This window comes from Chryseobacterium sp. PCH239 (genome assembly GCF_018924625.1).
Taxonomy (GTDB): Bacteria; Bacteroidota; Bacteroidia; order Flavobacteriales; family Weeksellaceae; genus Chryseobacterium; species Chryseobacterium cucumeris.
On the sequence record NZ_CP073027.1, the window covers coordinates 2485001 to 2542671 of the forward strand.

45 protein-coding genes, 1 tRNA gene and 1 rRNA gene (2 of these 47 running past the window's edge) are annotated in these 57671 nt (G+C 35.7%); 13 read left to right on the top strand and 34 right to left on the bottom strand.

Annotated features, from left to right (window positions below):
* From KBP46_RS11540 to KBP46_RS11575, 8 genes are all read right to left on the bottom strand, one after another.
* Positions 1-1020: ribosomal RNA gene (locus tag KBP46_RS11540) — 16S ribosomal RNA — on the bottom strand; it reaches 497 nt to the left of the window's first position.
* 1295 nt (positions 1021-2315) lie between these two features.
* Positions 2316-2693, bottom strand: coding sequence for a VanZ family protein (locus tag KBP46_RS11545; protein WP_123279544.1), 378 nt, complete (start codon positions 2691-2693; stop codon positions 2316-2318).
* Positions 2668-3045: a glycine cleavage system protein GcvH gene (gene gcvH, locus KBP46_RS11550; protein ID WP_047098621.1), complete on the bottom strand. Its 378-nt coding sequence runs from the start codon at positions 3043-3045 to the stop codon at positions 2668-2670. Before gcvH ends, KBP46_RS11545 begins: the two co-directional genes overlap by 26 nt.
* A gap of 104 nt (positions 3046-3149) precedes the next feature.
* Positions 3150-10184, bottom strand: coding sequence for a cell surface protein SprA (gene sprA / locus KBP46_RS11555; protein WP_216445482.1), 7035 nt, complete (start codon positions 10182-10184; stop codon positions 3150-3152).
* Between the two features lie 57 nt (positions 10185-10241).
* Positions 10242-10826, bottom strand: a complete 585-nt coding sequence (gene ruvA / locus KBP46_RS11560; RefSeq protein WP_120233586.1) for a Holliday junction branch migration protein RuvA — start codon at positions 10824-10826, stop codon at positions 10242-10244.
* Positions 10827-11052: 226 nt separating this feature from the next.
* Positions 11053-13341, bottom strand: a complete 2289-nt coding sequence (locus tag KBP46_RS11565; protein WP_062672487.1) for an NADP-dependent malic enzyme — start codon at positions 13339-13341, stop codon at positions 11053-11055.
* Between the two features lie 16 nt (positions 13342-13357).
* Positions 13358-14209: an ATPase gene (locus tag KBP46_RS11570; RefSeq protein ID WP_062672485.1), complete on the bottom strand. Its 852-nt coding sequence runs from the start codon at positions 14207-14209 to the stop codon at positions 13358-13360.
* Between the two features lie 85 nt (positions 14210-14294).
* Entirely contained in the window at positions 14295-14558 is a 264-nt protein-coding gene (locus KBP46_RS11575) for a hypothetical protein (protein ID WP_062672483.1), read from the bottom strand.
* Between the two features lie 365 nt (positions 14559-14923).
* Here KBP46_RS11575 and KBP46_RS11580 point away from each other — a divergent pair, with 365 nt between their 5' ends.
* The 4 genes from KBP46_RS11580 to KBP46_RS11595 all read left to right on the top strand — a co-directional run bounded on the left by KBP46_RS11580 (position 14924) and on the right by KBP46_RS11595 (position 18650).
* Positions 14924-15382 carry a GtrA family protein gene (locus tag KBP46_RS11580; protein WP_062672481.1) on the top strand — a complete coding sequence of 153 codons (459 nt, stop codon included), beginning with the start codon at positions 14924-14926 and terminating at the stop codon, positions 15380-15382.
* Positions 15383-15385: 3 nt separating this feature from the next.
* On the top strand, positions 15386-16123 hold the full coding sequence (locus tag KBP46_RS11585; protein WP_216445410.1) for a 1-acyl-sn-glycerol-3-phosphate acyltransferase: 738 nt from the start codon (positions 15386-15388) through the stop codon (positions 16121-16123).
* A gap of 30 nt (positions 16124-16153) precedes the next feature.
* Positions 16154-17599 (top strand): MFS transporter, encoded by a 1446-nt coding sequence (locus KBP46_RS11590; RefSeq protein ID WP_062672479.1) that lies wholly within the window; start codon positions 16154-16156, stop codon positions 17597-17599.
* 94 nt (positions 17600-17693) lie between these two features.
* Positions 17694-18650, top strand: coding sequence for a DUF3810 domain-containing protein (locus KBP46_RS11595; RefSeq protein WP_367397896.1), 957 nt, complete (start codon positions 17694-17696; stop codon positions 18648-18650).
* Between the two features lie 443 nt (positions 18651-19093).
* On the opposite strand, the gene KBP46_RS11600 is transcribed toward KBP46_RS11595, so the two are convergent.
* Both KBP46_RS11600 and KBP46_RS11605 read right to left on the bottom strand, forming a co-directional pair.
* Positions 19094-21286 carry a CocE/NonD family hydrolase gene (locus KBP46_RS11600; protein ID WP_216445412.1) on the bottom strand — a complete coding sequence of 731 codons (2193 nt, stop codon included), beginning with the start codon at positions 21284-21286 and terminating at the stop codon, positions 19094-19096.
* A 186-nt stretch (positions 21287-21472) separates the two neighbouring features.
* Positions 21473-23200, bottom strand: coding sequence for an AraC family transcriptional regulator (locus tag KBP46_RS11605; RefSeq protein ID WP_216445413.1), 1728 nt, complete (start codon positions 23198-23200; stop codon positions 21473-21475).
* 835 nt (positions 23201-24035) lie between these two features.
* Between KBP46_RS11605 and KBP46_RS11610 the strand changes: the two genes are divergently transcribed.
* The 3 genes from KBP46_RS11610 (at position 24036) to KBP46_RS11620 (ending at position 29095) form a co-directional block, all read left to right on the top strand.
* Positions 24036-25241 (top strand): thioredoxin domain-containing protein, encoded by a 1206-nt coding sequence (locus KBP46_RS11610; protein ID WP_253297277.1) that lies wholly within the window; start codon positions 24036-24038, stop codon positions 25239-25241.
* 189 nt (positions 25242-25430) lie between these two features.
* Positions 25431-27626, top strand: a complete 2196-nt coding sequence (locus KBP46_RS11615) for a peptidase domain-containing ABC transporter (protein ID WP_062672471.1) — start codon at positions 25431-25433, stop codon at positions 27624-27626.
* 170 nt (positions 27627-27796) lie between these two features.
* Positions 27797-29095 (top strand): HlyD family secretion protein, encoded by a 1299-nt coding sequence (locus KBP46_RS11620; protein ID WP_120233592.1) that lies wholly within the window; start codon positions 27797-27799, stop codon positions 29093-29095.
* Between the two features lie 417 nt (positions 29096-29512).
* Here KBP46_RS11620 and KBP46_RS11625 read toward each other — a convergent pair.
* The 7 genes from KBP46_RS11625 to greA form a co-directional block, all read right to left on the bottom strand.
* A tRNA-Met gene (locus KBP46_RS11625) sits at positions 29513-29586 on the bottom strand.
* A 44-nt stretch (positions 29587-29630) separates the two neighbouring features.
* Positions 29631-30923: a TlpA disulfide reductase family protein gene (locus KBP46_RS11630; RefSeq protein WP_123279553.1), complete on the bottom strand. Its 1293-nt coding sequence runs from the start codon at positions 30921-30923 to the stop codon at positions 29631-29633.
* A 61-nt stretch (positions 30924-30984) separates the two neighbouring features.
* Positions 30985-31197: a signal peptidase gene (locus tag KBP46_RS11635; RefSeq protein ID WP_123279554.1), complete on the bottom strand. Its 213-nt coding sequence runs from the start codon at positions 31195-31197 to the stop codon at positions 30985-30987.
* A gap of 5 nt (positions 31198-31202) precedes the next feature.
* Entirely contained in the window at positions 31203-33191 is a 1989-nt protein-coding gene (locus tag KBP46_RS11640) for a T9SS type A sorting domain-containing protein (protein WP_062672464.1), read from the bottom strand.
* A gap of 74 nt (positions 33192-33265) precedes the next feature.
* Complete coding sequence (clpX, locus tag KBP46_RS11645) at positions 33266-34453, bottom strand: ATP-dependent Clp protease ATP-binding subunit ClpX (protein WP_216445414.1); 1188 nt, start codon at positions 34451-34453, stop codon at positions 33266-33268.
* A 66-nt stretch (positions 34454-34519) separates the two neighbouring features.
* On the bottom strand, positions 34520-34909 hold the full coding sequence (locus KBP46_RS11650; RefSeq protein ID WP_047429226.1) for an HIT family protein: 390 nt from the start codon (positions 34907-34909) through the stop codon (positions 34520-34522).
* 57 nt (positions 34910-34966) lie between these two features.
* A complete protein-coding gene (gene greA / locus KBP46_RS11655) occupies positions 34967-35437 on the bottom strand; it encodes a transcription elongation factor GreA (RefSeq protein ID WP_034695856.1) in 471 nt (156 codons plus the stop codon).
* A gap of 109 nt (positions 35438-35546) precedes the next feature.
* Between greA and KBP46_RS11660 the strand changes: the two genes are divergently transcribed.
* Entirely contained in the window at positions 35547-36002 is a 456-nt protein-coding gene (locus KBP46_RS11660; protein WP_062672459.1) for a hypothetical protein, read from the top strand.
* Between the two features lie 40 nt (positions 36003-36042).
* Here the strand turns inward: KBP46_RS11660 and KBP46_RS11665 are convergent, their stop codons facing one another.
* Together KBP46_RS11665 and KBP46_RS11670 are read right to left on the bottom strand one after the other, a co-directional pair.
* The gene (locus KBP46_RS11665; protein WP_184935636.1) at positions 36043-36198 is read right to left on the bottom strand and encodes a hypothetical protein; all 156 of its coding nucleotides are present in this window, start codon (positions 36196-36198) and stop codon (positions 36043-36045) included.
* Between the two features lie 311 nt (positions 36199-36509).
* Positions 36510-38033, bottom strand: a complete 1524-nt coding sequence (locus KBP46_RS11670) for a hypothetical protein (RefSeq protein ID WP_216445415.1) — start codon at positions 38031-38033, stop codon at positions 36510-36512.
* Positions 38034-38194: 161 nt separating this feature from the next.
* Here KBP46_RS11670 and KBP46_RS11675 point away from each other — a divergent pair, with 161 nt between their 5' ends.
* The 3 genes from KBP46_RS11675 to KBP46_RS11685 all read left to right on the top strand — a co-directional run bounded on the left by KBP46_RS11675 (position 38195) and on the right by KBP46_RS11685 (position 40949).
* Positions 38195-38566: a helix-turn-helix domain-containing protein gene (locus KBP46_RS11675; RefSeq protein ID WP_216445416.1), complete on the top strand. Its 372-nt coding sequence runs from the start codon at positions 38195-38197 to the stop codon at positions 38564-38566.
* 7 nt (positions 38567-38573) lie between these two features.
* The gene (dtd, locus tag KBP46_RS11680) at positions 38574-39023 is read left to right on the top strand and encodes a D-aminoacyl-tRNA deacylase (protein ID WP_216445417.1); all 450 of its coding nucleotides are present in this window, start codon (positions 38574-38576) and stop codon (positions 39021-39023) included.
* A gap of 267 nt (positions 39024-39290) precedes the next feature.
* Entirely contained in the window at positions 39291-40949 is a 1659-nt protein-coding gene (locus tag KBP46_RS11685; RefSeq protein WP_216445418.1) for a S8 family peptidase, read from the top strand.
* 87 nt (positions 40950-41036) lie between these two features.
* Here KBP46_RS11685 and KBP46_RS11690 read toward each other — a convergent pair whose 3' ends face one another.
* From KBP46_RS11690 to KBP46_RS11755, 14 genes are all read right to left on the bottom strand, one after another.
* Positions 41037-41549 (bottom strand): hypothetical protein, encoded by a 513-nt coding sequence (locus tag KBP46_RS11690; protein ID WP_062672154.1) that lies wholly within the window; start codon positions 41547-41549, stop codon positions 41037-41039.
* 60 nt (positions 41550-41609) lie between these two features.
* The gene (locus KBP46_RS11695) at positions 41610-42149 is read right to left on the bottom strand and encodes a hypothetical protein (protein ID WP_062672156.1); all 540 of its coding nucleotides are present in this window, start codon (positions 42147-42149) and stop codon (positions 41610-41612) included.
* A gap of 54 nt (positions 42150-42203) precedes the next feature.
* Entirely contained in the window at positions 42204-42908 is a 705-nt protein-coding gene (locus KBP46_RS11700) for a DUF1361 domain-containing protein (protein ID WP_216445419.1), read from the bottom strand.
* Positions 42909-42914: 6 nt separating this feature from the next.
* Entirely contained in the window at positions 42915-44285 is a 1371-nt protein-coding gene (locus tag KBP46_RS11705; RefSeq protein WP_216445420.1) for a DUF4153 domain-containing protein, read from the bottom strand.
* A 44-nt stretch (positions 44286-44329) separates the two neighbouring features.
* A complete protein-coding gene (locus KBP46_RS11710; protein WP_147367644.1) occupies positions 44330-44650 on the bottom strand; it encodes a hypothetical protein in 321 nt (106 codons plus the stop codon).
* 9 nt (positions 44651-44659) lie between these two features.
* The gene (locus KBP46_RS11715) at positions 44660-45145 is read right to left on the bottom strand and encodes a Coq4 family protein (protein WP_062672163.1); all 486 of its coding nucleotides are present in this window, start codon (positions 45143-45145) and stop codon (positions 44660-44662) included.
* Between the two features lie 34 nt (positions 45146-45179).
* Positions 45180-45479 (bottom strand): hypothetical protein, encoded by a 300-nt coding sequence (locus KBP46_RS11720; protein ID WP_123279562.1) that lies wholly within the window; start codon positions 45477-45479, stop codon positions 45180-45182.
* A 30-nt stretch (positions 45480-45509) separates the two neighbouring features.
* Positions 45510-45800, bottom strand: a complete 291-nt coding sequence (locus KBP46_RS11725; RefSeq protein WP_216445421.1) for a hypothetical protein — start codon at positions 45798-45800, stop codon at positions 45510-45512.
* A gap of 64 nt (positions 45801-45864) precedes the next feature.
* A complete protein-coding gene (locus KBP46_RS11730; protein WP_034695841.1) occupies positions 45865-46155 on the bottom strand; it encodes a transcriptional regulator in 291 nt (96 codons plus the stop codon).
* Between the two features lie 94 nt (positions 46156-46249).
* Positions 46250-46870, bottom strand: a complete 621-nt coding sequence (locus tag KBP46_RS11735; RefSeq protein ID WP_120233603.1) for a hypothetical protein — start codon at positions 46868-46870, stop codon at positions 46250-46252.
* The gene (locus tag KBP46_RS11740) at positions 46870-47487 is read right to left on the bottom strand and encodes a hypothetical protein (protein WP_216445422.1); all 618 of its coding nucleotides are present in this window, start codon (positions 47485-47487) and stop codon (positions 46870-46872) included. Before KBP46_RS11740 ends, KBP46_RS11735 begins: the two co-directional genes overlap by 1 nt.
* 166 nt (positions 47488-47653) lie before the next feature.
* Complete coding sequence (locus tag KBP46_RS11745; protein WP_062672173.1) at positions 47654-49159, bottom strand: RagB/SusD family nutrient uptake outer membrane protein; 1506 nt, start codon at positions 49157-49159, stop codon at positions 47654-47656.
* Positions 49160-49171: 12 nt separating this feature from the next.
* Positions 49172-52120: a SusC/RagA family TonB-linked outer membrane protein gene (locus KBP46_RS11750; protein WP_062672304.1), complete on the bottom strand. Its 2949-nt coding sequence runs from the start codon at positions 52118-52120 to the stop codon at positions 49172-49174.
* Positions 52121-52540: 420 nt separating this feature from the next.
* Complete coding sequence (locus KBP46_RS11755) at positions 52541-53305, bottom strand: enoyl-CoA hydratase/isomerase family protein (RefSeq protein WP_216445423.1); 765 nt, start codon at positions 53303-53305, stop codon at positions 52541-52543.
* A gap of 260 nt (positions 53306-53565) precedes the next feature.
* Between KBP46_RS11755 and KBP46_RS11760 the strand changes: the two genes are divergently transcribed.
* Together KBP46_RS11760 and KBP46_RS11765 are read left to right on the top strand one after the other, a co-directional pair.
* The gene (locus KBP46_RS11760; protein ID WP_062672177.1) at positions 53566-54117 is read left to right on the top strand and encodes a phage tail protein; all 552 of its coding nucleotides are present in this window, start codon (positions 53566-53568) and stop codon (positions 54115-54117) included.
* 36 nt (positions 54118-54153) lie between these two features.
* Positions 54154-54975 (top strand): T9SS type A sorting domain-containing protein, encoded by an 822-nt coding sequence (locus KBP46_RS11765; RefSeq protein ID WP_062672179.1) that lies wholly within the window; start codon positions 54154-54156, stop codon positions 54973-54975.
* Between the two features lie 87 nt (positions 54976-55062).
* On the opposite strand, the gene KBP46_RS11770 is transcribed toward KBP46_RS11765, so the two are convergent.
* Positions 55063-57671 carry the 3' portion of a DEAD/DEAH box helicase family protein gene (locus tag KBP46_RS11770; RefSeq protein WP_216445424.1) on the bottom strand. The gene runs 76 nt beyond the window's last position, so only the last 2609 of its 2685 coding nucleotides appear in the window; its start codon lies off the right edge, out of view; the stop codon is at positions 55063-55065.

Consider the following 57671-nt stretch of genomic DNA (forward strand, 5'->3'; position numbering starts at 1 on the left):
GTCCGAAGAAAAGTCTATTTCTAAACCTGTCATTTCCCATTTAAGCCTTGGTAAGGTTCCTCGCGTATCATCGAATTAAACCACATAATCCACCGCTTGTGCGGGCCCCCGTCAATTCCTTTGAGTTTCAAACTTGCGTTCGTACTCCCCAGGTGGCTAACTTATCACTTTCGCTTAGTCTCTGAAACTTACATTCCAAAAACGAGTTAGCATCGTTTACGGCGTGGACTACCAGGGTATCTAATCCTGTTCGCTCCCCACGCTTTCGTCCATCAGCGTCAGTTGTTGCTTAGTAACCTGCCTTCGCAATTGGTGTTCTAAGTAATATCTATGCATTTCACCGCTACACTACTTATTCCAGCTACTTCAACAACACTCAAGACCTGCAGTATCAATGGCAGTTTCACAGTTAAGCTGTGAGATTTCACCACTGACTTACAGATCCGCCTACGGACCCTTTAAACCCAATAAATCCGGATAACGCTTGCACCCTCCGTATTACCGCGGCTGCTGGCACGGAGTTAGCCGGTGCTTATTCGTATAGTACCTTCAGCTACCCTCACGAGGGTAGGTTTATCCCTATACAAAAGAAGTTTACAACCCATAGGGCCGTCGTCCTTCACGCGGGATGGCTGGATCAGGCTCTCACCCATTGTCCAATATTCCTCACTGCTGCCTCCCGTAGGAGTCTGGTCCGTGTCTCAGTACCAGTGTGGGGGATCACCCTCTCAGGCCCCCTAAAGATCGTAGACTTGGTGAGCCGTTACCTCACCAACTATCTAATCTTGCGCGTGCCCATCTCTATCCACCGGAGTTTTCAATACCGAATGATGCCATTCAGTATATTATGGGGTATTAATCTTCCTTTCGAAAGGCTATCCCCCAGATAAAGGCAGGTTGCACACGTGTTCCGCACCCGTACGCCGCTCTCAAGATCCCGAAAGATCTCTACCGCTCGGCTTGCATGTGTTAGGCCTCCCGCTAGCGTTCATCCTGAGCCAGGATCAAACTCTCCATTGTATGTTTGTCTGACTCACTCAAAGTTTTTAACGCTTTAGTTTTTCCTTACTTGGTTGTTATATTGTATGTCAATGATCTTTATATCTTTCGCTTTTCAACGAAGCAATCTCTCTGTCAGTGTCGCTCCGTATTTGCGAGTGCAAAAGTAAAACTTTATTTTTTAATGACCAAATGTTTTTGAAGAAAATTTTAAAGTTTTTTAAGTAACCTTAATCCTTCTCAAAACTTCAATCTCTATACTCCTGCGCTCCCTCTAATTGGGACTGCAAAGATACAAACTCTTTTTAAACTGGCAACTTTTTTTTACAAAAAGTTTTAAAGTTTTTTTCGTCCGTCTCTTTTTGGAAGTAATATCGTTTCTGCCCATCTAAAGGCTCTTCTGCGCTACTGAATGTCTTTCGTTTTTCAGTGGGGCAAAGATAGTAACTTCATACAAAGCAAAACAAGTTTATTTAACATAAATTTTACATTAGGGTGATATTTGTCCCTAAAGGACTGGGTAGCAGGGTGAAAAATTTTAAACATTTGTTTGGAAGATCGGGGTGAGAGCGTGGGAGTGTGGGAGAGTTTGAGCGTTTGAGGGGGAGAGAGGAGGATTCGGGGTGCGGGATGCGGGGTTGGGGTGGCTATGATCAAATAAAGTATATATTATATAATAGAGAGACTAGACTAGAGAGCTGACTTTCCTCGACGAAGACTGAAGAGTATATTTAATATATAAATATAGAGTAATAAGATTTAACTCCTGTACCCGTAATTAATTATAATGCTTCGACTCAGCTCAGCATGACATGGCTAATACTAACTGCTAAAAGACCTTAGATATTATCCTGCCAACTTACAAGCGTTCTTGTAAAGAATTTGGATTCCTGCGGAATGATACAATGGGAATAGGGATTTATACTCAATAATATGTTTCCATAGAATTCTGCAATATGAAAATTCAAACCAATATTCCTTTTATACCTGGAAACCCGAAACCCGAAACTCGCAACACAATAACCCGAACCTCATCATTCATCATTAACGACCCCTACCCTAGCCCTGATAGCAATGGTTACCCCGCAGCTTGGGTTGGAGGGTGGTGGGTTTTAGGTGTGGGGGCCCTTCGGCTTCGCTCAGGGTGACAGCGTTGGAGTGCACGGGCGCGAGGAGTAGGAATGGATAGCAGGAAATAGCTCCTAATAAAGTTCGAGGGTTGGAGTGTTGGAGTGTTGGAGAGTGAAAAAGTTTAAATGTACTGGTGAAGAGGGAATAAAAAATAGATATAAAATCGTGATGATTTGAAAGGCGTGTTAAAAGAAACGCTTGATTAATAACTTATAGGTATAATATCCTAACAGACATCCGATCGTATCTGCTACGATATCCAAAGTTTCCATCGATCTTCCCAATCCCATTTCTTCCTGCAGGATTTCTGTAAGGAAAGCATAGAGAAGGATGATCTGGATAAAGTATGAGAATTTTATTTTGGGAAAAGCAGCAATGAAAGAGAAACCCAGTGCTGCGAATATGCTTACATGCAAAACCTTGTCGATACCGCTGAACATGAACCAATATTCATGGTTTTCTTCTCCCGGCTTGAGAAGCATATAAGTAAGAAATGCCCAATAAATGGGCAGTATCTTACTAAATATTTTTGAAATCTTATCCAATGATCGCTTTGTAATCATCTGCAGAAAGTAACTCTGACTGATCTGCTCCATCAGCAATTTCCAATTTGATGATCCATCCGTCTCCATAAGGATCTGTATTTAACAGTTCAGGCTGATCTTCTAATTCTGAATTAAACTCAATAACCTTTCCTGAGATAGGTAAGAACAGGTCTGAAACAGTTTTTACTGCTTCTACACTTCCGAAAACGTCTCCTCCATTAAGATCATCATCTACAGTATCTACATCAACGTAAACGATGTCTCCAAGTTCTCCCTGTGCGAAGTCTGTAATACCGATTGTAGCAACGTTACCTTCGATCTTGATCCATTCGTGATCTTTCGTGTACTTTAATTCTGATGGTGTGTTCATTTTTAAATTTTTATTTTGTACAAATGTATTCAAAAATATAGTAGCTTCAAATATTGGATATAAAAAAGTCCTTCAAATGAAGGACTTTTATGTTTGTATTATTTTTAGAATCCACCTCCGGATTCACCGAATGTAAATGTGGCTGAAATACCTGCTCTGATCGTAGACAGCGGGAATGCTGTGGAGATCTTGTATTTTGAGGTCATCTGTTCGTAGAATACTCTCAGATTCAGATTCTCGGAAACATTGTAATCTGCGGAAAGTTTAATGTTCATGAGTCTCTGTCCTCCTGTAACCTGGGCATCATTTAACAGAATATTCATAATAGATGTTTTACTGTCTCTTAATGAAATATCTCCTCTGATGTTAAGGTCACTTCCTTTTCCTCTTGTTCCTCGACCTCTGATATTAGCTGTTCCCAATCTGAAGTTTCGTACAATATAACCAAGTCTTACTACATATTCTGTATTGGCATCTTCGGTAAGCGTCTGATTGACTAATCCCAGTACCATCATTCTGGTTCTGTTGTACTGTATTCCGAACTGCATATTGTTTCTCATGGTAACATCTACTCCGATAAGTGGTGAGAAAGATTCTACATATCCCACCTGTGCGAATGTATATGGGTTAATTTTATCACCACCATTTTTGTCTATATTACCTGCGTTATCTACAACCTGATAGTATCCATTCGGGTTGCCATGATAATCTACATTGCTTTGAATACCTGTCGCTGTATAAGTGGCGGTATAGGCATGTAAGATATCAAACTTCGAGAACTGCCCGCTGATCATCGGGATATTCTTTAACCCGGAATAGGTAATTCTCCAGTTTGGCAATGGGAATCCTGCTTTTTTAGGATTACCCATAGGTGTCACAGATTTTCCTTCCATCGCTGCTCTAAATGCAGGGATCAATACATAAGCATTTCCAATGCTATAGTGTTGGGCAAATCCGTTATTATCCAATACTGCTCCGGGACCTCCCAGCTGTTGAGAAAGCGCTCTTGCATTTTCTCTGATTGCCTGGTAAACGGCCTGTCCATCTTTAAATGACGTACTGAGAAGCGTTGTTGTATTGGAATACGTTGTCATTTCGCTGGCGAATGTAAAATCTGGATCAGGAACTCCACCATTGGTATAGTTAAATCCTGTATGTGAGAAGTTACTATTGAAGGTATGTAGCACGTTAAGATCAACTCTCAGGTCATTCATCGGCATCACTTGTAGGTCTGCTCTCAATTCTTTGGTCGACATTCTTACATACGGATCGGTCATATAATTGGATTCACTCACCCATCCGTTTTCCATTACCGTTCTTCTAATATCTGCCTGTGATCCTAAAAGGAATCCAAGTGTCGGACCTCCTAATGTCTGTCCGTATCCATACCAGTTTGGAGCTGATATCAATCCCGGAAGTACTGTTCCATTCGTTTCGTTATAACTTACGTTTAACTGTTTAAAGGAAGTTAAGAAGAATGCAGCGCTTTGAAGTGGAGTAAGCTTATTCTTAAATTTATATTTCTTATATCGGTATCTGTTTTTCTCCCATTGTTTCGAATATACATTATTCAAAGAGTCCATCTCCTGTCTGCGTTTCTGAAGTTTGGCATTAATATTTTTGAAATAATTAAACTGGCCAAAGAACTTCGGAAGATCCGCAGAAGCTGTTGCCTGAATCACATTGGTATTTTGCCCAACGGATCCTAAACTTGTTGTTTTATTATCGTTGTTAGGATCAACAAATCCAGTCAATGAAGTAGATCTTGCCGCCCAGTTATAAGTAAATCCATATCCTACTTCCGCATCAATGAAATCCAGATAAGGCAAATATTGGAATGGTAGCTTATAGTTTAACTGTGCTCTGTGATTATACAATACCGGTCTTCCGGCTCTGAATACATTTCCAAAAATCGATTTGCTGTCCATTGAATTTACATCCAGATTATCATTCAACGTTCTGGTTGCAGAATTGATCTCCAGTTTCAATGATTTTGTGAAATTGAATCCTAATCCATACTGCCATCCAAAGAAGAAGTTTCTGTTTCTGATAGCATCAAAATTATTATTCATGTCTCCGTTCAGGATTGCTTCCACATTTCTGAACTCAAGCTCGTTGTAGTTTCTGTCGATTTCAGTTCTGAAAGAGATTCTTGTAGGAATAGGGTTAATATTGAATTCTTTTACCCATCTCAGATACTTTGTCGATTTCGCCGTATCACTGATCATTTTGTTGAAAGGCTTAAGTACCCAAGGTTTAAAGGTGTAGTTATAATCAATATACCCTCTCAGATACTGTCTGTAATTTCTCTTGGTATAGATATCTCTGAAATAATCATCGTTATAAACAGCAGTTACTGATACGTTTTCAATATCATAAAACTTAGGCTTTTTATTTGGATTTACTCTTTCTTTATGCATGTTAACGACTCCTATACTTCTCTGTTGAGTATAGGTTCTCGCTACTTTTTTCAACTGATCTTTATTTGGTGCCTTATTAAATTCTACATCGGTATCCAGAGGATTGTACTTTGGATCTTCAATAGTCTGCGAGTAAGAATAGTTTAAAGGAATTTTCACCCCAGTTTTTTCCGGAAGGAATTTATCTACATTGATCGCCGTATTGATGCTGAATGCGGATTGAGTAGACTGTGTTCTTTCTGCAGGTTTTGAATCGATATTTCCGAAACCAACTGAGGTATAAGAGGCATTGGCATTCACTGTTGCCAGGTCTCCCATATTGAAGTTTAAGCTGGCATTTCCTGCATATCCACCATCATTCTCAATTTCAGAAAGACGGATTTCGTTAACCCATAAAACTCTTGTTATGGTAGAGTTTGTTCTTGGATCTGCATTTCTTACCCCAATCATAATGGTGGTAATATTTCCTAAACTTGGTCTACCTTTGATATAAATATTTTTATAAGGTTCCTGATATCCTGTGTCAACGGTTCTATTTGTAATAGCAACACCAGATTTATCTCTTCTGATCTTTGCATCTACAAAGTTCTGAACATCAAAATCAACTTCGTTTTCCATTGGCCAGATCTCCATAGGAGCTGTTGCTGTTGTAGGAGTCATTCTTAAAGATGATTCATACTCGTAATAGTTATCAGTAGCATCGCTTCCGAAACGAATAAAGAATTTGGTATTCTCATCCAATCCAATCACTCTGTTCAATGGATCGTGAGCATGTACAAACAGCTTCAGCTTTTTGTATCTTCTCATATCCAATGTTGTATTTTTGAATACTCCTCTTGCCTCAGTTTTAAGGTCTTTCACTTTCATGTAAAGTGATGCTTCATTCTGTCTCTGCGCTCCTGCATTTCCACTCAATACCTGTCTGTCAATTCCCGGAGGCAATACATATGGAGGTTGGTTCAATGCATTTTCTTCAATATTTACACTTCCTATTTCAAAGTTTGGATCTGTCACAGTTCCGGTTCCTTCGTCGGAATTAGGAACATTTACACTGGCAATTTTACTGGTATATTTTCTCCAGTCTGATCTTACAAGATCCATTGTCCCGAATCTCAAAGTAGAGGTCTGATCAAATCCAGCAAGCATTAATCTTGCAAATCTTACATTATTTAGTACTGCATCTTCGTGTGTTCCTTCTGCCGGATCATAATTCGCTACAGGAATTCTGAACAGGTACCATTTAACATCTGAACTCTGTCCATTCTGGAATGTTGCTTTTACTGTTTTTACATCTACAATATTATTCGTTCCAAGTGACAAACTTGGCTGGTCAAGCTTTATAACATATTGGTTATAATTTTCAGTCTGATCCAGGTTGTAATCTTTGTTGATATCTTCAGCATCCGGAGTTTGCGAAGCTACATTCAGAGAGTTTGCTTCTGAGTTTCCTTCAGGGTTTCTGAAATATTTATATCGTTCCACTACTGAAGCTGCCTGACTTCCTGTAAATTTATCAGAAAGATAGAATACGAAGTCATCCACTGCAGGGTCAGCAATATTGGTTACGGGGTTTACAAAAGTATTTCCGAATCTCATCGCTTCCTGATCAGAAGTAAGACCATCATATCCGGCATCCTGTGTTTTTCTTTCATCTCCTTCTGTAGAGAATGCATATAAAATTGGTGGCTGTTTTGGTTGTGTTCCCCAGTTTGAATTCGTTGTAGAAGAAGGATTACCTGGAGTTGGAAGTCCGTTTTCATACTGCATTTTTCCATCTTTCAATACATCTTCTGAAACGTTTCCTAAGTGAAGTAAAAGTTTTGGATCAGTACCCAGCGTTTTACCATCTGCATAAGGGTCCATCATCCAGAATTCAACGTATTCAATGTTTGAAGTAACAAAGTTGGGAACACTGATCGATCTCATGATCCCCGCCCATCTGCTTTGTGGCTGTTCTGTTAACGGGTTTACGTTGTATGGTCCTTTTTCTTTAGGAAAATATGAAATATCGAAAGTATTCGTGAAGGTTTGTTCTCCTGCTACGAAATCTCTGTTATTATAAATCTCCGAATATTGTACTCTTCTGGAAGCGTGATTGGATACAGACTGTGGTGTAATTCCTGCCGGAGCTTTTCCTCCCACTCCCCAGAATCTAGGGTCAATATTATACCATGTTAATAATCCTCTTCCATATCCGCTTGTTAGATCATCATTGGCCGGTACAGTGTTAAATGGTGGCAATGTATTTTTTTCCGGTTTTGAAGCAAGGCTCCATGCTGCCGGTTCTTTTAATGATATTTTAGAAGTTGTTTGTTCAAAATCGTCAATGTAAGACTGATTGTTGGTTCCTTTATTCAAGCCAGGTAACAAGTAGGCCGCTTCCATCTTGAAGTTTAAGTTGGATGGAGCTTCGGTTTTCACCATCGGAAGTTTGTTGGTAAGTCTTGTAAGATAAGGAGCCTGATTGTTATACATCAGGTTGATCCCTGCCATGGTATTGTTTACCGCTTCCTGGCCAAAGTTCACTTTCTGAGTCAATGGAGATTCAGAGTAATTGATTACTGTTCCTCCCAAGATAAAGTTTTCACTGAATCTTCTTTCTAAGTTTAATCCTAAGAATCTTTTCCTTTGGGTATTAAATGTCAACTGGTTTTCCAGTGAAATATTGATCGCCTGTCCGGACTGTTTTACATTTTCATTGATGATGGTAACCGTACCAAGCATATAATCTACGGTATAATCAACTCCTTCTGTAAGCTGTACCCCATTTGCAGCCACTTTTACTGATCCCTGAGGAACGTTTACAGCACCCAGAGAAATACCTTGTCCCTGAACACCTTTGTAGCGTCCTTCCATGGTATACCTCTGCGCAAGGTTACTGGAGATCGCCTGTTGTTTTTGCTTGGTATAAAGATCCTGAAAAACATATTGAGGATCACTTGTACCTAATTTTGATTCCAGATATTTACCGAAAGGCTGCACTTTGGTAAAGATGACTCTTCCTGTTTCCGGTCTGATGGTAATTCCATTCACAAAGTCGAAAATACCATCTCCCTTACTTCCGTCTTTATTGTTTTGAATATCACCGTTCATATTGAGACGGTCCCAGTTAAATAACTTCAATAGGTTCTGATCTTTTACAGGAGTGTCCGGAAGATAATTTACCTTACCTCCAGTTTTTGGATCTCGGTAATAGACGTTAAGGATAAATCCATCCGGAGATACCTGTCCTGCATCTATAGAATAGATATTCTTCATCATCAGATCCCACATCGGAGACTGCGTATTCACCTTATTGTTTACTCTCAATACTTTGGTAATCAGTACTGGGCTTTCTTCAGAAAATTCCCCTACTTTGTATACTTTATTGCTTCCGTTAACGGTGTATGAGTAAGAAACGGCTAAAAGCTGCTGGTCATTAAGCTTCTGATTTAATGAAATATATCCCAACTGTGGCTGGAAGGTAAATTCATTACTGTTCAGCTTTCTGGCTTTTGTATTGTAAATGAATTGTTCTCCGTTATCGTAAGGAGCGGGATCTCCAGGAAGCACCTGCCCCTGGAAAATAGTTCCATAGTTCTTACCTGCTTCTCTGGTTCCTGCTACCGATGAAACAGCATCATAAAGACCGTTCAGCGAGTTATCCGGCAGCGTAACTCCTCCGGGGCCTTCTCCAAGGTCTCTGATCCCGATAATACTTTTCTGATATGCCAGATTACTGTTCCCCTGATCCAATACCCAGACTTCCATTCTGGTAATGTTGATGGTTGAGTTGATCTGCGGATAATTAAGTAAGGCATCATCATACTTATTCAGGAAATAATGTCCTATAAAGAAGTGTTGGTTTTCTTCGTAGTCAATGGCGTTGACTTTAAAATTGTTCATCACACCACCACCCTGTACTACAATATTACGGGCTTCACCCTGCTGCTGGGAAAGAACTACGGTTCCAAATGTTTTTCCTAACTGGAATTCTGTTTTCACCCCGAACAGTGATTGTGAACCACGGATAAGGCTGGTTGAAAGCGGCATGTTTACATTACCAAATTCAACTCTTTTGATGATTTTATCTTCTCCTCCTTCATTAGGTTTATCTACATTTCCAAGCCCTTTGCTCTGAAGATCTTTCCAGCTTCCTTTTGCCTGCCATACAAGATTCATTCTGTTTTCAAAAGCAAAACCACTCTGGGTATCATAATTGGCCTTTAACTGAAGGTTTTCCCCTACTTTTCCCAATAATCCCAACTGAATTCTCTGATCAATATCAAAGGTAAAACTGGTCCTGTTCTGAGGCAGGATCATTGGGTTATCTATTTTCTGGTAAAGTCCTGCAAAATCCAGGGATGCATACCCTGAAGGGATGATTTCAATTTTATTACCACCGAAAATGGTTTCGAAAAGCTTGTTATTGATCATTACAGAAGGAATAAGTCCTTTTCTCCTTGCATCTGATTTATCTTTTCTGAAAAGAAGATTGTACTTATCTGATTTTTCCTTATAGTAAGCTCTGGTCTGACTGGCAAGCATATATTCTTTATATTCTTCCGGAGACATGGCTGTAGGAGGACCTGTAATGGTATTTCCGATTTTTGGATATACATAGTACATCCCTGTTTTTATGTCGTAATAGGCTTCATACCTCGTAGGGTCGGCCACTTCATATTGTTTTCTTATGATCGCTGTATCTTTCTGTGCCTGCCCAAAAGCACTCACAGACATACACAGGAACGACAGGAACAAAAATATGTTAAGATGCTTAATATTCGCCACCAAATGTTAAATGTTTTTTAAGATTTGTTTAACCAATTCTTCTACCGAGATGGTTGGATTTTGTTTGATAATTTTATCCGCAATCTTCTCGCTTGTTCGTTTAGGAATGCCTAAAACTTCTAATGCAGATAACGATTCTTCCTTAATTTTATTATCCACCATCACAGAAATATTCGCGTTTGGATCGCTGTATTTCTGTACTTTATCTTTAAGATCCACAATAATTCTTTCGGCAGTTTTTGCACCAATTCCTTTTGCTTTTTGGATCAATGCACTGTTTCCGGAAAGTATAGCAGAAGCAATCTCATCAAGACTTAATGTTGACAACAGAATAAGGGCTGAAACAGCTCCTACTCCATTAACGCTTATTAACAGATTGAACATTTCTTTTTCTGAACGTGTGTTAAATCCAAAGAGAAGATGAGCATCTTCACGAATGATCTGCTGAATAAATAAAAAGGTCTGCTGATTCAAAACCAGCGTCTGTGAGGTCATCAAACTGATTCCCACATAGTAACCAACTCCCTGAACATTGATGACAGCGTAGGTAGGCGTAAGTTCTTGAACAGTGCCTTGTAAAGAAAATATCATTATTAATTTTTAAAACTCCCAAATATAGCAATTTAAACTAATTAATGTTTTCATTTGATGTACGAATGATTTTTAACTTAAATTTCAAATAAGAATTCAAGGAATTAACAGAAAAACAAAAGACTCCAAAATATGGAGTCTTTTTACTATCTGAACACGGTTTACAGTGTCATTTTTTAAATAAGAGAGAGGGATTACTGTTTCCAGTTATACCGCTCATTCTATATTACGATTTCTTTTCTCTCCTTTGAGCATCAAGAACAGCAATGGTAGCAAGGTTTACGATCTCATCAACGCTCGAACGCATCTGAAGTACGTGTACCGGCTGCTTTAATCCCATTAAGATAGGTCCGATAACCTGTGCTACTTTCATTCCTCTCAGGATTTTGTAAGAAAGGTTTGCACTTTCCAGATTCGGGAAGATGAATGTATTGGCCGGAGTAGTTCCTAATTTTGAGAATGGATAATCGCTCAAGTGATCTGCATTCATTGCAAAGTCTGGCTGAATTTCACCATCCACAACCATTTTCGGATATTTTTCATGAAGGATTCCTACTGCTTTCGCTACTTTCTTGGATGTTTCAGAAATCGCAGCAAAGTTTTCAAATCCAAGCATTGCAATTCTTGGTTCAATGGCAAAAGATTTTACTGTAAATTCTGCCATTTTAGCAATATTCACAAGATCTTCTGCTGTAGGGTTTTGGTTGATAGAAGTATCTGCAAAGAAAATAGGTTTCTTTTCAGACAGGATCATCATCATTGCCGCTACTTTATCTACTCCTTTATCTTTTTCAATAACTTCTAAAACAGGACGTAAAACGGAAGTATAGTTTTTAGAGAATCCTACAATAAGTCCATCCGTATCACCATGCTTCAGCATCAAAGGCCCGAAATAGTCTCTCTGGCGTACATATCTTTTCGCTTTGTACTCGTTCATTCCTTTTCTCTGACGAAGTTTCCAAAGAGTTTCTCTGTATTTTTTTCTGTTTTCTTTCTGATCGTCATCACTTGGATCAATGATAGGAACATCCAGAGTAATTCCGTAACGCTCCATTTGCTCCTTGATGTATTTTTTATCTCCTAAAAGGCTTGGGTAAGCAATTCCTTCTTCATAAAGAATCTGGGCAGCTTTCAATACATTGTATTCTTCTGCATTTCCAAGGGTAATTCTTTTCGGATTGGATTTTGCACGGCTCTGCATCATTCTTACCAATCTTTCATCTCTGCCCATTCTGTCTAAAAGCTGGTGCTCGTATTCATCAAAATCCGTAATGGTTTTTCTGGCAACACCACTTTCAATAGCTGCTTTTGCCACAGCGCTTGATACTTTTGTGATCAGTCTGTTATCAAATGGTTTCGGAATGAAATATTCTCTTCCAAACTGAAGATTCTGAACATTGTATGCTAAAATTACAGCTTCCGGCACCGGTTCTTTTGCAAGATCAGCAATAGCGTGTACAGCAGCCAGTTTCATGGCTTCATTAATTCCTGTAGCCTGTACATCCAATGCTCCACGGAAGATATAAGGGAATCCCAATACGTTGTTTACCTGGTTAGGATAATCACTTCTTCCCGTTGCCATGATCACATCTTTACGGGTTTCCAGTGCAAGGTCATAAGCAATTTCCGGATCCGGGTTGGCAAGAGCAAATACAATAGGATTTTCATTCATGCTCTGCAACATCTCAGGAGTCATTACGTTTCCTTTTGACAATCCAACAAAAACATCAGATCCTTTTACAGCATCTTCTAATGTTTCGATATCTGTCTGAGCGATGAAATCCAGTTTTTCAGGAGTAAGGTTTTCTCTTTTATGATTGATTACTCCTTTACTGTCACACATCAGGACGTTTTCTTTTTTCAATCCTAATGAAATATAAAGTTTGGTACATGCAATAGCTGCAGCTCCAGCTCCGTTCACCACCATTTTTACTTTATCAATATCTTTATTGGCAATCTGCAGAGAGTTGATCAATGCAGCCGCCGAGATAATGGCTGTTCCATGCTGGTCATCGTGCATCAAAGGAATATTCAATTCCTCTTTCAGTCTTTGTTCTATATAAAAAGCTTCAGGTGCCTTAATATCTTCAAGATTGATACCTCCAAAAGTAGGAGCAATCCCTTTTACAATTTCAATAAATTTATCCGGATCTTTCTCATCGATCTCAATATCAAAAACGTTGATATCTGCAAAGATCTTGAATAAAAGCCCTTTCCCTTCCATTACCGGTTTTGAAGCCTCAGCACCGATATCTCCCAGTCCAAGTACGGCAGTACCGTTAGAAATTACTGCTACCAGGTTTCCTTTTCCTGTATAATCATATACAGTTTCCGGCTTATCATGAATTTCCATACAAGGAACCGCTACTCCCGGAGAGTAAGCCAATGATAAATCTCTTTGAGAAGAGTGTGGCTTTGATGGGATCACTTCAATTTTTCCTTTGGGTTCTGCTTTATGATAATCTAGCGCTGCCTGGCTAAAGTTCTTTTCGTCACGATTGTTGTTACTTGACATAAAATTTTGTTTTTTGTTAAAGTATATATTTAATGTGGTAATCTACTAAGCTTTCAATTGGTTTCTGCACAACATGTCCCACATTTAAATTAAGTTCTGTAGCTACAGAACGTAATGTATTTTCATAATAATAAGCGATGGAACCGATAAAATTGATCTCGGCATCATGCGCTTCCTCATAAGGAAGAACCTGATATTCGAAGAAACTTTTCATTTCCTCAAAAACCATGTCTTTGAAATAAGGATGATCTTTTCTTTCGATTACAAATTTGGTAAAATTCGCCAGATAGGCGTTTGGCCTCGGAGTATGATACATATTTTTCAATGCATCTTCCACGGTAAGCTGATAATCTGCTTCAAATTCTTTATGAAGATCTGCAGGCAGTTTTTTCATAAAATATCTGCGCACCAATTGCTTTCCGATAGCACTTCCACTTCCTTCATCCCCAATCAGGAATCCTAGTGAAGGCAGTTCTATCTTTACATTTTCACCGTCAAAAAAACAGGAATTTGATCCTGTGCCAAGAATGCACACAATAGCAGGTTTCCCACTGTATGCCGCATAGGCCGCAGCCATCAGGTCTTCCTTCACAATAATCTCTGCTTTTCCAAAAACCTTTTTCAGCTCTTCCTCTATGGTCTCGCAGTTTTTCTTCACACCGCATCCGGAACCATAAAAAAAGACTTTGGTAATTGAATTTTTAACCGATATCAGATTGCTATTCTTCTGTATTTCAGGAGCGATAAGTTCTCTGTTGATAAAATTCGGATTGAAACCGATTGTTTCTGTTTTCAGAAAAACTTTCTTAAAGTCATCAAGTATTACCCAATCCGATTTAGTAGAACCACTATCTACAATAGCAACCATATTTTAGATTTTAATTTAAGGGTGCTAAATTATGAATTTATCTTCAATTAGCGTTTAAAAACAACCTGGAAGCTGTCTAAAATCATTAATGCTTGATTTGTGTTTTTTTTTCGTTGAATTGTATAAGCCAATCTTCTATTTCATCTTCCAGATAGGAAGTCTGTAATACCATTGCATTGATAAAATCATCAGGTACCGGTTCTCCGCTGGAGTTTTCAAGATTCCACAATTCGTCTGACATATTTTCATATTCTGAATACACTCTTTTGAAGCGGGAATTTTCTTTCTCAAGAGCCTCAATATTTTTCTGTTGAAGCTGGAATTTTCTGTATTTGTTTTGACGTTTCATACAAATATTATTAAAAAATGGGTCATAAAATGTTTGGAGTATATACGCTTAACCGCGCACTACAAGATAGAAAAAACCATCAACACAAGGAGTTGAAAATGAATTTATTATCAGGTCTTAATTACATCATTCTGAATATTAAAATTAGAAATAATTTTTATTAAAAAAAATATTTTAACAACTTTTTTCAGTGTTTAACATATAGTTATAAATTTGCATATTCATATTGTAAAGCCATGGGATTATTGAGATTTCAAAACCATTAGTATCAGAGGGAATTCGCTGAGGTGTTTATCTGCTGAGATATAAACCCGCCCGGTATGCTATCCAATATGTACAAACATTTTTAGTTTTATAATCATTAAATGAAAGAAATACTCTTACGCCAGAAACAGGTTTTGTTCTTCATCATTGCAGGAGGACTGAGTGCCATTGTAGAAATAGGAAGCTTTAAGATTTTCAGCACCTATCTTCCGCACTTCTTTGTAAAGGAAACCAACTTTTATGGAGTACATTATCCTTTAAGTAACATTTTTTCCACAAGCTGCGGTATTATTACCAATTACTTTCTGAGCATCTGGTTTGTATTTGAAAGAGGAAAACATTCAAAGAGAAAAGAGTTTGCTTATTTTATGGTGGTCTCCTTTTTTTCAACATTACTCAGCTTAGGCTTTTTCCAAATATTCTATAGTTTCATATTTAAAGATAATATCAATTTATTTTTTTATACCTTGAGCCCGGAAATGATCAGCAAAATTGCAGCAATATTGCTGGTTTCCATTCTGAATTATTCGATAAAGAAGAAAGTAATTTTTAACGGTTAAGCTGTGACAAAAATTTTAAATTATCTCTGGAGATTCTGGTTGCTTCTGTTGGCATTTTTTCTGACAGTCAGCATTGGAATCCCCGTTTACATTTTATCCTTTAATAAAAAGCATTATAAATACGGTTACAAACTTGTCAGACTCTGGTGTTTTGGCATGTTTTACGGAATGGGCTTCAGGTATGATTTAATTAAACTTTCAGAACAGGAAAAAGACAAGAATACACCTTACGTCTTTATCTCCAATCATACATCCATTATGGATATTATGCTTGTATGCATGCTCTTCCCTGATCATCCGATTTGCTTTGTAGGAAAAAAAGAACTGGTAAAAATTCCGATTTTCGGAACCATATATAAAAGGATATGTGTAATGGTAGACAGAGCCAGTGCAAAAAGTCGTGCAGATGTATACCGCAGGTGTGCTGAGAAAATGGAAGAAGGCAACAGTATCGCGATTTTTCCTGAAGGCGGTGTGCCAGATGATACTTCGATTATCCTGGATGATTTTAAGGACGGTGCATTTATGCTGTCTTCAAAACATCATTCTCCTATAGCTGTTTATACCTTTGTGGGACTCAAGGAAATGTTCCCTTTTGAAAACTCAAAAGGCTTTCCCGGAAGAGTAAAGGTATATTTTAACGGAATCATTGAGCCTACAGATTCGCCAAAAGACTTAAAGGCAGAGGCTTATGAGAAAATAAAAAAAACCTTAATCAGGTATTCCGTTGAAAGGAAATAGTTATATTTGTTTGTGAAATCTATAATAAATATGTCAAATTATTCTAAACAAACCAATTGGGCCCAATTCATTCCGTTGGTTACTGTATTCTTCTTTTGGGGATTTGTAGCAGCCAGTAATGATATTCTGATCCCTGTTTTCCAAAAAGCCTTCAATCTATCCCAAACTGAAAGTATGCTTGTACAGATATGCTTTTATGTAGCGTATACTGTAGGTTCTTTAATTTATATGCTTGTATCAAAGAGCCTTAAACAGGATTTGATCAATAAAATCGGATATAAGAATGGTCTTATTGTGGGGCTTCTGATTTCCGCATTGGGAACCTTATTGTTCTACCCGGCTGCCAATATGCATTCTTTCCCTTTAATGATCTCAGGGTTATTTATTGTAGGTTTAGGATTCTCTCTTCAGCAGATTGTTGCTAATCCGCTTGCTATTGAAGTAGGTCCTACGGAAACGGGATCTCAGAGGCTAACAATGGCAGGAGGGATTAATAACTTAGGAACTACTATTGGACCTCTTATCGTTGCATTTGCTATTTTTGGTTCTGCAAGCGCAGCCAATACTGAAGCGAGTATAGAAAGTGTAAAAACACCTTATCTGATATTAGGAGCAGCTTTTGCTCTGGTAGCTTTAATGCTTAAATTCTCTTCCCTTCCTGCAGTAACTCCAACAAACACTGAGGACACCGATGATACAACTCCGGGAGAACATAGAAAGTCAGCATTCCAGTATCCTCAGCTGGTGATGGGAATGATCGCTATTTTTGTCTATGTAGGCGTAGAAGTTTCCACAGCCAGTAACCTTCCGGCGTATATGGAAAAAAGCTTGGGATTTGAAACGAAAGAGGTAGCCCCTTACATCTCTTTATACTGGGCATCATTAATGATTGGCCGTTGGACAGGTGCTGTAGAAGCATTTGACGTCAATGCTGGATTCAAAAAGATCTTAAGATTCTTAGCTCCTTATCTTGCATTCGGTGTATTTTTATTGGTAAACGCTATTGCCGATCATGATCTTTCTCCGTTCTATGTATATGGGTTTATCATTATCGCAATGATTATCTGTGATATTTTAAGCAAAGGAAACCCGGCAAGAATGCTTCTGATCTTCTCTCTGGCAGGGATCACAGCTCTACTTATAGGGATGTTCACTACAGGAATGGTATCTGTATATGCATTTACCAGTGTAGGTCTTTTCTGCTCTACTTTATGGCCTTGTATTTTCGCATTGGCTATCAACGGACTTGGAAAGCATACCAATCAGGGTTCAGGATACCTTATTATGATGATTATGGGTGGAGGTATTGTAAGCTTTATACAGGGTTATATTGCAGATATTACCAATATTCATTTCAGTTATATCGTAGGGGTGATTTGTTTTGCTTATCTTGCATTCTATGCGATCCGTGTAAGTGGGATTCTGAAAGCCCAGGGCATTGATCTTGATAAAATATCCAAAGGCAGTGGTCATTAATATAATAACAAATATATATAAGAAAAAGAGATTTTGGGCAGGTGTATTACTTGCCCAATTTCTTTTGTTTTATGGATTCTCAAAATCCAAAGTGATGATTTCTTTTTTTGAAAGTTTTTTTGAACTTCAGAAAGAGTTTCATCAGATGCTGTTCAGCTGGGTTCCGTTTTCTGTTGGAGATTTGATTTATATTCTATTGGGAATATTTCTTTTATACTATTTGATTACTTCATTCAGTAAACAGCGAAGAAATGATTCACTGATAAGGATTCTTCTTATTATAAATGTTTTTTATTTTATTTATCAAATCTTCTGGGGAATGCTGTATTTCCAGACTCCAATTATTAAAAAACTTTCCAGTCAGGAGGAGCCCAATATGAATAAGGCAAAAAAATTAGCCCTTATCTATCTTGAAAAATGTAAGCAAACCAGACAGTATGTTCATGAGGATAAAAATGGTGTTTTTATCATCACCAACCTTACGGATATACAAAAGGAAATCCTGTACCAACACACCAAACTGCCTTCTTATATTTCAGATAAAAAAGCTCCTCAACTTCTGGATATCAAGCCCAGTTTATTCAAAAAAGTAATGAACTTTACAGGAATTCTGGGATACTATAATCCTTTTACTGCTGAAGCTCAGTTTAACAGTGAATTACCTCATACATTCATTCCCTTTACAACAGCTCACGAAAGTTCGCATCAACTGGGTTTTGCCAGAGAGCAGGAAGCTAATTTCGTAGGGTATTTAATAGGCATTCATTCCGATAATCAGGAGTTGAGATACAGTACTGAATTTTTCACTTTAAAAAGTCTTTTAAGGTTCATTGTGGAGGAAGACCCACACTTTGTAAAGAATATTCTTCATCAGTACTCTCCAGCTATGAAAAGAGACCGTGCTTATGAAAAAAGTTTTGTTTTTCAGCATCAGGGATGGTTGGATGACTTCTTTGGATTTACCAATAACCTGTTTCTGAAAAGTAATCAACAAGAAGGCTCAGTTACCTATTCTTACTTTATTGATCTGCTCTTAAATTATGAATCATAAATAAAAAAAGAATCGTATCAGGCGATACGATTCTAAAAACACAAATGATGAAAAAAAATTTATTACCTTGACTTGTTCCCTCATTCAAGGCGATGTAAAAGTACGACATATTTTATAAATACAAAAACATTTCCCTCCTTTTTTAAAACTTTATGAAAACTTTATGATTTTTTAAGTTTTTTTGAGTTCATTTCTGTTTGTTACAAATTACATAGAATAGCGAAATTTAATAAACAAAACAAGGGCAAAACCCACTACAAGCTATAAAATAATAACAAAATAAAACATTTGTTTAAATAAAAAATATTATTTCTCAGCTTTATTTTCTATGCTTTAAAGTTGGAGTTATCCTCAGTATTTTATATGATATTTCTAAAAATCTGAACTTCAAAATCACAGGATATTCTGATATAAAAATCCATTCATTTTTATATCTATTCCGTTTATTGTCTCAAAATAGGAATTTCCACATAACTGTCATTATACCATTTGATCTCCAAAGGCTCTTTAGCATCAGCCATTGTTTCGAGGCTAACATCTTTTCCGGTTCCATAATTCATCTGTTCGAAGGGAGATGTATTGACCCCCAAAACAATAATCAGCTTACTGCCCTTTTCTATTTTTTTACTGACGAAATAGGTATTATTAACAGGAATCTCAGATATTTTGCCCGGAACAAGCAACTGTCTTTTCTCCTTATTTTTTGCATAACTTGCCCGCCCTAAGTAGCTAGAAAGCTGAATATATTCCCCTTTAGAAGTTAGCTCATAGAGGATTATTTTAACATCAATATCTTTTTTATTGATGGTAACTTTCAGATTTCCGGTGAAACTGCCATTGATCTCCACAGGATCCTGCAATGCATCACTTTCAAAAACAAGTTTATCTTTTAAAACAGCGGGATCAATTGCCATATCCATTATTTTATACCTGTCGAAATTTTGCAACGTATCTTTCCTATTTGTGAAACTGATCGTCTGTAAGGTATTATCTAAAGCCGGTTTTACTTCCTGCAGTTTTGATCTGCTGAGAAACAGTTTTAATTTTTTATTACTTATTTCATCAATATTTCCAGCGCTTTTCCATTGATTGGTTCCCATCACCTGGTAATTTACTTTTCCTTTTAAGAAACCGGGCTTTTTCTTTCCTTTCAAAATATAATCAAACCATTCATAGGATAAGGTATTGTGATCAATATTGGCAGCCGGATCTATGGTATATCCTCTCAGGTTATTTTTAATAGAACCCTGCGCTCCGTAATGATCGTAAGGACCAATAACTAAATAATGATCAGCATTTTTGTTATACTTATAATGTTCATTGTAGTAATAAAAGGCACCCCTCTGGTCATCATCATAATATCCGGTAAATGTCAAAACCGGAATATTGACTTTTGCAAAGTCTCTTTTATAAGGTATTTTAGAAGTCCAGAATGTATCAAACGATGGATGCTGCACCCACTTCTGAAAAAAAACATTCTTATTTCCATTAAGACTATCCAGATCTTTAAATGCCGTACCATTTGTATACATCTTGTTAACAAGGCTCTGCCATTTTAATGTATCAGAATCATCATAATCTACATAACGGCTTCTGGAAACATACTCCAGCCATCTGATCATATAAGTATTAAAGACATTATTTTCCATCGGAAAATCTATTCCAAAACCTACGGATGCTGACGGAACAATTGTTTTCAGGGCTGGATGCATGTTTTTAACAGCAGCCCATTGACTGAATCCGTTATAGCTTCCTCCGGCCATTCCTACTTTTCCGTCACTCCATGATTGTTTAATAATCCAGTCTATGACTTCATTAACATCTTCCGTTTCAAATTCAAATGGTGCAAGATTGTCTTTACTTAAGTACACTCCCCTGCTGGTAGCATATACAATAACGTAGCCTTTCATGGCATTTAACTTTTCAGCGTAATCAATTTTTCTTCCTCTGTAAATACCGAAATTCAATATGGTAGGAACCTTGGCCTCAGATCCTTTATACCTGATCATCTGTAAAGAAATCTCATTCCCTTTATTGCTTTTAATGACAATACTATCTTTAATTTCAAACTGCTGCTGTTCTGCTTTTTTGATGAAAGGAAGCACAACAGGATTTGTTTCTTTTACGACAAGGTACGAAGTATACAGCCTGCACAGTTTTACGGCATCAGCCAGAGAAATGCTGTCATTCTTTATGCTTTTTTTCAGGACATTTACTACTTTGTCTTTTAGATCCTTTTCTGTAGACCTGAAGAAACTGCTAACATACATTTTCGTTTTCTCTGGCAGGGCATTAATTTTTTGTTCAAAAACTTTTCTGTATTTTTCATTATAAGGAGTTGGCCCCGGGGCTGATTTTGACAATGCATACAGTTCAAATGAAAGTCCGATAATTTCTCTGTAGTCAAGATTGGCATAATCCGGATTATTTTTAATTTCATTTAAATAATAAATCCCTTTCTGATAATCTCCATCAAGGATATGCAGCCGGAATATGTTGTCGTTAAATATAGCTTTGTCTTTGTCCTTATAATCTCTTAAAACTTCTTTATTAAGTTTTTTGATCTCGTTATAAAAAAGACTTCCCTCTATATTTGGATTAGATTTAAAATAATACTGCTGAGAATGAAAACTCATTGAAAACAATACCAGACTCAACAACACTATCTTTGTTAAAAAAAGCTCTTTAGCCATGCGACTTCCCATACTGTGCACTTTAGATTATTATATATTTTAGTAGGCAAAACAAATACTTTTATACGATTTAAAGAAAACAGGTCTACCAAAATTGATCAATATCGTACACATTTTTCTGTAGACTACTTAATTTATTCTCTGTTTCTGTAATAGTTTTATATAATAGGAAGGCAGTGTTCCTGTAATTTTTCTAAATGCATTGGAAAACGATTCCGAATTATTATAACCTATACTATCAGCTATAGCTGCAATGGTATATTTTCGTATTTTCTCGTTATGATTGAGCTCTTCTACAATATAATTAATTCTCAATTCATTCAGATATTGTGAAAAGTTCTTTGCCTTAAGCTCATTCACTGACTTTGACAGATAATCTCTGTTTGAATTAAAATCTTTAGCCAAACTGTCTACCGTTATATTCTTACGTAAAAAATCTTTATTTAGTTCAAATGCCTCCAGTTTCACTTTTATATCCTGCAGCTGTTTGTCCGGGAGAATATTTTTAGCCTTTTGCTCTTTTGTTTTCTCTGCGAGCTGATCAATCTTTACAGCAGAAACTTCCATTAATCTTGATTTTTCTAAAAGGTGGTCCGCCTGTTTTTTATAGTGTTTTGCATTTCGTCTGTTCCGGATAAGTAAAAAGAATAAAGCACCTAATACTAAAACACCACCACACAAAACAAAATAAAGGGTAGAGTTTTTATTGTTCAATTCATCAATAAGTCTTTCTTTTTCTTCCAGCAAAGCCGGTGTGTCATATTTTTTATAAATCTCTTTGGACAAATACTGATTACTACTAGTAAGAAAGCTATCCGTCGCCACAAGTTTATTAATGAATTTCAGCTGATTTTCCTTATCTCCTTTTTTCTTGTAATAATCAATTAAAAACTCATATCCGTTTCTCATAAACGGATCAAACTTTTTAGACACTGAAAAGATAGAATCTGATTTTGTGAAATAACGCACCGCTTCAGTTTCCTTGTGAAGATCACCATTGATTTTACCTAGAAAATAATAAGTAATCCCAAGGTTCCAGTCATCATTGTTTTTTTTGAATTTTTGCTCAGCCAACAAATGATTATTATAAGATTCCTTATAGTTTTTCAAGTAATAATTAGCTATTCCTAAGGAAGAGATCAGATAAGGATAATGGGTATAGTCATTAAATTTTTTACATTCTTCAATTCCCAAATGGATGTAAGGCAAGGCATTATTATATTGCTTGTTTTTGTTATAGCTGTTTGCTACAGAAAAAATAGATCCGATATAGCTTTTTACATCTCTCTTATCAGTATGCATTTTTTCCTTCTCATACTGGTAATATTCCAGAAACAGAGGAAGAGCTTCTTGATCTTCACCCGTTGCCGATTTTAAAATACCAACCAGTTTTTTCACATAAAAAAACTGATCCGGGTTCTTTTTACCAGCTAATTTTTTTGCCTGAACATATTGATCTAAGGCCTCCCCGTATCTGGATTCATAATTGAACAGGATACCTTTAATAATATGAGCCTTCGCAGGGTAATCCCTGGTATTCACATACTGGGTAATCCTGATGAGCGTATCCGCGTAAGGATGTCCGTTTTCCGATTTTAAACCTTTACTGTGAGCCAGTTTGTAATAGCCGTCATAGATCAGATCATTATTTTTCTGCTTTTTACCTTTACTTAAAATAACATTGGCATAGAATTCTGCTTTATTATTATCGATACGAAAGGTCCTATCATAAGCCTTCTGTAATTGGTCAGCATTTTTATTTTGTAATGAATCCGGTATATGAAATCCACTGATGCTTTGAGAAAAGCAGAAATTCTCAGCAAACATCAACAGAAACATAAAAAAAGCCTTGCGCATATATTCTTTTAAAGGCACAATATTACACTTTTTTAGTTTTTAATACATTTTCATGACAGAAAACATAAAGTATTAAAAATCAAAATATTAATTTAATACTTTATTAAAAACCCGCTAATAAACATCCCAAAATTTATCAATTCCGACATCCCTTTCTTGCATTCCCAGCGTTATGAATGCATCTTTGCCCCAGGTAAAAACACGAAATACTTTGTTTTAAAAAGATCCTTTACTTCCCACAGGCAACATTTAATGTACACTTAACCATGAAAACTTTAGAATACCTGCCTGTGGGAAATGGATCTTACCTTCGTAAAATGTTACCGTTTAAAATACTAAAAACATCAATTACACAAAGAAATAATACAAAAGCCATATTACAAAATCTGCTTTCCATTTCCGGATTCAAGAAAATAAAATACTGAAGATCAAATAAAATCTACCAACATCCGTTTATATCTCACTAATAAAGGAGATTTTTTTTTGTATATTTAAAACATCTGTGTATTTTAGATAAAAATATTAATATGATTTTTGACAAACTAATTAACCATCTAAAACTCGATAAACAGGAATTTATTTTCCAGTTCAATTCCCATCCCAATTATCCATCTGCACTGGCATTTAGTGATACACTCAACTTTATGGGAGTAAAAAATGACGCTTACGAACTTGACAAAGAATATTGGGATGAACTTCCGGAAGAATTTATTGCGATTGTTGAGAATTCATTTTCCCTGGTAAAAAAGGCAGGAAGCAATTATTCTGTATATTCAGAAAAGCAAAAACCTTCGGTAAAGAAGAACTTTATAATAAATCAACAGATTTTGTACTGTTGTTTGAGAAAACAGAAAATGCAGAAAGTAAACTGGCTTTCAATTTCAAACCGGTTCTTTATATTATTTTTGCAACTGTTCTTGCCTATTCTTTTATTAGCCAAACCATTTACGAAGCTCTATTTAATGTACTTTCCTTAGCAGGAGTTTATATTTCCCTGGAAATTTTCAATCAGAAATTCGGGAATACCTCTACTGTCATTGGAAGTATATGTGGAGGCGGAGGTGCTGCAGCAAGTCAGACAGCCAACTCGTGTGATAAGATCATCAAACAGGATAAAACCAGTATTCTGGGCTTAAAATTTGCAGATTTTTCTCTGATTTATTTTGCAGGACTTGCCGTACTAGGTCTGTTCTTACCGGCAACAGCGTATATCGTAAAAGGTTTCACATTCGTTTCTGTAATTGCCATCGGATATTCTTTATACATCCAGGCATTTGTAGAAAAAACATTTTGTAGAGTATGTCTTTTGATTATTTCAATTCTGGTTGGACAAATTGTAATCAGCAGTTTATTTTTTGAGAATCTGTCTTTCAGTGTGGGAGCTCTTTTATTGACTGTTATTCTTTGGGCTCTTGTATTTTCTGCAGTTATCTATTTCAACACTCTTCTTGAACAAAAAGAAGCTCTTCAAAAATCGAATGCAAAAAATCTCAGATTCAAGAGAAACTATGAACTTTTCAAAAACCAGATGGAGCAAAATCCAAAAATAGAATTCCAGGATACTGAAACTTTTGCAGTTGGAAAAAAAGATGCCAAGCTTCGTATTTCTATCGTTTCCAACCCATATTGTGGTTTCTGTAAAGATGCGCATAAGCTTGTGGAAGGACTTTTGGAAAAATATCCGGAGAATATTTCACTACAGATGAGATTCAATTACAGCCCAGACAGAGCTCCAGAAAAATACACTCAGCTTATTTCAGATTTAACTCATATCTATCATAATAAGCCCGAAAAAGAATTTCTACATGCTGTAGAAGAATGGTTTGAAACTAAGGATGAAAGCAAAATCAATGTGCTCTCCGGAGGAAAGGTAACTTCAGAAAATCTCAATCCATTAGTAGAGATGTCCATAGAAAACAGTAACGCAGGATTAAGCTTCACTCCTATCTTTATCATCAATGGATATCAGTTTCCAGACAAGTATGATCGTGAAGATATTTTATTCTTTATTGATGAATTAATAGAGGATGATGAGATCTAGTAAATAAATCTCATTCATTTAAAAATTTCACTATCTTAGGAAAAACAAAATAACCATCTGAAAAGATGTAAAAGAGTAGAAAAACGGTGATCAATGGGACTTTTCCAGTTTACCATTTCATTGAATTATAATTGAATTAAAGCAAAAATGTCGTCATTTATTGACGGCATTTTATAATGAGTAGTAGTTTTGAAAAAAAAGTTTCCTTTTTATAAGCAACCAGATACCAAAGATTGTGGCCCTACATGCCTGAGAATCGTCAGTAAGTATTATGGTAAAAGTATATCTCTGCAGCAGATTCGTAACCTTTCCGAAACAACACGGGAAGGAAGCAGCCTTCTTGGGCTGAGCGATGCCGCGGAAAATCTTGGATTCCGGTCAATGGGTGTCCAGATCGATTTCAATACCCTAACAGAAGAAGTTCCTTTTCCATGTGTAGCACACTGGAATAAAAACCATTTTGTTGTTGTATATAAAATCGACAAAAATAACAAAGTATATATTTCGGATCCCAGCTATGGATTGATTACTTATACCAGAGAAGAATTCATCAAGTCCTGGATTGGAGAAAATGCCAACGAAAATACAGAAGAAGGAATTGTACTGATTCTTGAAACTACTCCTGCATTCTTTCAGACAGAGTTTGATGCTGAAGAGAGTAAGGCAAGCTTTACATTCTTGTCCAAATATCTTTTTAAGTATAAAACACTTGTTATACAATTGGCTATTGGACTTTTAGGTGGAAGTTTACTTTCCCTTATATTCCCGTTTCTTACCCAAAGTATTGTAGACGTCGGGATCCAGAATCAGGATATTAATTTTATCTATGTAGTTCTACTTGCCCAAATTATGCTATTCCTGGGAAGAATGGGAATTGAGACAATCCGAAGCTGGATTCTTCTTCACCTCTCGGCAAGGATCAATATTTCGATCATTTCCGATTTCTTTATCAAATTAATGAAACTTCCGATAAGTTTCTTTGATACCAGAATGACAGGAGATATCATGCAGAGAATTAATGACCATCACAGAATTGAGCAGCTTCTTACAAGCTCTTCGCTGAATACATTATTCTCATTGGTCAACCTTATTATTTTTAGTATTGTATTATTATTTTACGATTACAGACTTTTCATCGTTTATCTTGTAGGGGCCGTATTATATATTGGCTGGATCAGTTTTTTCCTCAAAAAGAGAAAAGAGCTTGATTATAAAAGATTCTCTCAGGTATCTCAGGAACAAAGTAAAGTAATTGAGCTTATCAACGGTATGCAGGAAATCAAAATGCATAATGCAGAGAAGCAAAAAAGATGGGACTGGGAATTTCTTCAGGTAAAACTGTTTAAGATCCGAATAAAATCTCTTTCATTAGAACAATGGCAGTCTGTTGGAGGAAACTTTATCAATCAGATGAAAGATATACTGGTGAGTTTCCTTTCTGCTAAACTTGTTTTAAGTGGAAATCTTACTTTGGGGATGATGCTTTCTGTTCAGTACATTATTGGACAGTTAAACAGCCCGCTTCTTCAGCTTATCGACTTTATTAAACAAACTCAGGATGCTAAAATTTCCCTTGAAAGATTAGGAGAAATCCATGATAAAGATGATGAAGAAGATAAAAATGAGCAGTACGTCACAGATGTTCCGAAGCAAGATATCGAAATAAAAGATATGTCATTCAGGTATATTGGTTCTGACGTTCCGGTTTTTGAAAACTTAAACCTTACGATTCCTTATCAACAGACCACAGCTATTGTGGGAGCCAGCGGAAGTGGAAAAACTACTTTATTGAAACTGTTGATGAAATTTTATGATCCGGACCAGGGTGAAATCAGAATCGGAAATACCAATATGAAAAATATTTCCCCAAGATACTGGAGAGATCATTGTGGAGTTGTAATGCAGGAAGGATATGTATTCAATGATACTATCGCCAATAATATTGCTGTAGGTGAAGATCATATAGATAAACAAAAACTTAGACGTGCCGTAGAGATAGCCAATATTAAAGATTTTATTGAAAGCCTTCCATTAAGTTATAATACAAAGATCGGAAATGAAGGAGTTGGTGTCAGTGGTGGTCAGAAGCAGAGACTTTTCATTGCAAGAGCTGTTTACAAATCTCCAGAATATATTTTATTTGATGAAGCTACCTCTGCATTAGATGCCAATAATGAGAAAGTGATTATGGAAAATCTTGAACAGTTCTTTAAGGGCAAAACAGCAGTGGTGATTGCCCACAGACTTTCAACGGTAAGACATGCTGATAAAATCATTGTACTGGATCAAGGAAAAGTAGTTGAAGAAGGAAGCCATGCCGATCTGGTAGATTTAAGGGGAGAATATTACAGACTTGTAAGAAATCAGCTTGAATTAGGCAGCTAATGGTATCTAGTAGAATTCGAAAAGCTTATTAGAGAATTATATTAAGAATGAAAAATTTAAAATACCCTCCGGATGCAAATACTTCAGCACCGAAATAGGTATGATGCAAACTACTCATTTATTTAAATTATATTCCCCTGAAATATTGGGGGAAATTTCACCTCAAAACAATGAAAGAAGACGTTTTAGACAATATTGAACTCCGTTCCGAGAGTGTACAGGATATTCTTACCCAGCCACCACATTGGATGATCCGCTGGGGAAATACAGTGATATTTATTATCCTCCTGTTAATTCTCTTAATGAGCTACATTATAAAATACCCGGAATTTGTACCGGCTCCTATTATTGTAACTTCCCAGAATCCTCCTGAGAAAATAGAAGCACGAACCAGTTCCAAAATTGAGAAAATATTCATAAAAGATCATCAGGAAGTTAAAAAGAATGATGTTCTTATGGTGATGCAGTCTGCAGCTAACTACAAAGACATTTTAGAGCTTAAAAAACTGGTAGACTCTATCACACCTGATAAATTATATACCTTCCCTATCGCCCAGGCTTCAAGATTTAAGCTGGGTGAATTGCAGGGAGAATATAACAGTTTCGCAAAAGCATTTCAGGATGAAGCTCTTTTTACAAGACTACAGCCTTATGCACCAGAAAACCTGGCCGCCAATCAGAGCATTTCAGAATACAAAATAAGAATTGCTACCTTGAAACAGCAGAAGAACCTGGAATCTATAAAATATGATCTGACAAAGAAAAACTTCAACAGATCTCAGGAGCTATTCAACCAAGGGGTTATTTCAGCCATGGAACTTGAAAATGAAAAAATCAAATATCTTCAGGCTCAGCAAAACCTTGAGAATATTAAAATCTCCATATCCCAAATGGATGAAGGAATTTCCAATCTGAATAAGACCAAAAGCGGAACTGCAATTAATACAGAAAAAGACAGAATTACATACTCTTCACAAACTCTACAGCTTCTTGAACAGCTGAGAAAATCTTTAAAACAGTGGGAACTGAATTATCTTGTGATTTCATCCACTGATGGGGTTGCCAGTTTCCAACAGTTCTTTGGAGAGAATCAGTTTGTAAAGGTAGGAGAACCCATCCTTTCTATTCTTCCTAAAAATAAAGAGCAGTTAGTGGGCAGAATGTCAGTCCCTACCACAAATTCAGGAAAAATAACTCCTGGTGAGAAAGTACTTATTAAACTGGACAATTACCGATTCCAGGAATACGGTATCATAGAAGGAAAGGTACAGAATATATCACTTATTCCTGATGACAAAGGAAATTATTATGTAGATGTAATTTTACCGAAAGGATTAAAAACCAGCTACAACAAAACACTTACATTCGATAAAGAGCTTAGAGGCAGTGCAGAAATTGTAACACAGGATCTGCGACTGATTGAGAGATTCTTCTATCAAATCAGAAAGTTACTTGGATATCAGGTTTAATGAACCTTTTACTAAAAATTAACCCCGTTTTTCAAATTGTAAAACGGGGTTTTATTATGTATTTTTAAATTTCCCAGTCGACTGATAATGTTTTGCAGAAGCTCAATCAATCTCATTCATTTAAACAGCCTATTCTAGCCACAATCTATCTAAGCAAAGGGGTTTTTATCGCAAAAAACATGATCGTTCAAAAAAGACAAGAAAATAACGAATACAAGGAATATCATAGTGTTACTTGATTATGAAAATTAGCCGAACATTACAATGAAGCTGAAAAAGTATAATTATTCCCTTAATATTCCATCAAAAGAATGAAATCGTGAAAAAATAAAATTCATGTGAAAGAATTATAAGATAAAAGAGTAATTCTTTTAAAAGTAAAAACCGCAATCATAATTCAATGATTGCGGTTTATTGTAGCGAAGACGGGAATTGAACCCGTGACCTCAGGGTTATGAATCCTGCGCTCTAACCAACTGAGCTACCTCGCCGTTTTGGTGGTGCAAATATAGAAAATATTTCTTTACCTCCAAAATTATTTTACCTTAAAATATTCTAAAACATCGCCAACATGATCTGGTTTGCTGATTATCTTATTGTTAGCGTCCAAAATAAAATACGTCGGAGTTGCATGAATATTATATAAATCTGTATAACTACTGTTCCATCCTCTCAATTCTGAATCATTCACCCAAGGAAATGCAGCAATTTTTTTGGTATATGAATTCTTATCCACATCTAAAGACAGTCCTACAATCTGAATATTTTTCGATTTCAGATCATTATATTTTTCCAAAAGTTTTGGAAGTTCACTTTCACAGTGTGAACATGTGGATGACCAGAATACCACCACCTTTTTATCGGCCTTTATATCGTGTAAAGATTTTGCAGTGGTATTAACAGGTGACTGGAACTTATAATTAGGGAAAATAGCCCCCATTTCAATGTTTGCATTCGATTTCAATGTAGAAGCAAGCCTGTCAGTAATGGTACATTTAAGATTTTTAGCTAGAGACAGATATTTGCTCTTGTATTCATCCATCTGATAGACATCAAAAATATCAATCAATTCTGACAATACAGTCTGCCCTCTTGGAGTTTCTACTTTTAAACGATCCAGCAATTTATCAACAGATGCTGTAACATTGGCATTTCCTCCCGAATTCAGATAAGCTACTAATACAGGTCTCAATAAGGATGAGCTTTCAAGCATATCATTTGATTTGTCAAGAAAGTTGATTATTTCTTCCTGATCTACTTTCTTCGTTGAATCGGGTGAATTGGAAAGAAACTTGCTGTAATTCGTATTATAATAAGCAACAAACGGATGTTGTGCAGCATCAATAGAACCTGAAGCACCGGAAAGTCTGTCAATTTCTGTTTTCAGAGCTTTTCCAAAATCTGTATTGTCTTTGTAATATTCTTTGATTTGTGCTAAAGCCGGTAAAATAAGCTCTTTCTTTTGGGAGCCTTCCTGTTGTTTGCTCATCAGATTATTGGCATCATCCAGATAAATAACATCTTTTACTTTGCTATTCTGAATATCCAATTTAAAATTGACATTCTTATTTTCAGAAATAAAGCTTACTGTATTATTAGAGCCAGGAAAATAGACTTTCATCATCCCCATATAATGCCCCGGATATTTAAAAGTCCATGTACTATTCTTACTCTTTTCTTTAGTAACAATAATATCTTTTGATCCGTTAAGTGTATATAGAATAGCATCCTGGTCTTTAAAATCTGCCGGAGTCTGAATTGTAACAGTAAATTGAGCCTGTAAAGCAAATGCAGCCAAAACCGCTGATAGCGTATAAATCTTTTTCATAAAGTAAAAATAAAAAAACTCCCTGACTAATCAGAGAGTTTAATATTATTTTAATAAAATTTTATGCTTTTTCGCTTTTGTACTTTTTTGTAAAGTAAACAATAAATCCTATTGCTACGATACCCAGTACATATACATACATATCAATTGGTGAGGCAGGTGATCCGGTACCATTTCCTCCATTTCCTCCTCCTCCTGGGATTGGTGGAGCGGCATTTGCTAAAGATACAGCAAATAGGAAAAATGCCAGGACTAGTTTATTAATAGTTCTCATGTGGTTTATTTTAAGATTTTAGTGTTAACAGTTTCTCCCTTATCAGAAACGATTTTTACAACATATGAATTTTTAACTGAGCCATCAAGCTCGATTACAAAATCTCTGGATGTTTCAACCGCTTTTTTAGAGATTACCAGTTTACCGCTCATATCATAAACTTGAATGTCTGCTTTTTTCCATTTTGGATCAAATCTAACAATGTAATTTGTAATAGATGGATCATAAACAACAAGTGTTCTGGAAACACTAGGAGTTGTTTTATTAGTAGCTAAAGTATTATTACTTGGCTCACCATAATACAAGTTAGCTTCTTCATTTGTTACAGCTACAACATCTCCCTGCTTAGCCTGTACTAAATTCCCATTTTCCGCTTTATAGTAGAAACCAATTCCTGAAGATAACTGGTGTGCACCAGCAGGAATAAGTTCTGCATTTTCTCTGATCTCGAACTTATAAGATTTAACCTGATCAAGCTTGTAGTTAACTAACTTAACATTTTTACCTTGGAAGTTACCCTCATTAGCTTCGTTAATATATAACCAATAGTTCGTATAATTATTATCATATCCGCCATTCAATGCTTCTTCGTAAGTACCGATAATTCTGGTACCTGCTGAAGCCTGAACTGTCGTGGCAGTAGAAACCTGGTGTCCTGTTGTAAATGATGGAGAAACCACGTAGTACGTTCTGGAAATCTCATTACCATTAGCATCAAGACCAATTACCCCAAGCTGCTTCACTGTACTGTTTGTACCCTTACCAGCCATTTTAGCTGCATTTACACCATTTGGAGTACCTGCTGTTCTTGCGGTTGATTTGAATCTTCTCAGTGTATTAAAGTCTAAAGTCTGAGCTGTATTATCTCTTAACTTTATTTTAAACGACTGCATTGGTTTGATAACCATTTTATCCAGGTTCACATCCCCAACTGCCGGAGCAACCCCGTCACCTGTAGCCACATAAGTAACCACCTGAGCACCTGTAGCATAAGTAGAGCCTCCAGGAAGTGTCACAACAGTACCAGGGTTGTATTCAATACCCCAGATATTTTTTACTGCATTTCCGTCTGATCCGGTAACACTTTCAGTATATCCAATATTAGATAAATCTAAATTGGTAAGGAAGGGGTTACCAAACTGATACCAGTTCTGACCAAATGTTCCAGCCCATGCGCTTGTAGTAAACTCAAAACTGTCATCTAAATAAGTGTTGTACTTTTCGTTGTAAGAATTCACAGCGTTACCACCAACCCCGAATACGACATTAGAAGGTCCCAAATTAGATTTCCCAGCATTCTGCAATGTTACAGTTCCAGCTAAGGGAGCATATGGTTTCCCGTTAATATTGAAAACAGTTGCTGCACCTGCAGGAGCACTTGGATTCCAGTCGTTATTGGTAACTTTCAGCATATAGTATCCTGAACCATCAGCAGTAGTAGATGCTAAATTTGTAAAATGTGCAGAAACTGCATTAGCGTTATCCCACTTTAGAATAGGGTTGCTGCCAGTTCCTGTTCTTTGGGTATTGAAAGTTTTCCCAAGTTCTGCAGATAATGAATTGAAAGCTTTACCCGAAAAAGGTAACGCAACTTGTTGAAAATAATTACCGGAACCATGACTTGTAGTTCGGTATTCTTTGGTTACAATACCTGTAATGTTGGACTGGGATAGTCCGTCGATGTACAACTGTCCATACGTGGAAGTAGCAAAAGAAGCAGGGGTATTAAGTCTTAAGATGATATTTCCGCCGTCAGTCTTATCAGAACCGGCAGCATCAATTGTCTTAAAAGCATCTGTACCAGATCCTACAACCATGATATTTCCATGCACGTCCAAAAGGCCATTACCCTTTGTTTGTACACCTCCACCGCTATAAACTAGGGTGCCTTCGCTCACATACATATTAGCATTAGTGTCAACATGACATAGTATCTGCGCCTGAACAGAATAACTAATTGCTAAAAGACCTATAGCAAATAAACTTTTTCTCATTGTATAAATTATTTGTGTGTTAATACAATCTTCACCCGCAAAGGTATTATTATTTTTCTTAAAAAAAAAATATTTTATCTATTAATCAAAACATTATCTTCATTTAAGATGATATCTTTCTCCTCTCCTATTGAAAACATATAGTCTTCTAGAACTTTTTCGGTGGTCCCTCTAAGCCCTCTTGCACCTAATCCTTTTTCAATAGTTTCCTCTACGATTTTTTCAATGGCTCCGTCTGTGATAACCAAATTTGTGCCATCCATTTTGAAAAGTTCCACAAATTGATTCACAATAGAGTTTTTAGGTTCCTTCATGATTCTTACCAACGTCTCTTTTGTGAGTTTATCAAGGTAAGTGATGATTGGAAATCTTCCTAAAAGTTCCGGAATTAATCCGAAAGTACGAAGGTCAATTGCATTAATATTTGTTAATATATATTCGTTTTCGTCTGTTTTATTGATTTTTTCAGAGCTGAAACCAATTGCCTGCTTGTTCATTCTTCTTTCGATGATCTCTTTGATCCCGTCAAAAGCTCCACCTGCAATAAATAAGATGTTTTGGGTATTTACCTGGATATATTTCTGATCTGGATGCTTTCTTCCTCCTTGTGGCGGAACATTCACAATACTACCTTCCAACAGTTTTAATAATCCCTGCTGCACGCCTTCTCCTGAAACGTCTCTTGTAATACTTGGATTGTCTGATTTTCTGGCAATCTTATCAATCTCATCAATGAAAACAATTCCTTTTTCAGCTTTTTCCACATCATAATCTGCTACCATCAAAAGTCTTGAAAGGATACTTTCAACATCTTCTCCTACATATCCGGCTTCTGTTAAAATAGTAGCATCCACGATACAGAAAGGAACATTCAGTTCTCTTGCAATAGTTTTTGCCAGAAGCGTTTTACCCGTTCCTGTCTCTCCTATCATGATAATGTTTGACTTTTCAAGCTCTACTTCTCTGTTTTCGTCCTGAGCGTGAAGCAATCTTTTATAATGGTTATACACAGCAATGGAAAGTTGCTTTTTTGCCTGATCTTGTCCGATCACATACTGGTCAAGAAATTCTTTGATCTCTTTTGGCTTTTTAAGCTCTTCCATACTATTAGCAGGTGAATATCCTGTTTTTGATGCGCCATCTTTTACGATAGCATGTGCCTGCTCTATACAATTTTCACAAATAAAACCATTCTGCCCAGAAATCAGCATCTGTACTTCATTTCTTTTTCTGCCACAGAAAGAACATTGGTTGGAATTCATATGATATAATATATGTATATGTTAAAGAAAATCGTAAAAAATTACTTTTTTACGATTTTCTGGTTGTTAAGAATTAATAATTGAGTGTTGAATCTCTGTATATTCTTCGTTCGTTAATTTTAATCTTTCATTTCGGAAATTCATGTCTTCCATCTTATTTAAAGGAATCAGATGGATGTGTGCATGAGGAACTTCAAGTCCTACCACTGCTACTCCTACTCTTACACATGGAACTGCAGTTTTGATCTTCTTGGCTACCTCTTGGGCAAATCCCCAAAGGTTTTTGTATTCTTCACTTTCAAGATCAAAAATCAGATCCACTTCTTTTTTAGGTACTACTAAAGTGTGTCCCTTCACTAAAGGCATTGCGTCTAAGAATGCAATAAAGTTTTCATTTTCTGCAATCTTATAAGAGGGAATTTCGCCATTAATGATTTTTGTGAATATAGTGCTCATTTTATCAGAAGTTTAGGTTAGATATTTAGAAGTTCAGAAATAGAAAGGAGTATCAGACTATAAAGAGATGTCTAATACTTCGAAAGACAGTTTGTTTCCGTTAGGTAAAGTAATTTCAGCAATTTCGCCAATAGCTTTTCCTAACAATCCTTTTGCGATAGGTGTGTTCACAGAAATCTTTCCTGTCTTCAGGTCGCTTTCGTTATCCGGTACCAATGTAAATACCTGCTCTTGCTTGGTAGCATTGTTTTTAAGTTTCACTGTTGTTAAGATTGAAACTTTTGAAGTATCTAATTGGCTTTCGTCTATAATTTTAGAAGTAGAGATAACATCTTTCAGCTTGGAAATTCTCATTTCAAGCATCCCCTGAGCTTCTTTAGCTGCATCGTATTCTGCATTTTCTGATAAATCTCCTTTATCTCTTGCTTCTGCGATCTGCTGAGTAATTTTGGGTCTCTCCACAGTTTCCAACTGTTCCAGCTCAGCTTTCATTTTCTCTAGGCCCTCCTTAGTAACATAGCTTGCCATAATTTTCAAAATTTAGTTTTAGTATAAAAAAATAATCCGACATTTGCCGGACAATGTTTTCGTGTTGTAATCGTTTAATTTTTACAAATATATAAAAATTTAAATTGAAATGAAAAAAACTTTTTCAATCTTATCCATTTTCATTTTATTGATTTCCAGTAATTTAACTATAAACTCATGTGGAAGCAGAGAAGATACCGTGAACTGTTTCCCCAATGTTCCTATTAATGTATCTCTTAATTTAAACCTGCCTGCTTATTATGCTTTAAACAATATCAACGGTTGGATTTATGTCAACGAGCAACAGTCAGGGACAAGAGGATTGATTATTGTCCGGACAGCAAACGGATTTAAAGTCTATGACAGGAATGCCCCACATCTATGCCCCGATAGCAATACAACCCTTGAGGTAAAAGATAATATTGCCATTATATGTCCACAGGATAATACAAGATGGATCTTAAGTACAGGACAGCCGGAGTCTGGAGCCCAAACGTCTCTTCCTCCCAAAACTTATCCTTACAATTACGACGCTGCAAGTAAAACTCTAAATGTTTATTATTAGAAAATAGAAACCGCAGAGATTTTCTGCGGTTTATTTTATTTTATTTTTCTTTTTCTAACACATCCAATCTCTTCTTTATTGATTTAATTGATCTAACAAGATAAATTCCTCCAATTAATATAGCGATGTATAAAATAAAAGTTAAAGTTTGAATAATTATAACACCAGTACCTGGTGATGAAATTGTAGTTTCCATGTTAAAGATTTTAATTTGGTAAATCTATGAAAGTTGCTGAAATTATTTGACCTGCAATTAATCCAATTCCTGAATTTATTTCATTTGTTTCCACACGTTTTCTATCTTCGAATTCGTAGATAATATCTCAGTATATAAATTAGCAATACACTGACAAGACTTATAATGGAAACATAAAGAGATACTGTTAATAATTTATCATTTATATCTTCGGAAAAAGGATTCATATATCTAATGATCAGATGAATTATGAATGCTATGATAAAAACAATGCGTAATAAAAATATATACTTATTCATAATCTTATAATTTTAAAAGGAAAATGTTGAACCAATAATATTTCCATTATTAGGATTGATAATAATAGTAATTTTTATTGGGGTATCAATTGTAACATTTAAACCTTGAATACTTACACCTTTTTTCACAATTATATTTATGTTAATTTTAGCATAAACATTCCCATTACTAACATAAGGAAATGGACCATCCCATTTATTGTTAGGATCTTCATATACAAAGCTCCATAATGATGTTATTCCATACTGATTCATAACTATATCATGAATATTAAATGAGCTTGTACCTAAATTATAACTTCGTACTTTAATACTAACACCAGAATCATTAAACTTCATAAATCTTAGTTTTACTCTCGAATTTGTTATTGGATATGGATCACCTGTTTCAGCATTATTATCATTTATTCCAAGTTCAAAGAGTAAATTGCCCATTGTAAATCCATTATTCTGTGTATTAAAAAATTCTTGCCAAGAGTTATAATGTTCAGTATTATTGCTGTTTAATGAATTGTCAAAATGTATCTTAGGTGTCCCATCAGAGTTTAAAAACCAATTCTGAAACTGTTTATAAGCTGCATTAGGAGATATATTGGGATCAGCATAATTCTTAAAATAATTAATGCTCCAATGTAAAAACTGTGAATTATTTTGATTTATATTATTATAAAAATACGAAAGCAGCTGTCCTCCAAAATATTGGTTATTCTGGATATATGCATATTCATCAGGACTAAGTTCAGGAAATCCTGCCTCACCGAGCATATAATTAAAACTGTCCTGAATTGTCATTTCATTGGTAGTGCCACCACCTGTGCTACTACCTCCACCGTCATATGTTCCCATATTGGGAAATCCCTTGGGAGGCTGCCCTCCTCCTGAACATACTTCTGTAATTTCTACAATATAATAAGGTTTCTGACTTGCTGTACATTGGGCTATTTGGCTTGGACTGTGATGTTCGCCATTACATTCTACCTCAATAAGTCTGATGCTAAACGAGCAATCACCAGCTTTATTCATAGAATTCTTTGATGCAGTTACCTTATCAGGAAGTGGTGCTCCGTTAGAGAGTTCTTTCACTCCCATTGGTTTACCATCCATTGCTGTAAATTCCACAGTTCCCGTAAAGTTATCAATATGATAGTTCTTAGTTCTGTCTTCAGGAGTGTATTTTGCAGTAAACCCAATGCTTTTGTTTTCATTATCAATACTATACACCAAAACATCTGATGATCTGTCCAAATGTCTGATTACGGTACTGTAAGAAGTGACATTATTCTGAACTATAATGGTTACTGTACTTTCATCAGATAAAGCAGAAAAGAAATCTGCATTTTTATTGTAAACCTGTGAGGGATTACTTTTAGCTTCTGTAAGATAGTTTTTGAAAGCTAAAGCTTCTTTAAGCTTGACTGTTTTTCTGTAATCAGATTGGGAAATATGGGAGTCAAAATTATCAGAAAGTTCTGTCCTACATCCAAACAGAAAGAATGCTAATGCCATGAGCATTAATAATTTAGTTTTTTTCATCATGTGTTGATTTAAAATTTAATATTTCAAATATAAAATTTATCCCAGTACCTTACTGCTCTATTTTCGGGAATCTCCTCCCTTTTTTCGGGAGAAAGAATTTTTGTGAATTGGAAAGAGAGTTTTTGTTACTTTTGTTATAAATAAATTTATTACACATTGCTATGAATATTCAGATAGGAAGTAAAATAAGAAGATTGAGAGAAAATAAAGGCTTTTCGCAGGAAGAAATGGCTGAAAGATTACAAATTTCCCGTTCAGCATATAGTAGAATAGAAAATGGCGAAACAAATTCGTGGGTCAATCATATTGAGAAATTAAGTAATGAATTAGAAATAAAACCTGAAGAGCTTTTCATTGGTGCAGATAGCTTAATACAAAATAATCAAGATAATGATTCTGTTATACAAAATAATACAAATAATGATACTCATATAACCATCAACCAACTCTCGGAAAAAGTAATTGAATTATATGAAGAACGCATCAGAGAGCTAAAAGAACAGCTAGAATTCTGGAAAGCAAAAAACAGCTAAAAACCTAATGAAGATCGTTATACAAAGAGTCTCCGAAGCCAGTGTAAAAGTGGACGGAAAAATTGTTGGAGAAATCGGGAAAGGGCTTATGCTGCTGGTAGGTATAGATGAAAATGATGAAAAGCCAGATGCGGACTGGCTTGTACAAAAGGTTTTAAACCTGAGAATCTTTGGAGATGAAGATGACAAACTTAATCTTTCCGTGAAAGATATTTCAGGAGAAATTCTTTGTATCAGTCAGTTTACATTGATTGCAGATTATAAAAAAGGCAACAGACCTTCTTTCATAAAGGCTGCAAAACCGGATAAAGCGGTGCCACTTTTTGATTATTTTAAGGAAGAAATCACCAAATCCGGATTAAAAACAGAAAGCGGAGTTTTCGGAGCAGATATGAAGGTTTCCCTGATCAATGACGGACCCGTTACTATTGTTATGGATTCTATCACCAAAAGCTAAGCAGAAAAAGACAAATGTGTAAAATACACCCGATACGCTTCAATTTATGAAGCGTATTTTTTTGATGAGTAAGTATCAAATATGTGCTCTTAAATCTCATAGGTTTTGAAAACCTTTGAGGTTATCACTCAAAACAAAAAAAATCCCTTATATAAAAGAAAAGAGTAAAAATTTAAAAAATAAAATCACAAAAAAGTGATTTGTTTTCATTTTATTATTATTTTTGATATAAATCAAAACTGATTTACAACCATTTAACAAAATTATATGAAAACAAAAATCAACCTTTTCGCATTATTTGCGTTCTGCTCTACTCTGTCTTTCGGACAGGACAGTCAGCCCAAAATGGCTAATGATCAAAATTCAATTATTTACGTCTGCTTTTCAAAAGGCATCAATTCAGAAAAAACGGCTTTCAGCAGAAACGCTGATCTGGAAAGATTCTCAAGAGAAAACCACATTTCATTTAAGTATGATCTGGACTTTACAGACAGCAAACTTGATGAAATGGCCAGAAGCAGCAAAGCCATCGGTAATTCCGGAGAGTCTGTGGAAAAGCTGAAAAGAATCTATAAGGCTGATATTCCTCTTCAAAATAAAGAAGTTTCAGAAAAAATTATCCGTACTCTTGAGAGATTTCCAGAAATAGAATATGTATCTGTAATGAGTGCCGAGCCTATTGAACCTCCTTTGGTAAATGCTTTTGTAGCGACTCCTGATCTGGAAAGCCTGCAGACCTATCTGAATGACAATCCTGGAATCAACGCCAAATACGCATGGTCAAGAGGAATCACAGGGCAGAATATCCGTGTGCGCGATGTAGAATATGGTTTCTATAAAACTCACGAGATGCTGTCTAACCAAAATTCAATTCAACTTGAACCCGGCTACTCTCCTAATGCAGGATTGGCCAATAATAACTATCGTGACCATGGAACTGCTGTAGTAAGTATTTTAGGTTCTATAAAAGACAATATAGGACTTACCGGAGCTGCTTATAGTGCTTCTGAAATAAAAGGTTATATGGAATGGACTACTGTGGGATACAACCGAGCTTCTGCTGTAAGCAGATCTATCAATGCATCTCAGGCCGGAGATATTATATTATACGAAATGCAGACTGGTGGAAAAGACGGTCAGTATTGCCCTGCGGAATATGATAAAGTAATCTGGGATCTTACAAAAGCTGCTACTGATTCAGGAATTATTATCATTGCAGCAGCGGGTAATGGAAATCAGAATCTGGATGACCCGTTTTATGCCACCTATCTTGCGAGAGGAAACAGCGGTGCTATCATTGTAGGAGCAGGATCTCCTAATACTACCCATTCGAAATTAAGCTTCAGCACTTTTGGTAGCAGAGTGGATGTTCAGGGTTGGGGAAGCAGTGTGATGGCTGCAGGTTATGGATCTTATGCGAAATACGACAATGACAACAACAGAACTTATAATTATTTCAGTGGTACAAGTTCTGCAACACCGGTGGTTTCTTCTGCTGCTATTTTAATCCAGTCTTTCTATCGCCAGACTACAGGTCAATATTTAACACCTTCGGCGATGAAAAACCTTTTAATTTCAACAGGAATTCCTCAGGGAGGAACAGTGACGGGCCAAAAGATCGGACCTCTTCCTAATGTTAAAAATGCTATCCTTCAACTGGAAAGTAATTTTACAGCACCTGTTAAGACTTTACCATCATTAGAGGTTAAAATTTATCCTAATCCATCCAGCAGTTCCATTGCTATTCAAAGCAGTGAAAATAAAAAACTGGATGTAGAGATTATTAACCTTCAGGGACGTACAGTGATTAAAAATTCCGTTCTACCAAATGAAAAGATTGATATTTCGCAACTTCCTACGGGACAGTATATCATCAATATTAACGAAGGCCAGAGGAGAGTTGTTGAGAAATTAACCAAATTCTAGAATACAAGATTTTTTATACATTTATTTCACATCAAACCCTCTTTCAGAAAAATGAAAGAGGGTTTTTATTATCAATTTTTATTGATTTTATTTTGCCGGAACGCTGCTGAAATTAAGCGCTACTTTGATGTTCATATCTGAAGAAGTCTGATTCTTCAATTCATAAACGGTTCTTACCGTTAACCCTGAACTTTTTACAATTTCGTCCAGGAATCCTGTATCATTAAGATCAAGATTTAAGCTGGAAGAATTGGTTGAGATATTGGAACGTGAAGCTACTAATCTTTCTCCTGTTCCGTTAGAAGAAACGTATATTTTTACCGTTTTGAATGCACTCAGATTTCCTCCGGAAGGAGATGCCACAGAGATTTTCGCATCTGAAATTCTTACATCTTTAATTTTTGCATTATTATTTCCTCCGAACCAGGTCTGTACATTGGTAGCCGTTGCAGTGGAAGAAACTTCTTTATCCGCAGGAACTCCTGTAGACACTAAAACATTCGTTGTGTAGGGAAATGTATTCTGAACCAGCGACTGTACAGTTCCGCAACTTACAAGTACAGCTGAAGCGGCCATTGCTGTTAGAACTATATTTTTCATAATTTTAAATTTTAAACTTCAAAGTTTAGTTTGCAGAAATTGTACCAAATTGGTTGGGTCTTATTCTACAGTCACCGTAAAACTTCCTTTGGTATTTCCCGAAGCCATGTTACTTTTTCCGATAATTAACCATACTTCACCTTGTCCGGGAGTATCATAAGTAATTTCTCTTCCAAAAGGTCCGTCGTAGTTCCCGTTTGGAAGTCTGATCTGATTGAAACGGATATTAAAATCTTTCTCTTTTGTTGAAATTTTCGCTTTGATATTGGGACGATCATAACGGGTCAGTTTTAAAATCAAATCCTGATCATCCTTTGTAAATTCTTCTCCAATTGTAAAAGGCAACTGGTTGGCATCTGCCGTTCTTATGATCTGGCCGTCTTTTTCATCTCTCATTACGCCTTTGCGCAATACTTCCTTAGTGACCGGAGCGTTGTTAATAATTGAATCTTTTTTCCTTGATGCTACAGAATCTTTTTTTACCACAGAATCAGGCATTTCTGTTACCACTGTAGAGTCCTTATCCGCGACATTTGTCACAGCAGGTTCTTTTTTACAGGCAACAATTATCAAAGGAATTAACAATAAGCTTTTTTTCATAATAATTAATTTTAAGAATGGATCAGCATATATTATGCTAAGCTCATTGAAATGCTAAAATTGTTCCAATCCGTTGAATGTTTTATTTTCCGTTTGTAATTCTTTTTCATCATTTGTTCCTGCCCATTTAAATGTAAAGTACATAAAGTTGAGCAATACTCCCATCAATAGAGTAACACCCCATGTTTTGGTATATTCCATAGGATAGATGAATCTCACCACAATATCCGAGAACAGGCCAAAGGGATTGTTGAGAACATCCCAGCTGTTCCATCTCAGAAAACGGCCAAGATAGACTCCAAAGCTGCTCATAAAAAGAAAAAGGACAACTAAGCCGCTGATGATATTTCTATTCATATAATCAGAAAGCCTCTTTTCAATATCATGAAGACTTATAAAGCCACAGATCAGTCCTGTCCAGGCATAGGAAAGAATCACAATGAGGTCATACCAGATCGGTATCTCATTTCTTGCTCTGAGGTGAAAAAGATCTGTAAGAATGTAGGGAGAATTGGGAAAGAACAATATCCACACTATTACTATAAGGATCAATGAAGTTTTGCTTTTGATATTAAAGGCAAGAATAAAAGAACTTAGTAATAAAGGAATCCACGCAAGAAAAAGATTCCAGTTGAGAAACAAAAACACTTTTGTATCGCTGATATAATATCTGAAAGCTGAAAGGCTAAAACAGAATATGGTCATCACTATCAACAATAGATTAATTTTAAATCTAGAGGATTCCACTAAGTTTTTCATGATATTTTATTTGATGATATGATAATATATGATCTTTGAAAGGAATGTTTTGGATGTTTCATTTTTCACTTTATCCTGCAAGGTCTTTTTAAGTTTCTGATCATTTTTTTCATCCGCATATTTAAGAAGTGCTTTTTCACTAAAATTGATGGAGGTTACATGATAATTGACCGCAAAATCCTTCCGTTTCATATTCTGGGAAGTAATAAAACCACCCCAGTTGAAGTAACTGCACGCGAGAACAGTTCCATAAAAAAACCAAATCATTGTATTGATAAGGAAAATGTTTCTTTTCTGTTTTTGGATTTTAATATAAGTAAGGACCAGGCCAACTAACGATAACAACAGAAAAGCAAAAACTCCCAACCTTTTATAGGTGAATGCATAATTAACAATATACTCATAGTTTTTAAGGGCTGCGGAAACCACAAGAATAGCATTGAGGAATATCCAGATTTTGGCTAAGATTTTCAACAAACCTGCTTTTGGATCAAAATTAAATCCGGCTTTAAAATAAAACATGATCACCAAAATAGCCATGACAATAGACATGATTACTGCATTTACTCTTTCATGGGTTTCTTCTGAAAGCTGAACCGGTGTTTTTATGGCTTCATAAAACTGTTCATAATTGTAAGTAATAATAAAGAACACCAATAAAACATTCAACAAGACAAAAGAGATTACTCCACTCATTCGTTCTGCAGCAAGGTCAAGAAAAGAATAAGTAGCCTTTGGAACCCGGGAATCTTTGCGGAAATCATTATCCAGAACATGATTATTTTTGTAAATGAGTTTTTCCACCGCATAATTCCAATAATTAAAAGCAATAAAAAATCCTAAAACCGAAAGACAGAATACCTGCCAAATATTAAGATCCAACTCATAATCTGTGAAAAGGGCTGCAAAATGATTACTTCCTGCGGAATAAATTCCAAAGAAAACAGAAACAAGTACCAGCGGAATCAAAATGAAAGCCAATGTTTTTTGCCATAATCCGGGAACATTCTTTTTAGGAAGCCATTCATCAAAGCTGAAAAAACGGCAGAATGAAGTACAGCAGTTTATCATAAAAACCGGAATTAAGAATAAAATTTTCAATCTTCTGTTCTTCGATTTATAGCCAAGCAAAAGCAGTGAGCTTGCCACCGCAATAAAAGAGGTAAAATCTCCGAACCAGGCAAATGCAATACTGGACAGGATACTTGTTCCAAAAAGTGCATACAATATTCTTGTTTTATTTTTTTTCGGTGTTCTAAACAGTGTTAATACGGCATAGACAATTCCAAGAATTCCAAGATTCAGCCCAACATCCTGATCATAAAAAACGATGACAAAAAGAAGGGCTGTAAGAAATATATAATGATGTGTTTTCATGAGGTTTATTATTTAATATTTAAAAATTTAAAGGATTGAAAGATTTAAATTTTGAGAACCGCTTCCAACCAGGGAAACTGTGTCATTATATAGAGGTATAAGGTTGTAATCGGAATATTGACAAGCAGGAGAAGGACCGAATTACCAGAAGCTTTCTGTTCTGAAACATCAGTAAGATAAATAATCAACTCGTGCAGAAGGATAAACATATTAATCACGGCAGTTACCAATACATAATAAAAGCCAAGCTCAAGAAGAAATTCTGCTCTAATCAACCAAAATGCAAACAGCAGAAGGGTTCCCAGCAGAAAAGAAACAATGAATGATCTTTTCCCTAGCGGACTGAATTTTATTTTTCCCATCATCTTTAGTTTTTAATGAAAAACTGCCGTTTCTTTTTGTTGAATAAAGTCTTTTACATGTTCAAAATTCTGCCATAGCAATTCTTCAAAGTCCCAATGATGGAAGGTTCTCATATTTTGTCCCTTTTTATAAGCTTTGATATAAATTTTCACATATTCAGGAAGGATAAGTGTTCCTAATACGATAGCTGCCAGAAGATGTGCATTGAGCTTACCGTTTCCCAGAAGCAGGTACTGCATGGCAATTTCATCTTCAAAGTTGGTTCCACAGCCCGTAATCAGGTGGTGAACATCATGGTTTTCCATCTTTGGAATCATTGAGAAGCCGTGTTTCCTGTAAAATTCTCCCAGTTTTCGGCCTAAGGAATCTTCCTGAAATTCCAGCAATTGTTTTTCATTGAACTGCCATTGTCTTTTTTTCTTTTTGAAATATTTTCTGTATAACTTTTGAGTTTTATCGTACACAAAAAGCAGAAACTGAACACGTATTTTTTTCATACCGTATTATTTAAAAATTAGATATTGATGAATATTAATTATTGAAAAAACTAAGACCTATCATGGCGTACAGAAATGCGATGGGAATATTAGCAGTCAAAATAAGTATGGCTATCATACATTCTATAAATCTTGATGTATTTAAAACACCATATATCAAAAGTCCCAATATGCATAATAAATTGACTGGCACTCCGAAAACTATCAGCAGATACCCTGCTAAGGCAAACCCGTCATTTTTTGTAATAAGAGCTCCTAAAAGACAAAGAGTTCCAATTGAAAAAAATACTCCGAATACTGTCTTGCCCAGATCTATTATTTCTGAATCTTTCATTATAATTTAAGATTAATCACAAACCAAATTTTAGCTTCCTGCAAAAGGACTTCCGAAAATCCCTACTGCTAATTCAATCCATACCAATGCTATAGTCAGCACAATGAAAATACATATCATCACTTTCTGACTTTGTTTTTTAATTCTGTTTCTGATCAGATTGATGAGAAAAGCGGTTGTAAAAAGCAAAGCTCCTGCAATAAGAAAATCTGCTCCTGACCAGTTCACTTCCTTAGAAAATAGATTTCCAACCAAGGGAATACTGAGTAAAGCTAATGGAAGGGCATAAATTGTGAGTGTTTTTTGTTTTTGTGTCATCATTTTATTTAATTTTACAATATAAAGTACTTTGTAATTCAAAGTTAATTTTTAAAAAAATATAGGACTATCGCCCCAATAATTTTTCCAGTGCATTCAAATGTTCCGTAAAAGCTTGCCTTCCACTTTGTGTAACACGATAAGAGGTTTTAGGCTTCTTACCTACAAATTCTTTTTTCACTTCTATATAACCAGCTTTCTCCAGTGCATTGCTGTGGCTTGCCAGATTCCCATCGGTTATTTCGAGCAGGTTTTTCATTTCGGAAAAATCAACCCAGTCGTTGACCATAAGAACGGACATAATGCCCAGTCTTACACGGCTTTCGAATTCTTTATTGAGCTGATTTATTTTGATCATTTTACTTTTTCTTATTTATTCTGAAATAGCCAAAATCTGACTATCCTTCATTTTCTTTACTTCTCTATTAATAATGTCTGGAGCAATTTTATAATTAAAAAAATAATATTAGCTTCCAGATGTACACCGCTCCAATACTAACAATAAGAGATAAAAACAGTATTAACGAAGGCCAATAGCCCATAATATTGCTTTTCCTTTCTGAATAAAATTCAGTTGTATCTACTAGATTGAGTTTTTTATTTACATGTAAAGCACTTAACTCTTTCTCTGTCTGAAAAGTTTTTACATCATTTGTTTTTAAATCAATGAAAAAATACTGGTTGTCAAATGTTTTTCCAAAAACCTGATTACCCAATTCTTCTATTTTAGCCACTTGTGAAACCAAAGTCAGCCCATTTCCAGTATTAATACTTGCCTGCTCAGGCAAATCAATAAATAATAGCTGATAGTTATTTTTTAAAGGAACATACCAGGCATCGCCTATTCCAATATCTACTTTTTTATTATCGGAAACTAGGGATAAACCAATAATCCCTACAATATATAACGTATAAAATGCCACAAAAGGTGCTATAAATGCCAATATTACTCTATTCCTTCTTCTTTCTTTTCCGCCTATAAAATAAGTAAGTAAACAACTTACAACAGCACAGATAAAACTGAAAACTGAGATAGCAAAAAGGTGTATTAATATGACAAAACCAATTCCCATTATTTATACTTCTTATGCATGATCAATCCATAGACAATATGCAGAACACCGAAACCAATGGCCCAGAACAGCAATCCCCATCCTAAAAAGAACAAAGAAATAAGTCCTAAAATAATTTCAAGATATCCTAAATACCTTACATCTGTTAATGTATATCGTTCTGCAGCTACCAAAGCTAATCCATAAAAAATAAGAGTAGCCGGAGCAATGAAAACAAAAAGATGATGATAAAGCAGAGCGAGACAAAAGACACCGCCTGCTACCAAAGGTACTGCAAAGGTAATCAAAAGTCGCTTTGTCGTGGCATCCCAGATCTTCAAACCTTTTTTTTTGCTTTTGTGCGCAGTAAAAATATAACCACTAAGAACAGCTACAACCAAAATAGCAATCCCAATCAGAACAAGTTCTTTAACCAAGGCAGGTCCCAGAATATTTCTATCCCCATCAAGATAATTGATCCCTTCTCTCTGAAAAACAAAATACACATATACGACACCAATAATAGCCGTTAAACCCGCAACAACTCCGGATAAACCACTTAGCGAAATAAATCTGGAGGACCGTTCCATCATAGAACGGATATGGGATAAGTCTTCGTGATAGTTTTTTGAATCCATAAAAAGAACTTTGAATTACAAAGTTATAATTTATTTTGAATTTTCCTACTCTTTATTTTAAATTTTAACATATTTTTTACTAAAAACCTCATCATTGCTAACAGAAGTAAAAAAAGAGAACCCTACTAAAGCAGGATTCTCAATCATATATTAAAATCTGTACGTGTTATAATGGATTCTGAACAATCAATGGGTTAGCATTGATTTCAGTTCTTGGAATCAGGAATTCCCAACGCAAGTCTGTATTAGCTACTGTCATTACATTATTAGTCACTACTGAAGAATGATTAGCTCCTGTTCTGTCCAAACCTAAATTCAATCTCTTAAGATCTAAGAATCTGAAACCTTCACCCCAGAATTCAAGTCTTCTACTGTCAAGAATTTCTGTGATATAAGCAGCACCTGTTGTGGTAGCCCCAGGATATGATGGGTTTCTGTTTTTAGCAAATACGTTGAAAACGGCTTTAGAACCAGCTTCGTCTCCAGATCTTGCCAAAGCTTCTGCTTCAATAAGATACATTTCTGCAGATCTCATATAAGGAACATCTACCCTACTATCTGCTTGGCTTGCAGCAAGAAACTTCTGTCCTGTATACGGGAATTTAGCATATGTTGAAGGTAAAGCAAGTGCTGTATGTGCACCCGTTGGATCAAAATTCTTAGTTCTGATATCTGTAGATGGGAATGATAAAAACAATTTACTATTAATTGCTTTAGGGGCCTGACGAATATTGGTGGAGTTAAAGTTTCTTGACATATATGCTCCAAAATTCGAAAATGTGTCTCCCTGATCTGCTATAATAGTAGCACCCCACATCCATTCAGAAACACCTGCTAAATTATTAAATCCTGCGGTATAGGTTGCATTATCCATCAGAGCAAATCCTACACGTGCTGATTGAGCTGCTGTTACAGCAGCAGCATAATTCCCCTGCGTTAATGCAATTCTGGCTTTTAATCCTAAAACTACTTTGTCATTAAAATGCGATTTTGTAGCTCTGGTTATTCCTGTAAGCCTTGTTGATGCTTCATTAAGGTCTTTATTGATCTGAGTATATACTTCTTCTACTGTGTTTCTTGCCAAAGGAATTTCATTCGCTACCAATCTGATTGGAACTCCAAGCTGAGTATTGTTTGTACCTGGCACATATCTTTTACCATAAATTTGAACTAACATATAGTAACAGAAAGCTCTGAATGCATAAGCCTCACCAATAGCTGCTTTAATGGTAGTAGCATCAGCAGCAGTAGGTGCTGGAACTGAAGGGCCATTTGCAATAACCAGATTTGCATTTCTGATTAATGCATAATAAAACTGATAAGGATAAAAATCATTAGCGGCATTATCATTTACCTGATCCTGCCATCTCACCGTTGAAATATACCAACCGTTTCCTGTAGAAGGAAATACAAGATCATCTGCTAAAGCATCCATCATGATCATAATTCCACCCTGACCATTTTGTCCCTGATTATCATTTTGTCTGAAATACATATCTCTATGCATCCCGTTTACAATAGCCATAAGGTTGGCAGCACTTGAATAAGCTGCTTCCTCAGAGGCCGCAGTCGTAGGATCCGTTTCAAGATAATCACTCTCACATGAAACCGTTCCCGCAAAGACTGAAAGAACAACAGCCCATTTTATATATTGTTTTGCTATATTTTTCATTACTTTAATTATTTAAAAAGATACATTAAATCCTATTGTCACCACTCTCGCCGGAGTATACCTGTTTGATGCCGTACCGTTGAATGCCTGAGCTGGCTCCAACCCTTTTCTTGCTGTTTTACTCCATAAATTTTCACCTGAAACAAGGATTCTTAATCCTGAAACCCCCAGCTGAGATAAAGTTTCCGGAGTAAAGCTATAACTTAAAGTAGCTTGCCTAAATGTAAGAAAATCTGAGCTTACCAGCCATCTTGATGAAGCAGCATTAGAACTTGTATATGTTGAAGAGTTCAATGCCGGAATATCTGTGATTTGTCCAGGCGTTGTCCATCTATCCAGAATATCTGTACTTAAAGCTCCTCCCTGTGAGTAACTAGACATCAAAGCAGCATAGTTGGAGTCATATGTTTTTCCACCTAACTGATAGGTAAACATTGCTGATAGTGACCATTGTTTATAGGTAATTGTAGTTCCGAAACTTCCAAACAAGTCAGGAATTGCTGTGCCAGAATAGTCATATTTTGCTTTATTGAAGTTGGTAGTAACTTTTTGACCATTTACCGTTCTGATATCTGCAGCTGTTGTATTAGCATAAGCATCAGCTACCAGGAATAAAGGTGAACCATCCGCAGGATCTACCCCATACCATTGTCTCAACCAATAATCATACACTGAGTGTCCTACAGAAATTTTCTTAGTTCCATTGATAATTTCCGTTATCCCATTGGAAAGTTCTGTAATCTGATTTTTAAGCGTAGAGGCATTGGCATTAATATTCCAGGTAAAATTTTGATTTTTAATAACATCAGCATTAATACTGAATTCAAATCCGCGGTTATACATAGTTCCTACATTTCGACTAATTGTATTATCTGGAACACCTGAAGAAACCGGAACCGGAACCGGGAAAATCAGATCTTCAGTCACTCTGTTATAATATTCTACAGACCCTGTAATTCTATTATTTAAAAAGCCAAAATCAATTCCTACATCGGTTTGTTTATTAGCTTCCCAGGTAATGGTAGGATCTGCCAAAAAACCAAATAAGATTCCAGGCTCCTGAGCATTATTATATCCTAAAGTATATGTACTTTTATACATGTAATAACTGTCTGTTCTGTCATTCCCAACTTCACCATATGACGCTCTCAATTTCAATTCACTGATAAGATTAGAATTACTTAAAAATTCTTCTCCTTTCAGTCGCCATCCTGCACCGAGAGACCAGAATGAATCCCATCTTACATCTTTGGCAAACCTTGATGAACCATCCCAGCGGATAGAACCTGAAAGTAAGTATTTTGATTTGTAATCATAATTCAATCTTGAAAATACTCCTTCTTTTCTATAGTTGTCTGAACGTGAAGTAAGTGATGATGGAGTCACAAAGTTAACCAACTCATCATTATCATCTACGATCTGACCTTTTTTATACCCATAAAGATATTCATACATGAATTTATAATTTTCATGTCCTAAAAGGAATTCAAAATTATGATCTCCAAATTTTCTTTTATAGTTTAAGAGCTGGTTCCAGGTAAAGGTTTGCTCTGTAAAGCTAAATTTTTCCGCTGAACCTCCCGGAGCTGCATCTCCAATAATTTTATTTCCATAAGTACTTCTTCTGTTATTTCTGATATCATACCCTACATTGGTAGACAAAGTAAGATAAGGATCTACTTTGATTTCAGCATAGGCTCTGGAAATAATATAATAGTTTTTAGAAAGGTCTTTATTTAAAAGTGTTTCCTGAATTACGTTTCTTCCAGCCGCCGCATCAGCCCCCCTAGCACTTCCAGCATCATACATGATATTCCCGGCACTATCGTAAAGTGTAGCAAATGTAGTAGGATCATGAGCATACGGACTGTAAATAGGTCCCATTGTTCTTGTCCATCTGTATGGGTTGATATAAGCAGAATTATTATCTACACCTTCTACCGAGTTATTTCCGTTAGAAGATACTCCACTGATACTACTCCCTAATTTCAACCAGCTTTTAACCTGAGAATCTACTTTTAATCTTGCAGTAAATCTTTCAAAATCTGATTTGATAAGATATCCGGTTTCATTGGTATATCCTACTGAGGAAAAATAGGTTGTTGTATTACTTCCTCCACTGTAATTTAATTCATAATTCTGTCTGAAACCTGTATTCATCAATGGTTTTTGCCAATCCAGGTCTGTATATTTTAACTGAGCATTTGAGTTCAAAAGTCCATTGACAACCAATTGATTATCCGGCACATTAAAAACATTGGTCTTAAGAACACCTGAAATCAATTGTGTAGTAGCGTAAGCATTGGCATCCGCCACACTAGTACCTGGTACAGAAGTCATTCTACCGTTTCTTATTGCCTCCCAAACAAGAGGATAATATTGATAAACATTTACTCTGTCATATTCCGGGATTGATCTTCCTACCGCTCCGGTACTCATGCTAAAGTTAAATGCATCTTTTCCTTTTCTACCGGATTTTGTAGTGATCAAAACAACACCATTAGCAGCAGCAGAACCATACAAAGAAGTAGAAGCAGCATCTTTCAGGATATTGAATGATGCAATATCATTGGGATTAATTGCCGCAAGAGATCCGGTATACACTGTACCATCAACTACATATAACGGAGCAGTTGTAATTCCATAAGAGCCTATTCCACGGATCTGGATACTTGGTGAACTTCCCGGCTGTCCTGTTCCGGTACTTACTTTTACACCAGCACTGGCTCCATCCAAAGCCTGCCCGATACTTGTTATCGGTCGATCGGCAAATTGTTTTGCTTTAATTTCTGTATTGGAGCCAACCATTGTTTCTCTTTTCTGGCTTCCGTAAGCAACCACTACAATTTCATCAATTTTGGTATCCTGCGGTATGGTGTCGCGCTTAGCCTTTTGGGCTTCTACCATGTGTCCTCCTACGAAGAATAGCACAGCAGTACTTAATATTAACTTCACTTTCATATTTAACATATTTTAACAGTATGAATGCAAATATATGTAACAAAAATTAATAAAAAGGCAATAAAAAAGATAATTAAATAAATTAATCTCAAATGATTTATATTTTTAATCAATTAATCAATATTAATTAAAAATATAAGTTAAAATTGAGTTAATTTAGTTTTAAAAACATTAAACAATTATTTAAAATTAGTTAAAACAATGAAAATATTATACTAAAATTGTCATTTTATTGACACAGAAAAACAATTAGATAAAATAATATATGAATAACACAATATAAAAATACAAAGAAAAATGCTAGATTTCTATTAAAAACATTAGAATCTAAGATTAAGATAAAACATAAAAAATCCGGAAAAACAAATGTTTCCCGGATCATATTTAGACAAAATACCTTTTTTTAAAACAATTAAAAAATTACTTCACTCTTAATCTTTCTTTAATAGACTCAATATTTTTCTTTGCAGAATCTTCAAGAATAAGACTGGCACTCATATGAATCCTTGCCGGCATCAGCTCATTGAAGTGGTCAGTTCCTTCCCATGAAACTTTTTTGATTAATGCTAGAGCATCGCTGCTTCTTGATGCTAGAGTATGTAAAAACTTCTCCAGCTTTTCATCCATTTCTTCAATAGTATCTGAAACAGAATGGTAAATATTATGTTGCTCAGCCCATTCTGCAGATCTGAAATCTGCATCAATGGCCATAGCGGAGAATTGTGACTTACCTATTTTTCTTTCAACATAAGGCCCAATTACAAAAGGTCCGATTCCAAGATTGATTTCAGTAAGTGCCAGCGCTGAATCTTTAGTAGCAAAACAATAATCTGCTCCGCAGGCAATTCCTACTCCTCCACCGGTAGTTTTCCCCTGTACTCTTACCACTACAATTTTTCCGCAGTTTCTCATTGCATTTAAAACTTTAGCAAAACCTCCGAAAAATTTTGTGGAAGCCTCCAGTTCCTCAATGGCTAAGAGCTCGTCAAAACTTGCTCCTGCACAAAACGCTTTCTCACCTGCACTTTTTACTAAAATAGCCTTCACTTCTTCTTTTGCTCCTTCTTCAAGGATGGTTTCTGCCAGCTTTTCTAAAATTGCCCCCGGAAGAGAGTTGCTTTTGAGTGTTCCGAAAGTAATTTCGGCAATATTATTTTTAATTTCTGATGCTACAAATTCGCTCATTTTTATTTTTATTGGATTCTTACAAAAATACGAAATACAGCTCGTTTAGAGAAACTTAAAGTATAAATTTTCTTTTTAAACCTGCATATTTCACAACATCTATTACGTAGAAATACGGAGTTTTTAATTTGGTATTTTCTACTCTAGCACCACCCTACTATTAATCGTTCCTTTGAACTGAGAATACATAATAATCAAAAGGCGGATTCTGAAAAGCCTGCAAGAGAGTAAGAAATTTAAAAAACTAAAAACATTTTATCATGGACGAGTACATTGGAATTGTAAAATTATTTGCAGGAAATTTTGCACCTAGAGGCTGGATGTTTTGTGACGGAAGTCTGATAAGCATTTCAAGAAATTCTGCCTTATTCTCTATTTTAGGAACAACGTATGGTGGAGACGGTATTACTACTTTCGCTTTACCTAACTTAAAAGGGCGTATGGCTCTAGGAGCAGGAAATGTAAATGCCAACCAATTTTATCCTTTGGGAGTAGTGTCCGGAACTACACAAAATACACTTTTAGCATCCAACCTTCCAAGTGTGGGTGCAGGATTTCAGCTTAAGGTAGCTAATAAAAATGCTAATTCATCTACCCCTACAGCCACGTCAACAATTGCGATCTCAGGGACACAAGTGGGAAGAGACTTCAATGCGGTACCTAGTTTCGTGAATGATGCCAACCCTGATACGATTATTAATAATCAAAGTATTGCCTTCATAGGACAAAATCTGCCTGTGAACAATATGCCACCTTATCTAGGTTTAAATTACATCATCTGTGTTGAAGGTATTTATCCTCCAAGGGATTAATAGCTATACAATAACCTAACATTTAAAACAAAAATCATGAAAAGCACTACTTTTTTAGCAATCTGTAGTCTGCTCATTTCAATTTTCTCATTCGGGCAGACCAGTACGGAACAATTTGAGACAGAATCGAACGGGAGTACAAGCTTCACCGATAATGGAGTCATTTTCAATATCATTTCACATGTAAGTGTTTTTGATATTCAGGGGAATTTCCCGGGAACTGGCTGGAGTGGAACAGCTAATGATAACAGATACATTGATAATTCTAACAATACTCAATCTCCGCCATCATTCAGTATAAAAACCACTTCCAATTTGTTTAAAGTAAACAGATTCTGGATGTATCTTTCTGCATTGAACCTGGATCTTAATGTAGCAGGAACGCTTACTGTAACCGGAAAACTAAGCGGTGTAACAAAATTTACGCAAACAAAAACTACCGGATTTGCAACCAGCTTAGGCAGCACAAATGGATACACCTTAATTGATCTTACCAACTTAAATGGTCAGAATTATTCAAACATTGTGATTGATGAGTTACAAATCACCGCGAACGGAGCTTTCCGATATGTAGGTTTGGATGCTTTCACCTGGGTGAAAGACAGTAATCTGGTATTGGGTACTTCGGAAACTAAAAGCATTAAAAAAGACCTGACTGTTTATCCTAATCCAACCAACGGACCTATTTCTATTACTACAGAAAAAGCCAGTGAAGCTAAAATCTATAGTCTGGATGGTAAAATGCTGAAAACTATACAAACTCAAAAAGGAAATAATGAAATCAATATTTCAGAGCTTCCAAAAGGAGTTTATATTATTAAAACAGCAACAGAATCTACGAAAGTTATTAAAAACTAATCGTAAGAAATTTTACAAGTTCCATATTCCCATAAAGATTCTAATTCATGAATGACAAATCCCTTTCGACGAAGGGATTTTGTCATTTTATCGAGTCCATTTGTGGAGATGCTCTATCCTTCCGTTTCTATGAAGTAAAGCCTGGAATCTCAATTTTAATAAGATTTTACGTCCCTCGATAGTTCTTGTGAAAACCATCTCAGATTTCCCTATCATTTTATCCCATAGTTTTTTAAAAAGTTCTGCATTTTTTTTATTTTTTGCAAAAATTTCAGGTATGGGATAATACATATCTTTTTCCAAAAACAATAAACCTCTTTTTTGTTTCAATAGATATCTTGGGTTATCTATTTGTGATACCAATTCCTGTAAAGTTTGTATAAACTGGGCATTTTCATATTGACTTCCTCCATCCAGATAACAAAATGCATTTTTATTTCTGTCTGAAGAACTTACAATTCTAAGTTTTTCAATAGAGGTACGGATTACTTTCTCATGAATCAAGCCATATAGGATTATTTCAGCAAGGGAACTAAGCTGTCTTCCAACATTTTTACATCTTAAATACTGTTTTGTAGACCTATACAGTTTCCCGCCATAAACAACTATACCTGCAATACCAAATAGAGAAACCAATAATGAAAAACTTTTTATAGATTTAATTTCATCAATATTTCTGAGAAGCCCCATCAGAAGATCCTGACAAAATAGCAATAGGGAAGAAACCATTATTTTTGCAAAATTCCCACTCATTTTACCCAGATAATCCATCCGCATTTTCCCCATACCTGTCATATTCACTGAAGGGACCTCAATTTCTTCCACCAAAACACTTCCTTTATCAAGAGCATTTTTCCATCGCTGAGCAAGAGCAGTTCTATCTTTTGCCCATGCAAAGAATATCTGATTGATTTCTGGTAATTCTTCTTTACGTTCTATCGTTTTAATATTAAGTCGTTCAATATTATTTTCAATGGTAACCTCATCTTTGTAGGAAATCCCAACAAAAGTTTTAAATCTTTTTTTTATATTACTGAAATCCTGTCCTCCATCAATATCACAGGAATCAAAACATACCAGGTGCCAGATATTTCCTGTTTTGTTTACATTATCTTTATCCGTTCTGATAACTCTTCCTCTCATTTGATTAGAGAGCACGAAAGAACTTACAAAACTGGCCAGCACAAGACTATTCATTTTGGGAGCATCCCAACCTTCTCCTAACAAAGACTTTGTACCAATTAAGACCTGAATTCCTCCACATTGAAAGATCTCAGTTACTATATGAACTACATCATGCTTTATCTGATCTGTAAGATTAATTATCAAATAACTCTGATCATATAAAAGAGCAGAAAAAGATACTCCAGATATACTCTTTTTTACACAAAGCTGATCAAACATATCCTTTGCACTCGAAGGGATGAGCACCAAACTACCTGTAAGAATTCCTATTTTTTTATTCTGTGAATTTTCTCTTCTAAGTTTTTCAAATATTGGAATCGCTCCAATCTTATCAAGATTTAATATATTCTCGGTGCTATTGTTCAGATATTCTTTTTTAATAAAATCCGTGAGGATTACCATTCTGAGATCTTCTTTAAGAACTGAAAATTCAAAATCTGCAATTTCTTTTATCCCTTGAAGCTTACCAATACTTGAATTAAGAATCTGATTTACATTTTTACTATTATAAAAACTAATTGTTCTTTGTTCAAGAAACCCCAATCTTCTGAGTCTGTTTCCTAGATCTGTCCGGTGATCTTCATATTTTTTAAAATTAATATCATCCAATAACAGATAAAAATCAAGAAGTTCTTCCATCCAGAAGAAATCAAATTCAGGAACATAATTTTGCTCATCTCCAATGATATTAAAATGGATATCTGAAATCTCTTTTCCTCTGAAATGAAGATAAACAAGTCCAGAGGTATATGATGATATATTTTCATAAATCCATTCCAAATGTAAAGCAGGATTCAGGTACACAGGATGCTGTTCAAGAGCTTCAAATAATGTATCATCATTTTGAACTTCTTGGAAAAATGTAGCTGCCTGATGATGATAGTATTCAATTTTTTTCTCCTCTTCTTTTGAAGGTGAAGTAAAATAAACCAAATCCTGATGAGGGCAAAGATCTCCTTCAATCATCAATTCAGGAACAGAAATTTCTACATCTATAGGGCCATTCAGTTGAATATATTTTTGCCATTCGGAACCAGAAACATCAAAAGGAGGAGTCGCAGTAAGAGCAACAACTGTAGGACTAATCTTATTTTTCAATTCCATTAGACTTCTCCACCAGGCATTTTTCAAATGATGCGCTTCATCCAAAATAAGAGTGCCCACTTTTAATTTCTCTAGCCTTTTAACAATTTCAGCAACTGAGATTTTTGAAGTTTTTTTTATCAGATCTTCGTCTTGTTCATCCACACCAGAGGCAGAATGAATACCCTGATAAGTGGTAACAGTTAAAATTCCTGGTTTTTTAATATCAGAAGATATCCATTCAGGAATAGTTTCTGTATCCAGAAAAAGCTCACAAAATCTCTGAATCCATTGGTTTTTGATCGCCAGCGTGGGAGCAACAATCAATGTTGGCTCACCGAGTCTCAGCATTATTTCCAATCCAAGAATAGTTTTCCCAGAACCAGGAGGAGCCGAAATATGAAGATGATTATCATGCAGATAGTCAT

Bases quoted from the DNA above. Each gene is read 5' to 3' on its own strand.
- KBP46_RS11580 (WP_062672481.1), top strand. From the start codon at position 14,924: ATGAAAGAAATACTCTTACGCCAGAAACAGGTTTTGTTCTTCATCATT.
- KBP46_RS11715 (WP_062672163.1), bottom strand. From the start codon at position 45,145: ATGAAAAAAATACGTGTTCAGTTTCTGCTTTTTGTGTACGATAAAACT.
- KBP46_RS11660 (WP_062672459.1), top strand. From the start codon at position 35,547: ATGAAAAAAACTTTTTCAATCTTATCCATTTTCATTTTATTGATTTCC.
- KBP46_RS11630 (WP_123279553.1), bottom strand. From the start codon at position 30,923: ATGAAAAAGATTTATACGCTATCAGCGGTTTTGGCTGCATTTGCTTTA.
- KBP46_RS11765 (WP_062672179.1), top strand. From the start codon at position 54,154: ATGAAAAGCACTACTTTTTTAGCAATCTGTAGTCTGCTCATTTCAATT.
- KBP46_RS11640 (WP_062672464.1), bottom strand. From the start codon at position 33,191: ATGAGAAAAAGTTTATTTGCTATAGGTCTTTTAGCAATTAGTTATTCT.
- gcvH (WP_047098621.1), bottom strand. From the start codon at position 3,045: ATGAACACACCATCAGAATTAAAGTACACGAAAGATCACGAATGGATC.
- KBP46_RS11605 (WP_216445413.1), bottom strand. From the start codon at position 23,200: ATGCGCAAGGCTTTTTTTATGTTTCTGTTGATGTTTGCTGAGAATTTC.
- KBP46_RS11720 (WP_123279562.1), bottom strand. From the start codon at position 45,479: ATGAAAGATTCAGAAATAATAGATCTGGGCAAGACAGTATTCGGAGTA.
- KBP46_RS11700 (WP_216445419.1), bottom strand. From the start codon at position 42,908: ATGAAAAACTTAGTGGAATCCTCTAGATTTAAAATTAATCTATTGTTG.
- KBP46_RS11595 (WP_367397896.1), top strand. From the start codon at position 17,694: ATGATTTCTTTTTTTGAAAGTTTTTTTGAACTTCAGAAAGAGTTTCAT.
- sprA (WP_216445482.1), bottom strand. From the start codon at position 10,184: ATGTCTGTGAGTGCTTTTGGGCAGGCACAGAAAGATACAGCGATCATA.
- KBP46_RS11705 (WP_216445420.1), bottom strand. From the start codon at position 44,285: ATGAAAACACATCATTATATATTTCTTACAGCCCTTCTTTTTGTCATC.
- KBP46_RS11730 (WP_034695841.1), bottom strand. From the start codon at position 46,155: ATGATCAAAATAAATCAGCTCAATAAAGAATTCGAAAGCCGTGTAAGA.
- KBP46_RS11570 (WP_062672485.1), bottom strand. From the start codon at position 14,209: ATGGTTGCTATTGTAGATAGTGGTTCTACTAAATCGGATTGGGTAATA.
- KBP46_RS11690 (WP_062672154.1), bottom strand. From the start codon at position 41,549: ATGAAAAATATAGTTCTAACAGCAATGGCCGCTTCAGCTGTACTTGTA.
- KBP46_RS11620 (WP_120233592.1), top strand. From the start codon at position 27,797: ATGAAAGAAGACGTTTTAGACAATATTGAACTCCGTTCCGAGAGTGTA.
- KBP46_RS11750 (WP_062672304.1), bottom strand. From the start codon at position 52,120: ATGAAAGTGAAGTTAATATTAAGTACTGCTGTGCTATTCTTCGTAGGA.
- KBP46_RS11565 (WP_062672487.1), bottom strand. From the start codon at position 13,341: ATGTCAAGTAACAACAATCGTGACGAAAAGAACTTTAGCCAGGCAGCG.
- KBP46_RS11710 (WP_147367644.1), bottom strand. From the start codon at position 44,650: ATGATGGGAAAAATAAAATTCAGTCCGCTAGGGAAAAGATCATTCATT.
- KBP46_RS11675 (WP_216445416.1), top strand. From the start codon at position 38,195: ATGAATATTCAGATAGGAAGTAAAATAAGAAGATTGAGAGAAAATAAA.
- dtd (WP_216445417.1), top strand. From the start codon at position 38,574: ATGAAGATCGTTATACAAAGAGTCTCCGAAGCCAGTGTAAAAGTGGAC.
- KBP46_RS11670 (WP_216445415.1), bottom strand. From the start codon at position 38,033: ATGATGAAAAAAACTAAATTATTAATGCTCATGGCATTAGCATTCTTT.
- KBP46_RS11695 (WP_062672156.1), bottom strand. From the start codon at position 42,149: ATGAAAAAAAGCTTATTGTTAATTCCTTTGATAATTGTTGCCTGTAAA.
- KBP46_RS11725 (WP_216445421.1), bottom strand. From the start codon at position 45,800: ATGATGACACAAAAACAAAAAACACTCACAATTTATGCCCTTCCATTA.
- KBP46_RS11545 (WP_123279544.1), bottom strand. From the start codon at position 2,693: ATGATTACAAAGCGATCATTGGATAAGATTTCAAAAATATTTAGTAAG.
- KBP46_RS11740 (WP_216445422.1), bottom strand. From the start codon at position 47,487: ATGGATTCAAAAAACTATCACGAAGACTTATCCCATATCCGTTCTATG.
- KBP46_RS11745 (WP_062672173.1), bottom strand. From the start codon at position 49,159: ATGAAAAATATAGCAAAACAATATATAAAATGGGCTGTTGTTCTTTCA.
- clpX (WP_216445414.1), bottom strand. From the start codon at position 34,453: ATGAATTCCAACCAATGTTCTTTCTGTGGCAGAAAAAGAAATGAAGTA.
- KBP46_RS11665 (WP_184935636.1), bottom strand. From the start codon at position 36,198: ATGGAAACTACAATTTCATCACCAGGTACTGGTGTTATAATTATTCAA.
- KBP46_RS11590 (WP_062672479.1), top strand. From the start codon at position 16,154: ATGTCAAATTATTCTAAACAAACCAATTGGGCCCAATTCATTCCGTTG.
- KBP46_RS11575 (WP_062672483.1), bottom strand. From the start codon at position 14,558: ATGAAACGTCAAAACAAATACAGAAAATTCCAGCTTCAACAGAAAAAT.
- greA (WP_034695856.1), bottom strand. From the start codon at position 35,437: ATGGCAAGCTATGTTACTAAGGAGGGCCTAGAGAAAATGAAAGCTGAG.
- KBP46_RS11735 (WP_120233603.1), bottom strand. From the start codon at position 46,870: ATGGGAATTGGTTTTGTCATATTAATACACCTTTTTGCTATCTCAGTT.
- KBP46_RS11600 (WP_216445412.1), bottom strand. From the start codon at position 21,286: ATGAGTTTTCATTCTCAGCAGTATTATTTTAAATCTAATCCAAATATA.
- KBP46_RS11650 (WP_047429226.1), bottom strand. From the start codon at position 34,909: ATGAGCACTATATTCACAAAAATCATTAATGGCGAAATTCCCTCTTAT.
- KBP46_RS11760 (WP_062672177.1), top strand. From the start codon at position 53,566: ATGGACGAGTACATTGGAATTGTAAAATTATTTGCAGGAAATTTTGCA.
- ruvA (WP_120233586.1), bottom strand. From the start codon at position 10,826: ATGATATTTTCTTTACAAGGCACTGTTCAAGAACTTACGCCTACCTAC.
- KBP46_RS11685 (WP_216445418.1), top strand. From the start codon at position 39,291: ATGAAAACAAAAATCAACCTTTTCGCATTATTTGCGTTCTGCTCTACT.
- KBP46_RS11635 (WP_123279554.1), bottom strand. From the start codon at position 31,197: ATGAGAACTATTAATAAACTAGTCCTGGCATTTTTCCTATTTGCTGTA.
- KBP46_RS11755 (WP_216445423.1), bottom strand. From the start codon at position 53,305: ATGAGCGAATTTGTAGCATCAGAAATTAAAAATAATATTGCCGAAATT.